Genomic DNA, 46,014 nt, shown 5'->3' with positions numbered 1-46,014 from the left:
TCAACGAGCCTGAATCACATCCTGACACTCATATCAATGGGTCCTGAGCCTAAAAAAACGTCAAGAAAACGATCGTTAACGTGGCTTGATCGTCCATTCATCAATCATATCAGCCCAGTCTTGCAGCATAGCGGTGCGCTGCTCACGATATTCAGCCTTGTTGTAAACGGCTCTTACCCCTTTCTGTTCATGAGCAAGGCACTTTTCGATCCAATCGGTATTATAGCCGGCCTCATGCAGCAGAGTGCTTGCCGTCCTGCGCAAATCATGAGGACCAAATTTTGCGAGCGGCTTTCCTTCTTTCTGAGCGAGCCTGTAGGTCAGCGTGAGTACCTGATTGAGCGTGGCACTACTCATCGGCTGATCGGTGTCGTAGCGGGACGGCAATATATAATCTGAGCCCCCGGAAAATGTCTTCAGGGCAATGAAAATATCGAGAGCCTGTCGCGACAGAAATACCAAATGGGGGTTACGCCGCTTCATCCGCTCTTTGGGGATCGTCCAAAGCGCCTGACTAAAATTGACCTCGCTCCACGTTGCGTTGGTCAGTTCGCTCTTTCGGACCATCGTCAGCAAAAGCAGCTTGGCTGCGGCCCGGATCGAGGGGGTGGTGCCGATGCGTTCGATGTACTGATACATCAGGCCGATCTCTTCAGGCGTCAGAGCACGATCCCTTGGCTCAAATTTTGCTATGCTGGTCGGGCGAACCAGTTCAGCCGGATTTTCGACCTTTTGCCCCCGTTCGATAGCCCACCGGTAGACTTGAAACATCACCTCTCGTGCATGCACCGCAGTCGCCGGAGCACCACGTTCGACGATGGCATCGGTTAGTGCCCGCAGGTCCTCGTGAGTGATTTCGACAAGCTTCTGACTGGCGAATTTGGGCTTGAGCTCCCGCTCGTAAACGGATTTGCGCATGTCACGGGTGGAGGCCGCCATCTGATATCCGCGCAGCCACTTCTCGGCCCACGCGCCGAACGTCTCCACGCCCTTGATCCGCGCCTTGTCGCGAGCCTTTTCCTTGGCGGGTGACTTACCTGCTGCGATCAGCTTTTTAGCCTCCCCTAATTGCTCACGGGCTTCGGCCAGAGTGATGCCCCCAACGCCATACCGGCCAAAGGTCAGAGTCTCCTGCCTGCCGTGGATCGCATAGTTATATCGGAACGAGATGCTGCCCGCAGGCGTCACCGCGACGTACAGCCCGTCGCGGTCATTCACCTTGTAAAGCTTATCCGTCGGCTTGAGATTGCGCAGTTTGGTATCAGTCAGCATCGGTTCATGGCACTCCAAACGACGATACCATGACCAAAACCATCAAAATAACCGGATAAAATCATTATTATTCATATGGTTATTAAATATAGATACCATGACACCCATAGAATGTCCGACATGGTATCAACAAAAATCATGGCGTCAGACTCAGTCAGTGCCACGCACTATGCCATAAAAAATAACTGCTTGGCGATACCGTTCGATGCCAGACAATGCCGGACCAAAAAACAAAAAAGCCCGCATTTCTGCGGGCTTTAAGGCAATTTCATGCCGGGTGGTGCCACCCTATGCCAGACGCGGGATCATTCCCACTCAATCGTGCCGGGGGGCTTGGACGTGATATCGTAGGTCACGCGGTTGATGCCGCGGATTTCGTTTACGATGCGTCCGGCCACGCGGTTCAGGAACCCCATGTCAAACGGGTAAACATCCGCCGTCATCCCGTCCGTGCTGGTCACGGCACGCAGTGCGCAGGCGTAATCATAGGTTCGGCCATCGCCCATGACACCGACGGTGCGCACCGGCAGCAGCACGGCAAATGCCTGCCAGATCGCATCATACAGGCCGGCTGCGCGTATTTCCTCCAGAAACACGGAATCCACCCGCCGCAGCAGGTCGAGTTTTTCGCGGGTGATGGCACCCGGAATACGGATGGCCAGCCCCGGTCCGGGAAATGGGTGACGGCCGACGATGGTTTCAGGGATATCCATTTCCCGCCCGAGGGCACGGACTTCATCCTTGAACAGTTCACGAAGCGGTTCGACCAGCTTCATCTTCATCCGTTCCGGCAGTCCCCCCACGTTATGATGGGACTTGATGGTTACGGACGGACCGCCGGTGAAGCTGACGCTCTCGATGACATCAGGATACAGCGTCCCCTGCGCCAGGAACTCCGCCCCGCCCAGCTTGGCTGCCTCTTCCTCGAAAACTTCGATGAACAGGCGCCCGATGGTCTTGCGCTTGATTTCGGGATCCGTCACGCCCTCCAGCGCGGACAGGAACAGGTCGGACGCATCGCGATGGATCAGGCGGATATTGAACCGGTCGCGGAATGTCTTGATGACCTCATCCGCCTCACCCGCGCGCAGGATGCCCGGATCAACGAAGATGCAGGTCAGCTGATCGCCGATCGCCTGATGGATCAGTACGGCCGCGACCGAGGAATCCACCCCGCCGGACAGGCCGCAGATCACGCGGCCCTTGCCGACCTGTTCGCGGATGCGCGCGATTTCCATGTCGCGGAAGCCGGCCATGGTCCACGTGCCGCGACAGCCCGCGACATCATGCGTGAAATTGCGCAGCAGCGCGGCCCCATGCGGGGTGTGCACCACTTCGGGATGAAACTGCACGCCATACAGGCGACGTCCCTCGTCCGCGATGATGGCGAAGGGCGCGCCCTCGCTGACCGCGACGGCCTGGAATCCCGGCGGCAGTTTCGTGACGCGGTCGCCATGGCTCATCCAGACCTGTTCGCGCGCGCCCCTGGCCCATGTGCCACGGAACAGGGCGCAGTCCTTGATGATGTCGATATGGGCGCGACCGAATTCGCGATGTTCGTGATGTTCGACCGTCCCGCCAAGCTGCTTGCACATGGCCTGCTGGCCATAGCAGATGCCCAGCACGGGCACATTCAGCGCAAAGACGACATCCGGGATCGTCGGCGCGTCCTTGTCCAGGACGCTGGCGGGGCTGCCGGACAGGATGATGCCCTTCGGGGCAAAGGCGCGGATTTTTGCCTCGTCACTGGAAAAGGGCCAGATTTCACAATAAACGCCACTTTCCCGGACACGGCGGGCGATGAGCTGGGTCACCTGGCTGCCGAAATCAAGGATCAGGATCCGGTCTTCATGCAGGGTCTCTTCCAGGACCTCGCCTGCGCTGTCGATCTGGGATGCTTTCACACTTTCGCTCATTCTCACTCTTCCGGTCGCGGCATGACGCATGCAACACATCCGCCCCATGACGGGCGGGCGTTGCAAATGTCGGATATGCGTTGCCAGATGACGTAGCACAACATCATTGTGCGTGTCGGCTGAATAAGCGGCCTGAATGACATATTGGGCCGTTTTCGCCCCTTGAAAGTTTATTTCGTGAAATCACATGGTTACGTCATGAAAGCGTCATTCCCCCGATTATTTTTCGCGATTGCCGCCCTGTGTGGCGCGACATTTTCGCCCGCCTGCGCCCGGCCAGCGCATGCGGATGCGCAGAAGGATCCCTATGGATTGTGGACCGGGACCCTTATCGCCGATCAGGGAACGTGCGAGGAAACGCACGCGCCCTCGACCTTTCAGGTGGACCAGACCCGCACGACCTTCACGCCGGCCGACGGGTCCATCAGCCTGCACGGCACACCGGATGCGCAGCATCAGCACTATCACCTGCAGGCCGTGGTCTCCTCCCCCGGCAGCAAGCCCTTCCCCATGGTGCTGGAGGCACATCCGCAGGACGATACGATCGTGGGCACCTATGGCACGCCCCGCTGCCGGGCGCATGTCGTGTTCAGGCGCCCGCAGTAAGATGCCCGCGGTGAACATGGCGGATATCCTCACGCAATAGGCATCTCGCCCACCCGGCCAGAGCATGGCTTTTTACGCTGCCGGGGCGTTATAGTGGGGAAATGTCAGGTATTTCGACAATTTCCGGGGCGGTGCTGGCGATCGTGACACGGGGGGAAAAGCTGCTGCTGGTGCAGCGGCGCAACCCGCCCGATCAGGGACTGTGGGGCTTTCCGGGCGGGCGGATTCAGGTCGGGGAGAGTTTCCTGACCGCCGCCGAACGCGAACTGCGCGAGGAAACGGGCTTCGCCACGCGGGCGGAAGGCGCGCTTACGGCCTTCGACCTGATTGATCGGGACGAAACCGGCGCTGTCCGCTTCCATTACCTGATCGTGGCCGTGAAATGCATCGACAATGGCACCACGGCGCTGAAGGCAGGCGATGATGCCTGCGACGTGGGATGGTTCGACCTCTCACATGTGCGTGACAATCCGCAGGACATGAGCAAGGGGCTGCTGGAACTCGGCCAACTTGCCCTGTCATCGCGGGGGGTCGTTCCGTGGCCCCACGCGACGCAGCTTCGTGGCTACGGTCGACTCCCGGTTACCGAGGGGACAGACGCATGACACAACACACCCGTCATATCCTTGTCGTTGAAGATGAGGACATGATCGCCAACCTTCTCCTGACGGTTCTTGAGACATCGGGATTTCAGGTCACGACGTGCCCCGACACGGCCAGCGCGATGACGCGGCTGGCGCATGAGACGTTCGATGCGACGCTGGTTGACCTGACGCTGCCCGATGGCGCGCCGGACAGGGTCATCGATGCCCTGCGGGCGCGAAACGTGCCCGTCATCGTCATCAGCGGCGACCCGGACCGGCTGGCCCGTTATCCCGACCTGCCGGCGCTGAGCAAGCCGTTCCGCATGAAGACCCTGCTGGCACGGCTGGAGGCCTGCCTTGCCGAAGGGATGCCTACTCCCTCGATCCCATGACAGGACGCGACAGGACCGCGATGTCGGGTTGCAGGTCGTCCGGTAACGTATCCGCCATGCGCACGCGATAGACATCCAGCATTTCCGCGTCGCGGATACGGCCATGCCGTCGCAGGGTCCCGACGCGGCTGACCTGCGCAAAGAACTGCGGATCGAACGTACGGCGCGGATTGCAGACCATGATCCCCTCGCCCCGTATCGCATGCGGCAGGTTGAACAGTGCCCATCGCGCCTCGATCCCGACCACCGTGCGCTGCGGCATGTATAATGCCAGTTCGGATGCCGTGCCATAATCGCAGGCCGTCACGAAATCATCCTGCATGGCGATCGCGTCTACCTGTGCCGCCAGTTGCGGCCAGCCCCCCATCTGACGCAGGGCCACGTCCGTGTGCGCCGAAAGCGGCAGGGGTTCAAACGCGGCCTGAACAAAGATCAGGCCACACAGGACTGCACCCAGCACCACCGCCCCTTTCCACCATTTCCACGCAAGTTGCGCCGCCGCGACCGCCAGCATGGGATAAAGGATGACAGGCCAGTTCGCCTGTACCCTGTCCCCAAGGGCATGCACCACGAAGACCACCGTCGGCACCAGCACCATCCACAGCAGCAGCCCGCAGGCGGGCACGCGTCGGGCATTGCGCAGCATCCATGCCATGCCGCCCGCGAAAAACAGGAATATGCCGGGCGTCGCCAGTCCCGCCTGTCCCCCCACCAGTTCCCCGACGAACTGCATGGCGCGTCCCGCCTGCCAGTCCCCCACGCGCCCGCCCTGGCGCAGCAGGCTGGCCCAGTGATGGGTCGCGTTCCACCACAGGACCGGCGAAATGACGAGCAGGAACAGGCCAGCCGCCAGCCACGGGGCGGGACGCCGCAGCCATGCGCGGCCCGCCCCGTGGAACAGAAGCCAGCCCGCCATGCCCGCACCGGGCAACACGGCGGTATATTTGCTGTCGAACGCCAGTCCCAGCGCCACGCCCGCCACCAGCCACCATCGCGCCCTGTGTGTTACCATCAGGCGACCCAGCGCCCACAGCAGGACGGTCATGAAAAACAGCAGGGGCGTATCGGGGGTCATGACGACGGCATTCACGCCAATCGCCAGCGTCGCCTGCAGCAGGGCCACACCCCGGACGGCTGCCGCCCCCCCGGGTGGCGCCTGCTGTGTCGCCGGGCGGAAATCCTGGATCGCGCGTGCCAGAAAAACCGTTGAAAGCGCGGTGGCACCCGTTCCGATCCAGCGGATGCCAGCGCCGCCGTCGCCAAACAGGGCGCTTCCCGCCCCGATCCACAGCGCGACCATCGGCGGATGATCGAGATATCCGGCCGCCGGGGCATGCGTCCATACCCAGTAATAGGCCTCGTCCGGGGAAAGGGGCAGGTACCACCCCAGCACAAGGCGCACCATGGTCGCCAGCAGCAGCAGGCCGCACCATGCCCGGATGGAGGTCACCGGACTTTCCATATCAGCGTCGATGACACGGCATAATTCCATACCGCGGCGATGGCCGCCCCGGCGACGCTGGCCCACGTCCAGTAACGTCCGTCATTGAGGATCATCTGCGCCACGCCGATATTGGCGACCGCCCCAACCGAACAGCTCAGCACGAACAGGCACAGCCCCCCGAACATCGCGCCCCCCTTCAGGCGCCGGTCGCGATAGGTCAGCGTGTTGTTGAGCCAGAAATTGCCGATCATCGACACGTATGTTCCGACCGCCTGCCCCACCCGGAATCCGACCCCGCACTGCACCAGCACCGACAGCACGGCCAGGTTCACGCCGATTCCAAGCAGGCCGACGATACAGAAACTGACGAACCTGACCGGAAGGTAGCCATGACACATCCTGTCGAGCAGCATCGTCGCGAACTGGATCAGGACCATGGAATCCAGCTTGCTTTCACCCGCGACGCGGGCACGGAACACGTAGGGCACCTCCGCCACGCGCAACGCCCCGGGGGCGGACATGATGATGTCGAGCAGGATCTTGAACCCGGTGCCGGACAGACGCGGCGCGATCCGCGTGAACAGGTCGCGCCGTATCGCGAAAAAGCCGCTCATGGGATCGCTGACCTCAACGGGCAGGAATTTCCGCGCTATGCGGATCCCCGCATCGGACAGCACGTGCCGCCAGCGGCTGGCCAGGCCACGGCTGTCGCCACCTTCGACATGCCGGCTGCCGATGGCGATATCGTTTCCGCCTGATGAAATGGCATCGATCAGCTGACCCAGGCAGCGTTCATCATGCTGCATGTCCCCATCCATCACCGCCACGATTTCGGCCGAGGACGACAGGATGCCCTCGATCACGGCAGAGGACAGCCCCCGTCGCCCCAGCCGCAGCAGGCCACGCACCCGCGCGTCGCGCGCACCAAGCTGCCGTACGACATGGATGGTCCCGTCGGGGGAATCGTCATCGACGAAGATGACCTCCCACTCCCGCCCCGCCAGCGCCCGGTGCAGCGCATCGATCATGGGGCGGATATTGTCGCGTTCATTGTAACAGGGCACCACCACGCTTATCCGTGGCGGCACGCAGCCATTTTCCCCACCTGACGCCTGATTGCCGGTCATCGGCACCAATGGTCCATCCTTACGGCAAACCGTGACCGGGAAATACGGCCACGCCCGGACGATAGCATCCGGACGGTTCAGACCGGAACGCCCGGCCGTTCCAGGCTGCTGCGAATGGTCTGCAGGGTCTGCACCCGGACCACGTGGGCAGCTTCGGTCAGGCGCTGGGTCAGCTGATTTTCATGCGTGGCGTCACGCGCGACCAGACGGACAAGGAAATCCCCGCCGCCACGAATCATGTGACACTCCCGCACCTCGGGCCATGCGGAAATCTCGTTCTCGAACGCGCACAGCACCGCTTCCTTCTGGCTGTCGAGGCCGATCAGGGCGAACAGCGTGATGGACCAGCCCAGGCTGGCCGCATCGGTCTGCGCATGGTAGCCGAGGATGACCTTTTCTTCTTCCAGCCGCCTGACGCGCCGCAGGCATGGAGGCGCGGAAATTCCCACCCGGCGTGCCAGCTCGACATTCGTCATGCGTCCATCGGCCTGCAGTTCGGCGACAATCCGCCGATCAATCGCGTCCAGTTCCGTCATCCGTTCCGCCATGCACGTTTCAATCATAATCCTACCGGGATCGTCTCCTGTCCCGATATCGCCGTGATGACGCCTCTCCTACCCTAACCCTTGCCTTCGCGCCAGTGGACGATCATACCAATCCCATCGTCCCCAATGACCATCCCAGTGACCATAACGGTTTTGATTCCATGCCCAATACATACACCACCGACCTGCTTGTCATCGGCGCAGGCCCTGCCGGATATACTGCCGCCATCTATGCGGCCCGCGCGAGCCTGTCCCCCATCCTTGTCGCCGGCCTGCAGCCGGGGGGGCAGCTGATGATCACGACGGACGTCGAAAACTATCCCGGCTTTGCCAAGGGGGTGCAGGGTCCCGAACTGATGGCGCAGATGGCGGCGCAGGCGGAACATGTGGGTACGCGCCTGATCGACGACATCATCGTTTCATGCAGCCTGAAGGCGGACCCGCAGACGGGAATGTTCAGGGCCGTAGGGGATTCGGAAGACATCTATCTGGCGCGCAGCATCGTCATCGCGACCGGGGCGCAGGCGCGGTGGCTTGGCATCCCGGGCGAAAAGGAGTTCCAGGGCAGTGGCGTTTCGGCCTGCGCGACGTGCGACGGCTTTTTCTATCGTGGCAAGCGGGTTGTCGTCATCGGGGGCGGCAACACCGCGGTGGAGGAAGCCCTCTACCTGACCCATCACGCGGCGCATGTGACGCTGATCCACCGGCGCGATACGCTGCGGGCGGAAAAAATCCTGCAGGACCGCCTGTTCGCCAATCCCCGGATTTCGGTCATGTGGAACACGGTCGTCGATCGCGTCGCCGGGTCGGGAACGCCCCCGGTCGTCACCCATATTGAAGTTCACGATATCGTGACAGGAAAACCGGCCACGGTGGATACGGATGGCGTGTTCGTCGCCATCGGCCACAGCCCGAACACCGACCTGTTCAGGGGACAGGTGGACATCGCCGCAGATGGCTATATCGTTACCACGCCGGGCAGTACCCGCACATCGGTCCCGGGCGTGTTCGCCGCCGGCGACGTGCAGGACAGAATCTTCCGCCAGGCCATCACCGCCGCAGGCACCGGATGCATGGCCACGCTGGAAGCAGAACGTTTTCTGGCAGAAAATCCGCCCAAAACTCCCCATAGTTCTTGACCTGCTCTGGTATTTCCTTCACGACAGCCAGAACGTCATAACAAATGGCAATTTTATAATTAGGAACGGAGTCAACGCGTGGACTGGGATAAACTCCGGATATTTCATGCAGTAGCCGAAGCCGGGTCGTTCACCCATGCAGGCGACGTGCTCAATCTGAGCCAGTCAGCGGTGTCCCGACAGATTTCCGCCCTGGAAGAAGCACTGCAGGTTCCCCTCTTCCATCGGCATGCACGTGGCCTGATCCTGACCGAACAGGGCGAAACCCTGAACCAGACGGTGCGTGAAGTCTTTTCCAAGCTGGCAATGACGCAGTCGCTGCTGACCGAAAGCAAGGAGAAGGCGGCAGGACGGCTGCGTGTCACGACAACCACCGGGTTCGGCACATGCTGGCTGACGCCACGCCTGCACCGTTTCATGGACACCAATCCGGATATTTCCATCACCCTCATCCTTGAGGATAATGATCTGGATCTGGGCATGCGGGAGGCCGACGTGGCGGTGCGCATGCATCCCCCCCGCCAGCCGGACCTGATCCAGCGGCACCTTGCCGACTTCCCCCTGCCGATCTATGCCGCGCAGTCCTATCTGAACGAACACGGCACCCCCACCACGCTTGAGGAGCTCAATGCCCACAAGCTGGTCCTGTTCGGGGGCTATCACCCGCCCGTGCCGCATATTAACTGGCTGGCGGAAACCGGAGTTCCATCCGATGAACGCCGTCAGGCGCGGCTGGAGGTCAACAGTCTGGCCGCCATGGCGGGCGCCATCGCCGCAGGCATCGGCATTGGGTCGATCCCGCTTTACGCCGCCAACCAGTATCCCAATCTGGTGAAGATCCTGCCGGAAGTTCCCCTTCCGACCGTGGATGCCTATTTCGTGTATCCCGAGGAACTGCGCACGTCCAAGCGCGTGGCGGTATTCCGTGACTTCCTGCTGGCGGAAATCAACGCCCGGCACTGACCTGCGCAAAAAACCCGGTCATGTGAAAAAAGGCTTTGTCAGTGACACAGAGCCTTTTTTCGTTTCCTGATGGGGGAAGAAGCGTTGGTAAATAAAATTCAGGCCTCCGCGCCGCCCTGATGGTTGACCCGTTCACGCAGTTCCTTGCCTGCCTTGAAAAATGGGACCACCTTTTCCTCGACAGCAACGATTTCACCAGTACGCGGATTGCGACCGGTACGGGAATCGCGTTTCTTTACCGTAAACGCACCAAAACCACGTAATTCGACGCGATCGCCACGCGCCAGCGCGGCGCTGATTTCATGAAATATCGTCTGGACAATCTGCTCTATATCACGAGCGGGAAGATGTGGATTGGCTGCGGCAAGTTCGGCAATCAACTCCGATTTGGTCATCCTGCTTCCCTCTATATTTAATGTAAATTAAGGTTTCCAGATCGCAACGGCTTCGTCAAGGTCCGTATCCTGTTGAAAAAGGCCATTCATACGATCCGCCTTCGTAACAAGGCCACTGACACTTCCCAACAGATGCAGCCTCCCGTCAAGATGAAATGAAGTATCCGGTTTCACATCCATGACCGGGCTATTCCCCGCTGGATGGGAGCATGCACCATCCACCGGATTTACCCGATCATCCAAGGGACATGGCCCGCGCACCAGCATAGAAACGAGCGCCTGTCACTTCCATCATCCTGTCACAAGGCGACAGGCATCCCTGCATCAGCCAGCGGACAGACAATCATAGAAGCCACAAATCATATCCTGCAACACCAACCATTCCCCCCGACGACGATCGATACGCGCCCGATAACAGCTGCTGTTCCTTCATTGTACCGAAAGACAGGCGCATCAATCCCCTGCCCCGCTCGGGCAGGCCCGGAGAATACCCGCGTTCCGCACGAAGTCCCCTTGTTCGCACCCGGTAATCCAGAATGATGCGGGATCAGAACGATGCCAAAACTGTGATCATGTAACTCGCTGACCCGGAGGGGATTTCCATCGAAACAGGGTCGATTTCCGTTGGTCGCATCCAGCCATGACGTCACGCCGGTGTCCCGCCATACATCATGGGATCACGACTGCCCGCGCGCCTCAGACCCCACATGCCAATGATATATCGGGCGATTACGTTATTGATGATATACTGACAGGGAACAGGCCGACCCCATTCACCCGATCCGTCCGCAGACTGCGGGCGGACATGCCGACCAAAACAATACGATGAAGTAACAGACATCCCCCTGGAACCAGGCGGGTTACCATCACATCAGCATCATCTTCCATGTTTTTTATAATTCATGGAAGGATCAGGGATTTTTTAAAAATTCCTGTGAAACATCAGGCAATCAAAAAAAGCTTCCATGGGCGCTGCCTTAAAAAAAAAGCAGCGCCCAGGAGCTTTTACCATTTCTATCGGCCGGCTGTCTTCAAACACTCTTTCCATGAAAGAAAACAGCGGCAGAAGTCCACGGTCGGACCGGCATCAATCAGGCGGACTTGCGCCCGCGACGCTGCTTGGCCGGGGCCTCAACGGGGGTCTCGGCGGATGCGGCCGTAATCTTGCGTCCCAGACCGATTTCACGCGCCAGCGTGGAGCGGCGCTCGGCATAGTTGGGGGCGACCATTGGATAATCGCTCGGCAGGCCCCAGCGCTCCCGATACTGTTCAGGGGTCATGCCATAGGCGCTCTGCAGATGCCGCTTGAGCATCTTGAGCTTCTTTCCATCCTCAAGGCAGACGATATAGTCGGGGAAAACGGAACGCTTGATCGGCACGGCAGGCTGCAGCTTTTCAGGTTCCACCGCCGGCTGGTCCAGCGAGGTCAGGGCCTGATAGACCTGCTTGATAAGATCCGGAACAGTATCTGCTCCCACGGCATTATTTGAGACATGAGCTGACACGATCTGCGTGGTCAGTTCAAGAAAAGAGAAATCCTGCTCAGCGTCAGACATAATTCTATTCCAATTCTTTAATCGTGACGAATGCCGTTTCAATACAGGCACCATCCCCGCCCCGAATACGCAGTAGCCAATAAAAGCACCGGATACAATACTCGTTTCATCCAAAATCAAATTAAAATAAGGAAATATGCCCAATAAACATCCCACCTCCCTCACGAAACGGTCACTCTGGCATCCCATGCGACAGTGCTTTTCATGGCGTATGCTCTGTTGGCGCAGGCAATCCGGGAGGTCTGAATTATAAATTACATTTTCATATTGAAACCGGATGTAACACCGGGAAGATGCCGAAATAACGATTATTCAGTTCCAGCCCCGCGACAGCAACCATCCGCGCACAGCCATGTCATAACATCGGGAATGACGGGAATGTTTCGCTATTCCGGTGAAGAAATACGCACGAAACGCGCCGCCGAGACCACACAGGGGCGCGAAACATCTGTATTCATCTCCTCAATGGCGTCTTCACCGACCTTCGCCATGATCTCATGGATATCAACCGATGGATCCATTATCGAAAACATGAAACGGATGCGCGTCGCTTCTTCATCGGTGATGATCCGGTAGATGACCTGCCGCGCTTCCTTGCGGGTGACGACTATTTCCGCGCGGCGCAGTTCCGCCAGCTGCTGGCTCAATGTCGGCTGCCCTATACTTGTCGCGCTTTCGATCTGCCCGACGCTCTTTTCCCCCTCCAGCAGGGTGGCCAGCACAAGAAGCCGCTGGGGCTGTGCGAAAAGACGCAGGCGCTGGGCCAGAAGTTCGGCAGCCCCCCGCGTGCGCGGAAGGTTTTCTACTATCGCATTCATGATCGGTTACCGTAATACTGCCGCACTCGGCATCAGAAAAAAGAAAGAGCCATTCCCTATCGGCGCGCCGTCCGCATGCAAAGCCGCCTGCACCCCTGAATATCTTTCCCAATATCTTTTCCACGTGCATGCTTTGATGAAGGACATCGTACCCACGATATGAATATGTCGTTTGCGACCATAAAGTTTACACGACATAAGGATTATTTTACATACACGAATATATTAATTTATTAACCATTTGCCCCTTCTCCACGAAAGGAGGCATATCAGGACAAACTCGCGGCCCCTATCCCATCAGGATCAATATGATGCAACTCTATCCTCTCAGCCCCGATTTCACCGCTGCCTCGCAGATCACGCCTGCCGACCTGCCGGAAATTGTCCGACAGGGTTTCCGCGGCATCATCTGCATGCGCCCCGACGGGGAGGAATACGGTCAGCCAACCGCGGAAAGCCTGAAGGACGCCACGCTGGCCGCCGGCCTGCAGTTCGCATTCCTGCCTGTCGTGCCGGGACAGGTCACGCAGCATGAGGTGACGGAAATGCGCAGGGCGCTTGAGGAAATGGACGGTCCCATCCTGGGCTACTGCCGCTCGGGCAACCGGGTGGGACAGTTGTGGACCCTCGCCCGGCAGGGCTGATCCTTACCTGTCTGCACCGCCTTATCCGACACCGCGCAGGGTTCCTGTCATGCCCACCGTTCTTCTGGCCCACTGTCTGGATTTCGCGACCTGGCGCAATGCCACGCGCACCCTGATCCTGCACGGCATCAGGCCCGAAGACATCGTGTGGGACATCCAGGACCCGGCGGCACCCGTCGGGACACCCGGCCTTGCGACGCCGCTGGCGGACAGCCCCGCGCCCCACGCGACCTTTGGCGTTTCACGCGCTGTCATGCAACTGGCGGGCGATGTGCTCCAGACGCAGGCGCCCGACCGGTTCGGACTGGCCTACAGCCTGATCGCGCACCACGTTGCCGGCAGGAACGGACAGCACGACAGCGCCCCCGCCCCGGACATCGCCCGGGCCGAGGCTCTGGCCGAAGGCGTGCGCGACGATACGCGGGCGCTACGTGCCCTTGCCGCGCAACTGCGCCATGACGGGGGCACGGGCACGTGGGAAGGTACCTGCGACGCACCGGCCAGCTGCGTCCCCGAATGCAACGCACGTTTCATCACGCTGCAGCTTTCGTTCCAGCCATGGCGCCTCGAAATGGGCGACCGCACGATGCGATGGGATGGCGATGCGCTCCATCTGGAAGGCGCGTTACGCGATGCCAGCCCGGACTCCTTTCCCCCTCCTGCCCTGACGCTGGTGGAGGGGATGGACATCGAACGCATCACTTCCCTGCCCGCCGTGGCGGAAACCGCCCGATCCTGCCTGATCTGCCCCATGGCGCATCACGCGACCCAGACCGTCTTTGGCGAAGGCAGCGCGACCGCCTCCCTCATGTTCGTGGGCGAACAGCCGGGAGATCAGGAGGATCTGATCGGCCGCCCCTTTGTCGGGCCTGCGGGACAGCTGTTCGATCGCGCCCTGCAGGAGGTCGGCATCGCGCGCGACGACGTTTACGTGACGAACACGGTCAAGCATTTCAAATTTTTCAGGCGCAATGGCCGACGCATCCATCAGAAAGCCGGGGTGGAGGAAATCAGGGCCTGTGCGCCATGGCTGCAGGCGGAGCGCCGGCTGGTCCGACCGCGCCTTCTGGTCATGCTTGGCGCGACTGCGGCCAGTGCAATCCTGCAACGCCCTGTCGTTATAGGACGGGAGAGATCACATCCGATCCCGCTTGATGACGTGACACAGGGACTGGTGACGGTGCATCCATCATTCCTGCTGCGTCAGCCCACGGCCGAGGCACGGGAACGCGAATATGCACGGTTTGTGGAGGATCTGCGCCTTGCCCGCAGCCTGATTTCGTCGTGACCCGTATCCCATTCATCCACGGATGGAACAAATAAAGGGCTGTTTTCTTTCATGTGGCATGCAGCCCGGCCCTGCCACGAGGAAAGCCAATGACTGATATGCGCTCCCGGCACCGTTACCTGCCGCGATCTTGGTTTATCAAGGAACCGCCCCCAGTACCGCTACCGCCGGAAGCCGCATATTGTGCCAGCTGACCTGAAGATAGTTCCCTCCCTTATCGCGCGCGTCTTTCGCGGACGAGATTTTTCGATTCTCTCCCCTCCCGGCTACAACCGCATGAGCCGCCTGAAATGGCTCTACGCCCCCACGCCAGAGGCACTGGCCTTTGCCCTGCGCACGACCTTCGCGGCGCTGATGGCACTGACCATCGCGATGTGGATGGAACTCGACAGCCCGCCCTGGGCCGCCATGACGGTCTGGATCGTGGCGCAGGGATCGCGCGGGGAAAGCCTGTCAAAGGCGCGATGGCGCCTTGTGGGCACGGCGCTCGGGGCGATCAGCGCCGTGGTGATCGTCTGCTCCTTTCCACAGGCGCCGTGGCTGTTCTTTCCGGCGCTGAGCATCTGGATCGGGATATGCTGCGGATGCGCGACGCTGGTGCGCAATTTCCGGTCCTATGCGCTGGTGCTGTCGGGCTATACCTGTGCCATCATCGCACTGGCGGCCAGTCAGGATCCCGACAACATCTTCATGATAACGATGTCGCGCACGACCTATATCGTGCTGGGCATCTCGTGCGAGACGCTTGTCGCGGTCCTGTTCGCGCATAACCTTGCCTCTGCCGCGAAAAAGAACATGCGGCAGAAAATCCAGACGGCGCTGAGTACCTCGACACAGGCGGTCGCCAACCTTCTGGCAGGCGACGAGGAAGCCTTCGTGCGTTCGCGCGCCCTGTTCGGCACCATCCTGTCCATCAACGACCAGATCGAGTTCAGTGAGGTCGAGATGGGCCCCCACGGGCATGAGGGCGATCATGCGCGCGCGGCACTGGCGGCAGTGTCGGTCCTGCTGTCGCGCGGGTTGGGGATGATGGCGCGCATCAAGGCGCTGGGCACGATCAACCCCGTCTTTACCGAAACCAGCCTGCTGACCCGCACCTACCTGCTGGGCCTGCCCGCCCGCCTGGAATCCGATGCGCAGATACCGCAGCTGCTGAGCGACCTTCAGGATCTGCGCAGCGTATGCCGCCAGCGCATCATCGACGCCCTGACGGAGGAACTCAGCGCGACGGAGCCACACGATACCGAAACCATCGAGCGCCTGCTCAACTGCCGCATCCTGCATAACGCGCTGGACGAGCTTCTGGGGGAACTGGAACAGGCGATCGAGGAATTCGACGCTAGCCAGCACGAAATCCGGGGCGATCATTTCCATTTCCGCCTGCAGGCCCACCGCGATTTCAAGGAGGCGCTGTATAATGGCGTCCGCGCCGCCGTTGCGATCGGGACATCCGCGCTGATATGGGAAGTCACGGCATGGTCGAACGGCATCGGGTTCATCACAATGGTGGCCGTGACATGCGGCCTGTTCGCCACGCGCGAAAACCCGGTCCTGGGCACCATGAACTTCCTGCGCGGCGCGTGCTGGGCCGTGTTCGTATCGGCCTTCCTGGTGCTGCTGTTCCTGCCGCGACCGGCGGAATTCGAAATGCTGGCGGCTATCCTGGCCCTGCCGATGATTGCCGGCGGCCTTGCCGCGCGCAATCCCGCCACGGCCGGGGCGGCGGCGTCATATTCCCTGTTCCTGCCCAACCTTGTCGGTCCGGGCAACCAGACCCGCCTGAACGAAATCGCCTATTTCAATGCCTCGTTCGCCCTGCTGTGCAGCATCGGCTTCGCGGTCCTGATCTTCCGCGCCGTGCTGCCGTTCAACAGCGACGAGGAACGCTGGCGCATGCGCAACCGCACGCTGCATGACCTGCGGCACCTGGCTTCGGCCAATCCGCTGCCGCAGGCACGGGCGTGGATCGGACGCAACACCGACCGTTTCTCCCGCCTGATCCGCCATGCGGGCCCCACTCCCTCCCCCACGATCGAGGCCTATCTGCAGGGCACGCTGTCCGCCATGACGATCGGGCTGAACATCATCCGCCTGCGCGTCGTCCTCGAACGCAGCCAGCTGCCGGAGTCCGCCAACCGCGCGATTTCGCTGTTCCTGCATCGCATGGCGCAGTTCAGTGGCCGTTACGGCCGCACGGCGCGGGTCGCCCGCAACGCCACGCGCGCGCTGCGGATGCTGGAGGCCAAGGAAACCAACATCACCGCCCGTGTGGAGATGACACGCGCCATTGCCTATCTTCTGGTCATCTCTTACGAACTTGATGCCAATGCCGCCTTCCTTGACGCATCGCAGCCCTATCGCTCCAGCGAGATGATCGGTTAGGAACACGAACGACGGCCCGTGATGCGCACGAAAGGCTGAGGGCCGCCGTTCCATACCCGCACCAGCGACCAGGGCCAGATGACACAGACGCACCCGACCAAACCCCTGCACCCTGAAACCCTGGTCCTGCGGGGGCGGGTCGTCACGTTTCGCGACAACCCTTTCACCTGCGATCCGCTCCTCGCGCTGTATCATGAGGAAGACGGCGCGGTCGTCATCCGCGACGGACGGATCGTCACGCTCGGCGCGTATGTGGACGTCCATCCCGACCTGCCACCCGACGCCCGCATCGTGCATTATCCCGACAGCCTGATTTCAGCCGGCTTCATCGACACGCATGTCCATTATCCGCAGCTGCCGATGATCGCCGCCTATGGCGAACAGCTGCTGGAATGGCTGGAACGCTATACCTTCCCGACCGAAAGCCGTTTTGGCGATCCGGTCTATGCGCAGGATATCGCGCGACGGTTCCTGACCGAACTGCTGCGGTGCGGCACGACGACGGCGGCCGTGTTCTGCACGGTCCATCCCCAGTCGGTCGAGGCGTTCTTTCGCGAATCAGAACGTCTCGATACCCTCATGATCGCCGGAAAGGTCCTGATGGACCGCAATGCGCCCCCTGCCCTGCGCGATACGGCACAGGGCGGATATGACGACTCCCTCGCGCTGATACGCCGCTGGCACGGGCGCGGGCGGCAGATGTATGCCGTGACCCCACGCTTCGCCCCCACCAGCAGCGAAGGGCAGCTTGAACTTGCCGGCGCCCTGCTTGCCCATGACGACACGCTTTTCATGCAGACGCACCTTGCGGAAAACCTGGCCGAGGTCGAATGGGTACGCACCCTGTTCCCGGCGCGCCGCTCCTATCTCGACGTGTACGCGCATGCCGGCCTTGTGCGTCCGCGCGCCATCCTGGGCCATGCGATCCATGTCGATGAACAGGACCTGACGACCTGCCATCATGCCGGATGCGCGCTGGCCCATTGCCCGACCTCCAACCTGTTCCTCGGCAGTGGCAGCTTCCGGCTGTTCGATGCCCTCGACCCGAAACGCCCGGTCCGGGTCGGGCTGGGAACCGACATCGGCGCGGGCACCAGCCTGTCACAGCTGCAGAGCCTTAACGAAGCCTACAAGGTCGCGCAGGGAACGGGCCATCGCCTGCATCCAATACAGGCCTTCTGGCTGGCGACGGCGGGCGGGGCGCGTGCGCTGCACCTCGATCACAGGATCGGGACGATCGCGCCGGGGATGGAGGCGGACCTGTGCATCCTCGACCCCGCGGCGACGCCGTTGCAGGCATTGCGGGTCCAGTCATGCGATTCGATCAGCGACCTGCTGTTCTCGCTCATGATGCTGGGGGACGACCGCAGCGTTCGCGCCACCTATGTCGCGGGTCGGCTGGTGCATGAGCGCGACTGAACGCCGCACGGCACGAAACGTGGCCTGACGCAGGTTCCACGGGTAGGGCTGACACATATTGTCTGGGAAAGATTTACCTGCATTGCCTGTCGCGCCATAGCGCGGGCATGACAGCGCAGGACATGACATCTGGCGGAGAGGGTGGGATTCGAACCCACGGTACGCTTGCACGCACAACGGTTTTCGAGACCGCCCCGTTCGACCGCTCCGGCACCTCTCCTGATGTCAGCGGCGTTGGTGCGGGCTTATACGGTGGACATGCAACGCGCGCAAGGGGTTGCGGATGTTTTTTGCGCCCGCGCGCGAAACATGCGCGGAATCGGGAATAACGATTGACGGACCGCCCCCCGCCGATTAGAAGCCTGCCCTCAACCCCCGCGCAGACGGGGGGTGCCGCGCATGGTTCGCGGCCAATGTGAAAAAGCGACCGGGCCACGCCGCCTGCACCAACATCCTGACGGTGCCGCGCTGACCCAGAGATCGGAAAGACAGAGAATTATGTTCGCAGTTATCCGCACCGGCGGAAAGCAGTACCGCGTTTCCAAGGACACCGTCCTGAAGATCGAGAAGCTGGAAGCCGAAGCCGGCGTCACCATCACGTTCGATCAGGTCCTGGCCGTCGGCGGCGAAGGTTCCACCACGATCGGCAGCCCCACCGTTGCCGGCGCGACCGTCACCGCGACCGTCATCGCGCAGGACCGCCTGGCGAAGGTGATCATCTTCAAGAAGCGCCGTCGGCAGAACAGCCGCCGCAAGAACGGCCACCGTCAGCCCGTGACCGTGGTGCGTATCGCCGCAATCAACGCTGCCTGATCCCCGCACCGGGGGCAGCGATTGATGCCCGCCGGTCCAGGTCAAGATCAGTCAACAAGTTTCAGGAGTTCAGGCAATGGCACAAAAAAAGGCAGGCGGTTCTTCCCGCAACGGACGCGATAGCGCCGGTCGCCGTCTCGGCGTCAAGAAGTTCGGTGGCGAAAGCGTCGTCGCAGGCAACATCATCGTGCGCCAGCGCGGCACGAAGATGAAGCCCGGCACCAATGTCGGCCTCGGCCGCGACCACACGATCTTCTCGCTCGTCGACGGGCATGTGAAGTTCGAACGCCGCGCCGAAGGCCGCGTGCATGTTTCGGTCGAAGCCCTGCCCGCAGCCGCGGAATAAAAACTGTTCCCATCCGGGAGACAGTTCAGACCAGAGGGGGACGGTCACGTGGGGCCGTCCCCTTTTTCGTATCGATACCACGGCGTGTTTCTGGTATCAGACACGTCCATGGGGCTGCCACCGGCCCAGATCGGACCCGTGAGCGATGAAGTTTCTTGATCAGGCCAAAATTTTCGTGAAATCCGGCGATGGCGGCGATGGCGTCATTGCGTTCAGGCGCGAAAAATACATTGAATTCGGCGGCCCCGACGGCGGCAATGGCGGACGCGGCGGCGATATCATCTTCGTGGCCGTGGACAACCTCAACACCCTGATCGATTTTCGCTATACGCAGCATTTCCGCGCGCGTAAGGGCGGAAACGGCGCGGGATCCGACCGCACCGGTGCCGCCGCGGCCCCGGTCATCATACAGGTTCCCGTCGGCACGCAGATTTTCGACGAGGACCGCGAAACCCTTCTTGGCGATCTGGACGAGGCGGGCAAGCGGCTGCTGCTGTGTCGCGGCGGCGATGGCGGTCGCGGCAACGCCCATTACAAGACCAGCACCAACCGCGCGCCACGCCGCGCCGATCCCGGCTGGCCCGGGGAGGAACGCTGGGTCTGGCTGCGGCTGAAGCTGATTGCCGATGTCGGGCTGGTCGGCCTGCCGAATGCCGGGAAATCGACCTTCCTGTCCGTTGTCTCCGCAGCACGGCCCAAGATCGCCGATTATCCCTTCACCACCCTGCATCCCCAGCTTGGCGTCGTGCGCCTGTCGGTGACCGAGGAATTCGTCATCGCGGACATTCCCGGCCTGATCGAGGGCGCGCATGAGGGCACCGGGCTGGGCGATCGGTTCCTTGGCCATGTCGAACGCTGCGCCGTGCTGGTCCACCTGATCGACGGCACGCAGGAGGACGTGGTGCAGGCATGGCGCACCATTCGCCATGAACTGGCGGAATATGGCGGCGGACTGGCGGAAAAGCCGGAAATCATCGTCCTGAACAAGATCGACGCCATGTCGCCCGAAGACATCACGCAACGTTGCCAGTTGCTGGAACAGGCCAGCGGAAGGCCGGTGATGACCATGTCCGGCGTATCACGTCAGGGCGTGGACAAGGTCCTGCGCCTGGTTCAGGACCAGATCACCCGCATTCGCGCCGATGACGACGCCACCCCCGACACCCCGGCCTGACAACGCAGAAGACACCGACCGTGACAGCTTTTCCCACCCTGCCCAGCCTGAAAAATGGACAGCGCATTGTCGTCAAGATCGGAAGCGCGCTGGTCGTCGATCCGCAGAGCGCCTCCCCCCGGCAGGCGTGGCTGGAAAGCGTGGCCGCAGACATCGCGCGACTGCGCGGGGATGGGGTGCAGGTCATCGTCGTCTCCTCCGGCGCGATCGCCCTTGCCCGGCACCAGCTGGGCCTGACGCGACGGGTGCTGCGGCTGGATGAAAAGCAGGCCGCGGCCTCCGTGGGGCAGATCCGGCTGGCGCAGGCCTGGGCCAATGCCCTGTCGCGCCACGACCTCAATGCGGCGCAACTGCTGCTGACGCCCGACGATACCGAACATCGCCGCCGTTACCTCAATGCCCGTGCGTCGCTCAATACGTTGCTGACGCTGGGATGCGTCCCGATCATCAATGAAAATGACGCCATCGCCACGACGGAAATCCGCTTTGGCGACAATGACCGTCTGGCCGCCCGCGTGGCGGAAATGACCAATTCGGACCAGCTTGTCCTGCTGTCGGACATTGACGGGCTTTATACAGCCGACCCCCGCGTCAATCCCGCCGCGCGGCACCTGCCGCTGGTCGAAAGCCTGACTGACGAGATCGAAGCCATGGGGGGCGCCCCGCCGCCGGGTTATTCCTCTGGCGGGATGCGCACCAAACTGATGGCCGCCCGCATCGCCACGCAGGCGGGATGCGCCATGGTCATCGCGCAGGGCAAGCCACTGCACCCGCTGCGCGCGCTGATGGATGGCGGGCGCTGCACATGGTTCCTTCCGTCGCCCGACGCGCGCTCGGCGCGAAAGAAATGGATCGGCGGCAGCCTTACGCCTGCGGGCAACCTGGTGATCGACGATGGCGCGGTGCGCGCGCTGCTGAGCGGATCATCCCTCCTGCCTGCCGGGGTTCATGCCGTATCGGGGGAATTCGACCGTGGCGATCTGGTCAGCGTGACGGACATGTCCGGACAGCGCATTGCCCATGGCCTCGCCTCCTACAGCCTAGCAGACGCCCTACGCATTGCCGGCCGCCAGTCGGATGAAATCGAGGCGATCCTTGGCTGGCATGGCGGCGATGAACTCATTCACCGCGATGACCTCGTCCTCAACGACAGGGCCTGCACGCAGCCGGCCTGACCTGCCGCCGCTGAGGGTAATCAGCGACGGGGCGGCCAGCGGAGGGTTGGCTCCGACCTCTGCCGACGCTCTGCCCAGCGGGCGGTGCGGGGAATGCCCGTCTCCACCTTCCGCGCCATGGCGGCCCTGACCCCGGTTTCCGCATCCGTCGGGCCGTTCTTCAGCATGGGCGCGCGCTGGACACGCAGGGGCACGCCATCGCGTGCCACCGTCCTGCCTGCATCGGCCGCGGCCTGTCCGCCATTCCCTTCCCCTTCGCGTCCATCGGGGGGCACAGGCGCCGCGCTGGTGGCGGGCGCTTCATCCGGCGATGGTGGTGACGGAGGAACATCGTCAGGCGCCTCCCCTGCCCATGGCGGAGCGGGACGGGTCATGGGACGGCGTTCATAGGCGGGAATATCACATTCGGGATCATCGGGGTCGAGGCGCCGCGCCGGGGATGGCGTGGCCGCCTGCCTTTCGGCCCCGTGATCCCCGTCCTGCTGTCGCAAGACCTCCGCCAGGGGTTCGCTGGCGGCGGTTTCCGCCTCATCGCGCGTGGCGGAGGATGCGCCCGACACGGCCATGACCCGCAGTTCCGCCTGCAGGTCATCGATCTGCATCGCCAGCGCGTCAAGCCGCCCCTTGACGCCGATCACGGCGAACGGGACCAGCATCCACAGGATCGCGAACAGCAGGCCAGCCATCAGGACCAGCACCTGCGCCCATCCCGGCAGCCATTCCGGCCATGGTATCGTCATGGGTGTCTCTCGACCTTCATCATGACAGGCAACACGTCCTCAACCCCATCCTTCCGCCATCCGGGCGGGGATATCACATGCCCAGCGCGCGACGGTAGATGTCGAGGAGGGTTTCCTGTTCCTCCACCTCGGCCGGTTCCTGCTTGCGCAGGCGGATGATCTGGCGGATGACCTTCGTGTCAAATCCCGCCGACTTCGCCTCGGTGTAGATATCCTTGATATCGCCAGCAAGCGCCTTGCGCTCTTCTTCCAGCCGCTCGATACGTTCAATGATGCTGCGTAGCCGGTCGGCAGCAATTCCGCCAACGGCCGCGCTGCCCTCGTCAGTTTCGAAATTATCGGCACTCATGCCTGCTGCCTCCGGATATAGTGAACTGGGGCGCGATACCCCGCCATGCCGCGCACGGGCATGTAACGTGGATGACGCATTCGAACGGCGGGCTTATCGCGATGGCGGACGCGGGTCAATGCCAGCTTGACATGCTCCGAAAGGCGGCCCTAATCGGTCGTGACCGTTGGTATCGGCCCGTCCGTGTTGCCGGTGTGCCACGCATGCCGGATACGGGGCTAGAAACAGAACCAGGCAGGAGGCCGATTTTCATGGCACATCTTCCCCCCGTCGACACGTTCGACTACATCGTATTCGGTGGAACGGGCGACCTGACCATGCGCAAGCTGCTGCCTGCGCTGTATTACCGTTTCCGTGACGGGCAGATCCCCGATGACGCGCGCATCATCGCCACGGCGCGCTCCCCCCTGTCGCGGGAGGAATATCAGGGCCGCGCGAAGCAGGCCCTGCATGACCATGTCGCCGCTGACGCGCTGGAGGCCAGCACGGTCGCGCGCTTCATAGACCTGCTGTATTACGTCAGCCTCAACGGTGCGGAAGCCCAGAGCCACTGGTCCGACCTGAAGACGCTGCTGGACATGAAGCCCGACAGCCGCATACGGGTCTATTACCTTGCGACCTCCCCCGCGCTTTATGGACAGATCTGCGAAAACCTGAGCAAACAGGGCCTGATCACCGACCAGTCGCGCGTGGTTCTGGAAAAGCCGATCGGCACCGACCTGCAGAGCGCCAACGCCATCAATGACAGCGTGGGGCAGCATTTCCCCGAAAACCATATCTTCCGCATTGACCATTACCTGGGCAAGGAAACGGTCCAGAACCTGATCGCGCTGCGCTTTGCCAATCCCGTGTTCGAACGGCTGTGGACCAGCGACGCCATCGACTATGTCCAGATCACGGCTGCGGAAACCGTGGGCGTGGAGGGACGCGGCGCATATTATGACAAGTCCGGCGCCCTGCGCGACATGATCCAGAACCATCTGCTGCAGGTCCTGTGTCTGGTCGCGATGGACCCGCCCGTCTCGCTCGACGCCGACAGCGTGCGCAACGAGAAGCTCAAGGTGCTGCACGCCCTCAAGCCGATCGAACCGTCGGAGGTCGCGATCTATACCTCGCGCGGGCAGTACATGCGCGGCAAGATCAACGGCCAGACGGTCGGAAGCTATGTCGAGGACCTTGGCGAAGGCGTGACCAGCGAGACGGAGACCTTTGTCGCGCTGAAGACCGAAATCCTGTCATGGCGGTGGGGAAACGTGCCCTTCTACCTGCGCTCGGGCAAGCGGATGGCGGAAAAGTGCAGCGAGGTGGTGATACAGTTCAAGGCCGCGCCATGGACCATCTTCACCAACAGGCCCGCGCCCAACCGGCTCATCATCCGCATCCAGCCTGACGAGGGGGTGATGCTGTCGGTTTCCACCAAGGACCCGACCCCGACCGACAGCCTGACCCTGCGCGAGGCGGACATCAACATCGAATTCGAGAAGGCGTTCAACATCCGCTATCCCGATTCCTATGAGCGGCTGCTGCTTGACGTGGTGCGTGGCGACCCGATCCTGTTCATCCGCCGCGACGAGGTCGAGGCCGCATGGAAATGGATCGACCCCATCCTGCAGGGCTGGAGCAAGAACGAGGCGCCGCTGGAACCCTATCCCGCCGGGACATGGGGCCCCGAAGGCGCACGCAACCTGCTGGCGCAGTCGGGTCACCTGTGGCACGAGGACATGAAATAACGCATGGCCGTCCCCCCCCGCCTTTCCGGTCGTTCCCGCACGCCCATGACGATCCGACAGCGGATTATCCGACGGGTGCTGATGGTGATCCCGATGGCCCTTCTGGCCTTTGTTGTCGCGCGCATGGGATGGCTGGACCAGGCGGCAGACCGGCTGACATTTTCCAAGGTCAGCTGGTTTGACAACACCGCCCTTGTCGAACATTTCCGCACGGTCGTGACGCATAATGGCATGACGCACGACCGCAAGGACTGCCTGCTGTTCGTGCTGAACGGCAACGACCCGCCCGACGCGACCAAGCTGGATGTCATGGAACGTCATTCGGGGTCGTGCCCCGGCGATCGCAACACCCTGCCACGCCTCTTCACCCTCAAGGTGGACCGGCTGTCGCAGAGCGTTCAGACCGACTGGCAGACCCCCGGCGTCTTCCACGCCATGCCGCGCTGAGGAACGCGCGCCGCGACGTCAGGGCTGTCGGGCAAAGGCCGCCCGCAGCCTGTGCGCGCCGTACCGGATGGCTGATTTCCCACCGGGCAGGAATGCGTAGAAATTAAGGAACCCGTGCACCGTCCCGCGCCATGTGCGGGTAACGGCCTCCGACCCCGCCTTTTCCATCGCCGCCGCGTATCCGGTCCCCTCATCATGCAGGGGATCGCACTGCGCAAGGCCGATGACGGCGGGCGGCAGGTTGGCAAGCGACGCCGCGAAGATGGGGGCCAGACGGGGATCACAAAGGTCCTTCGGATCGCGGATATACTCCTCCGCGTACCATTCCATCACCCGCGTGCTCAGGATATAGCCGCTTGCATAGACATCGCGCGACGGAACGGGCTTTTCCCCATATAGCGACGGGTAATAGAGCAGTTGCATGGCAAGGGGAGGATGGCCGTGGTCGCGGTTCATCTGGCTGATGACGGCGGCCAGCGTGCCCCCCGCGCTGTCGCCCGCCACCGCCATCGCACCGCCCCAGCGCCAGGCCTCCCCCCTGAGCCAGTTCAGCGCGGCCCAGCAGTCATCCACCGCCGCAGGGAATTTATTTTCCGGCGCCAGGCGGTAATCGAACGACAGGACGGCCGCCCCCGACTGCCGCGCAAGGCGGCAGCAGATCCCGTGATGCGAATTCAGCCCGCAATGCACATACCCGCCCCCGTGCATGAACAGGACCACGCCGCGCACCTTGCCATAAGGGATGTACAGCCGCGCGGGACGCAGTTCGGTCGCGCCGGGCACCCGCATGTCGATCACGCGACGGACCTGCAGGCTGGACAGCTTTTTGGGAAAGCTGGGACGGTCAAAGCGCCTGCGGATATCCTCCAGCGTATGGGGAACATGTTTTGTGCTGGAGGACCGGAGCCTGATCCCCAGCAGGAAGAGACGTGTAAAAAGCCCCGGCGGACGTCCGCCCGCGTGGCATGCGGACGCCGGGACATCGGATGCTGACACCTGTGCGCCTTTCCTGACTGATCATAAGTTTTCGCGTCCCAAGGCTTTAGCCCTTGACGCGCACCGCATGCACCGCCAGTTTCCGCATGCCAGACGGTCGGACGACCGCTGTTGGTGCGCATCCGCGCAGTGATGGAGGAAAGTCCGGGCTCCACGGAAGAACGGTGCCGGCTAACGGCCGGCGGGGGCGACCCCAGGGACAGTGCCACAGAAAACAGACCGCCCCCACGGCCCATGTCGCGTCCATCGGGCGTGACGCCGGGTTGGGGGCAAGGGTGAAACGGTGCGGCAAGAGCGCACCGCGCGCATGGTAACATGGGCGGCAGGGCAAACCCCACCGGGAGCAAGACCGAATAGGAACGACAGGCGGGCGAAATCCGTTTCGCGCCGTCAGGGGCTTTCCGCCCCGTCGTTCGGGTTGGTCGCGTGAGGCGTGTCGCAAGCCACGTCCCAGAGGAATGGTCGTCCCGTTCCCCCTGCGGGAACGGACAGAACCCGGCTTACAGACCGTCTGGCATCCCTTCGCGCCTGCAATACCTGTCCCGCGCCGGATCGCGGAAGCGACGCCGCGTAAGTATCCATCATTAAGAACAAAACATAAACATTCACTGATTGGATACGATTATGGTCCTGATGCGCGGGATATATTCCTCTTTACCTGCCATTACGCCCCCTGTCGTTGAACAATAGCGGTTTTCCGCCAACTTTTGGATATCTTTAATTGACCGCCCATGAAATCCCATGATATCCCACATTGACCCAGTGAAGATGAGTGAAGGAGTCACCTTCACCCGCACGGGGCCAGTGTTCCGGACCTTCTGTAATCCATGCCAGGGAGGGCATCGCACAGCGTGAGTGTATTCCTTGGCACGCATCAGAACCGACTGGATGCCAAGGGGCGGGTTTCCATCCCGTCGGCCTTCCGCACCACCCTGCGCACCCTGGCCCGCGCGGGCGAACCGCTTGTAATCATGCGTCCTTCCCACCTTCATCCCTGCCTTGAGGCATGGCCCAGCGCCGCCTTTTCCGCGCTGGCCCGCCCGCTGGACGAGGTGGACATCTTTTCGGAAGACCACGACGACCTCGCCACCGCGCTTTACGCCGACGCCTATCCCATCGACGCGGACAAGGAAGGACGCATCCTCCTGCCCGAGACGCTGCGCGCGCATGCCGGCCTGACGGAACATGTGACGTTCATGGGGCTGGGCCGCATCTTTCAGGTCTGGGATCCCGACGCCGCGACCCGCCGCCGCGAAGAGGCCCGCCAGCGCGCGCGGCGCCTTACCTCCGGCAAGACGGCCGCATCCCCTGCGGAGGGATCGGCATGAGTACGATGACCACGCCCTTCCCGGCCGATGAAGGCCATGTGCCGGTCATGCTGGCGGAGGTGCTGCACGACCTTTGCCCGCGTGACGGCGCGACCTATCTGGATGGCACGTTCGGCGGCGGCGGTTATGCCCGGGCCATCCTGTCGGCCGCGGACTGCACCCTGTGGGCCATCGACCGCGACCCCGCCGCCATCGCGCGGGGCGCCGCGCTGGCCCCTGCCTTCCCTGACGGGGCCGGGCATTCCCGCCTGCACATGATCAAGGGCGGGTTTGGCGACATGGCCGCCCTGCTGGCGGCGCGCGACATGCATGTGCTTGACGGCGTCGTGCTGGATCTTGGCGTGTCCTCGTACCAGATCGACCAGGCCGAGCGTGGCTTTTCATTCCGCATGGATGGCCCGCTGGACATGCGCATGGGCGACGAAGGACCGACTGCGGCTGATATTGTCAACCGCTATCAGGAAAGCGAACTGGCCGACATCATCTATGCCTATGGCGAGGAACGGATGTCACGCCGGGTCGCGCGCGCCATCGTGGCCGCCCGCGCCGAGGCCCCGATCACCACGACGCTCCGTCTGGCGGAAATCGTGCGTTCGGTCGTCAGAGCCGACCGTTCGGGCATCGACCCGGCCACGCGTACGTTTCAGGGCCTGCGCATCTACGTGAATGACGAACTGGGACAGATCGAACGCGGGCTGGACCAGGCGCTGGCGCTGCTGGCCCCCGGCGGCCGGCTGGTAACGGTGTCGTTCCATTCGCTGGAAGACCGCCTGGTCAAGCTGGCGATGAACCGCGCATCGGGCCGCGTCCCCGCCCCGTCCCGCCACGATCCCGGCGCGATGATGCAGCGCGCGGACCGTCCGTCCTTCCACCTTGTCAGGAACAAGGCCATCCGGCCGTCGGATGCGGAATGCCACCGCAACCCGCGCGCGCGCAGCGCGCGGCTGCGGACGGTGGAACGTGTCGCGTCCTCCCCAACCACAGAAGAAATGGAACAACAGCAATGACCCGGCTCATCACGCTCTTCTGTGCTGTCATGGCGGCGGTGTCCGGGCTGTTCCTGTACACCAAGAAGCAGCAGACCTCCGCCCTTGACCAGAAAATCGCGCAGATCGTGGTCCAGACCGAACGCACGCGCGACCAGACCGCCATGCTGCGGGCCGAATGGACCATGCTGAACCAGCCGGACCGGCTGCATGTCCTGGCGGAACGCTATGCCCCGGCGCTGCATCCCGTGGCCCCGACCCAGTTCGTGCAGCTTGCGAACCTGAGCGGGCATCTGCCGCCCGTCGGCGCGGCCCCTGTCGCCCCGGTCAATCCGCGCGCGGAAATGGGCGTCTCGCTTGCCGCCGATCACGTGACCGCAGCGGCGGCGGAGGGTGCGCAGCATGCCCGCGCGCCCGTGACACTGGCACAGGCCGTGGTGCCCCATGCGCCGCCGGTAGCTGCCCCCGTCCGGCATGTCACGACACCGCGCGTGGAAACTGTCGCGCAGCGCCCCGACCGGCCGGAGCGTGAAGTCGTGCATGCCGTGCCCGACCGCGCCCCGTCGCATGCCGTGGAACATGCCCCATCCGTGATGGCCGAAAATGACGCGCCGGCATCGCATGCACCCGCCACTGTCCGCGCGGCGCATGTCGCGACGCCAAGTCATGATGTCATGCTGGCGAGCAACCGGGTCACGCCCTATCACTATCATCCCGTCCATGAGGTGTCCGACGCCGCATGGCATCCCGATACCGTGCCATCCGTGCGCAGCGGTGGCAGTTCGCTTGCCAATTCCCGCACTTCCTCCCTTCCGCCGCCCGTACCCGTCAGCAACTGACGACGGTCGCTTCCGCTGCCGGATACCGTCGGTGACATGAACGATACGCCCCGCCCACACCCTGATGATGCGCATGCAGACGGCCCCCGCCCCGCCGGCGGGAGCCTGCGCGTGCGCATGGCGCGGGACAAGATGCATGCCCGCCTGCTGGTGGTGGCGGGCGTGTTCTGCGTCCTGTTCGGCGCCGTCAGCGTCAAGCTGAGCGTCGCGACGATCATCATGCCACTGGCCCCGCAGCAGCATCAGATCGCGCCACAGGTCCCCCCCATCCCCAAGAGCGACCCCAAGGGGATGGTCGCCAATGACATCGTCCTGCCACAGGTCCATCGCGCCTCCATCGTCGATCGCAATGGTCAGGCGCTTGCGATTTCCCTGCCGGTGGCACAGGTTTACGCCAATCCGCAGGAAATGATCGACCCGCAGGACGCGACGCACAAACTCAAGCACGTGCTGCCCGGCCTTGACGAAGCCGAAACGCTGCGCCGCCTTTCATCGGCGCGGCAGTTCGTCTATGTCGCGCGTGACATTTCCCCGGCGCAGGAACTGGCGATCAACAACCTTGGCATTCCCGGCATCTATTTCGAACCCGGCGAACGCCGCCGGTACCCCATGGGGCGCGTGGCGGCGCAGATCATGGGGGGCGTGGACATCGACGACCATGGCGTCGCCGGGGTCGAACGGTATTTCGACAAGCGCCTCGACAGCAATCGCGCGCCCCTGACCCTTTCGCTCGACGTGCGGGTGCAGAACGTGGTGCATGACGAACTGCAATCCGCCATGGACACGTTCCAGGCCATCGGCGCGTGCGCGATCGTGATGGATGTGCGCAATGGCGAAATCATCGCAATGGTCAGCCTGCCGGACTATGACGCCAATGATTTCGGCCATGCCCCGGCGGACGCCCGCTTCAACCGCGCGGTGACGGGCATGTACGAACCCGGCTCCACCTTCAAGCTGCAGACGACGGCCATGGCGCTGCAGGACGGGGTCGCCCATATCTGGGACCGTTTTTCGAGCGTGCCGATCAAGATCGGCCGCTTCACCATTTCCGATATGAAGAGCGACCATTTCGACACGTGGCTTTCCCTGCCGGAGGTGATGGCCTATTCCTCCAACCCGGCGGCGGCACATATCGCGCTGGATGCCGGGGCGGCGCGCCAGCAGGAATGGCTGCGCAACATGGGATTCTTCTCCCGCGTGCCCATCGAACTTCCCGAAGCGGGACGCCCGATCGTGCCATCGGTCCATAACTGGGGCATTTCGACCGTCATGACCGTCGCGTTCGGCCATGGCGTCGCGGAACCGCCGCTTGCCATCGTCCGTGGCACGGCGGCGACCGCGAATGGCGGCTTTCTTCTGAAACCCACCCTGCTGCTGCATGATCAGGACCGGACGCCGGGCGGCAGCCCCGCGCCCGACGCCAGCGACGCGGCGGCACCCGTCCCCGGGGCGGAACGCCTGATTTCGGCCGCCAATTCCACCATCCTGCGCAAGATCCTGCGCCTCGACGTGGCTGGCGGCACGGGCAAGAGCGCGGAATCCCCCGGCTACTTCGTCGGGGGCAAGACGGGAACGGCGGAAAAGATCGGCGCGCATGGCGGATACCTCAAGCACGTCAACGTTTCCGCCTTTACCGGCATATTCCCGATGAACGCGCCGCGATATGCCGTCTATGTCATGCTCGACAGCCCCAAGGCGACGCCGCAGACGCATGGGTGGACGACGGCGGCGTGGAACGCGGCACCAACGGCATCGCACATCATCACCCGCATCGCACCGATGATGGGGCTGTTCCCTGACACCACCCATCAGCAGGCGATTGAAAGTTCGCTGTTCATCCCGATGCGGCCCGCCGTCCCGCACGGGTATCGCGCGCTGGGCCCGGGCAATGATCCCGGCACCGCGCACATGCAGCAGGCCGAAGGCAGGCATCACGGCAGCCGCCACGGAACGGGGGAAATGACATCGGACGAGGGACAGGCCGGACGCATGCACGCCGCGCGCGATGAACGGGAAGACGCACTTCCCCTGACAAACCGCCCGAAACGGGGATAGAGATGAAACTTACGACAGTGCTGCGCCGCGCGGGCCTGGTGGCGGACACGGGCGGCCATGATCCGGACGTCACCGGCATTTCCGCCGACAGCAGGCAGATCGGGCCGGGGATGATTTTCGCCGCCCTTCCCGGCAGCCGCGCCGATGGCCGCGCCTATATCGCGCAGGCCCTGCATCAGGGGGCATGCGGCCTCGTATCCACCTCGGACGCCTGTGCCCAATATGAAGGCCACGGGGTCGCCTGCATCGCGACCCATGACCCGCGCCACACGCTTGCCGTGATGGCCGCCGCACTCATGCCGGCCATGCCCGGACATGTCGTCGCGGTGACGGGCACGAACGGCAAGACCAGCACCGTCGAATTCCTGCGCCAGATCTGGCGCCACGAAGCGCGCATGGCCGCAAGCATCGGGACACTGGGGATCGTCTCCCCCGACGCCCCCGTCGCCGCCGGCCCCTCCCTGACCACGCCGGACAGCGTCACCCTGGCGAAAACGCTGTGCACGCTTGGGGAACATGGCGTGACGGATGTCGCCATGGAGGCCTCGTCCCACGGGCTGGAACAGCGCCGTCTGGACGGCGTACCCATCACCGCCGCCGGGTTCAGCAACCTGACGCGCGACCATCTGGATTATCACGGCAGCACCGGGGCCTATCGCACGGCAAAGCTGCGCCTGTTCGACACGCTGCTGCCGGATGGCGGACTTGCGGCCGCGAACGCCGACATGGACCCGGCCACGCTGGATGCCCTGCGCGCGATCGCGGCGCGACGGGGCCTGCGGCTGCGGCTGGTGGGCGAACGCGGGGATGCCATCCGTCTGCTGCGCGCCATCCCCCGGCCCGAGGGGCAGGTCCTGACGCTGGAACATGGTGGCGCCACGCGGGAAGTTTCCATTCCGCTTCCGGGACGATTTCAGGTCGACAATCTGCTTCTTGCCGCGGCACTGTCCGGTCCGCACGATGCGGACGTGAACGCGGCCCTTGATTGCCTGCCCTTCCTGACGGGCGTGCGCGGACGCATGGAACACGCGGCCACCCTGCCGAACGGGGCCGCGATCTATGTCGATTATGCCCATACGCCCGATGCGCTGGAACGGCTCCTGCTTTCCCTTCGCCCGCATGCGACGGGACGGCTGGTTGCGGTGTTCGGCGCGGGCGGTGATCGCGACCGGGGCAAGCGTCCCCTGATGGGGGACGTCGCGGCAAGGCTTGCGGACGACGTCATCGTGACCGACGACAATCCCCGCAGCGAGGAGGCAGCCTCCATCCGCCAGCAGATCATGGCCGCGGCCCCGACGGCCAGCAATATCGGCGGCCGGCGACAGGCCATTGCCGAGGGGCTGTCGCGGCTGAAGGCCGGTGACGTGATGGTTGTCGCGGGCAAGGGACATGAGCAGGGACAGATCATCGGCACGACCGTCCTGCCCTTTGACGACGTATCCATCATTCGCGAACTGACGGGCAATTCATGACAGTCCTGTGGACCCGATCCGAACTTCTTGCGGCCACCGGCGGTCATTTCCGCGCGGCATCCGATGGAAATCCCGCCCCTGACGCCACGGGCGTTTCCATTGACACGCGCACGCTCGAAGCCGGGGATATCTTCGTCGCACTGGTGGGGGAACGTTCGGACGGCCACGCGCATGTCGCGCGCGCGCTGGACAGGGGGGCGGCCGTCGTCATCGCGCATCGCGAAACCGGATCCGACGACCCGCGCATCCTGATGGTGGACGATACGCTGCGCGCACTCAACGCCATGGCGGCGTTCGCGCGCGCGCGCTTTGACGGCCGGATGCTCGCCGTCACCGGCAGCGTGGGCAAGACCACGACCAAGGAAATGCTGCGTCATGCGCTGGGGGCATGCGGTCCCACGCATTGCGCCGTCGCGTCGTACAACAATCACTGGGGCGTGCCGCTGACGCTGGCGCGCCTGCCTGCTGCCGACATGTTCTGCGTGTGTGAAATCGGGATGAACAATCCCGGCGAAATCGCCCCCCTTGCCGCCATGGTCCGTCCGGATGTCGCCGTCATCACGACCATTGCCGGATCGCATCTGGGGCACATGGGCAGTCTGGAGGCCATCGCGCAGGAAAAATCCGCCCTGATCGCCGCCCTGCCCCGCGATGGCGTGGTGATCGTGCCGGATGATGCCATCGGGCTGGATCTTTTTGTCGCGCAGGCCGGTCGCGTCGGCGCCCGGCTGTGGACGGCGGGCACGCAGCCCGACAGTACGGCGCGGCTGGATGGTTTTCAGGCCCGTCCCGATGGCTGCGACTTTCATGCGCATATCGGCGCATGGTCGGGGGATGTGCACCTGAACGCGCCGGGGCGTCACATGGCGCGCAACGCGCTGGCGGCACTGGCGGCGACGCGTGCCGCGGGCGGCGACATGGACCGCGCGGTACAGGGGCTGGCGGGTTTCCTGCCGGGTTCCGGACGCGGCGCGATCACCCCCATACTCGATGCGACGGCCAGCCTGCTGGACGAAAGCTATAACGCATCGGTGGTATCGATCCGCGCGACGCTGGAGGTTCTGGGCCAGATCCCGGCGCAACGGCGCATCGCCGTGCTTGGTGACATGCTCGAACTTGGCGTCTTTGCGCGCGACCAGCACGAATCCCTTCTTTCAGCCGTCCGCGAGCATGCGGACCTTGTTTTCTGTTGCGGCCCGAACATGAAATATCTTTTTGACCTCCTGCCCCCCTCCCTCCGTGGCGCGTGGACGCCCGATGCCGCGGCCCTTGTACCGCAGGTGCGCGCGTCGGCGCGGGCGGGCGATGCCATCCTGGTCAAGGGAAGCCTCGGGATGGGGATGCGTCAGGTTGTCGAGACCCTGCGCCACGACGTGCAGGGGGCGGCATAATGCTTTTTGACCTGTTCCAGCGTCACGCCGCGGGCCATATTTCGATCCTCAACCTGTTCCACTACATCACGTTCCGCGCGGGGGCCGCGTGCCTGACCGCGCTGATGCTCAGTCTGGCGCTTGGCAATCCGCTGATCGCGCGTCTGCGCCGCATCCAGCGCGGCGGACAGCCCATCCGCGCCCTGGGGCCGGAACGTCATCTGGTGGAAAAGGCCGGGACGCCGACGATGGGCGGCGTGCTGATCCTCGTGTCCCTGCTGGGATCGACCCTGCTGTGGGCGGATCTGACGAACGGCTTTGTCTGGGCCGTGATGATGATCACGCTGGCCTTTGGCGCGGTGGGGTTTGCCGATGACTATCTCAAGCTGTCGCGCCGCAATACCGATGGCGTGTCGATGCGCATGCGGCTGGGCTGTGAATTCGTGGTCTCGCTGCTGGGGGGGATATGGCTTGAAAGCCTGATGCCGCCGGATCTGGCGAACCATCTTGCCTTCCCCTTCGTCAAGGACCTGCTGCTGCCGCTGGGATATGCCTTTCCCGTGTTCGCGATGATCACGATCACGGGGTTCGGCAATGCGGTCAATTTCACCGACGGACTGGATGGGCTGGCGATCGTGCCGGTCACGATCGCGGCCCTTGTCTTCGCGCTGATTTCCTATCTGGTGGGCAATCACATCTTCGCGGATTACCTGCAGCTGCATGCCGTGCCGGGAACGGGCGAACTGGGCATCTTCTGTTCCGCGCTGGTGGGCGCGGGGCTTGGCTTCCTGTGGTTCAACGCACCGCCGGCCGCCGTCTTCATGGGGGATACGGGATCGCTGGCCCTTGGCGGCGCGCTGGGCGCGGTGGCGGTCGCGGTCAAGCACGAACTGGTCCTGTGCATCGTGGGCGGCCTGTTCGTGATCGAGACCCTGTCGGTCATCATCCAGGTGTTCTGGTACAAGCGCACCGGCCGCCGGGTTTTCCTGATGGCGCCCCTTCATCATCACTTTGAGAAAAAAGGATGGCCTGAATCAAAAATCGTCATACGGTTCTGGATCGTTTCCATTGTGCTGGGACTGTGTGGCCTTGCCACCCTGAAACTGCGATGACTCCATTTCCTGCGGACCTGTTTGATGGACAGACCATTGGCGTCCTTGGCCTCGGGCGCAACGGCATGGCGGCGGCGCGCGCGCTGGCGCACATAGGCGCGCGGGTGCAGGCATGGGACGATACCACGCGCCCCGACGCGGCCGCCGGGGCCGCCATACCGGGTCTGACCTTCGCCCCCTTTACGGACATGACCGGGTTTGACGCGCTGGTGATGTCGCCCGGCATTCCCCATGTCCTGCCCGCGCCCCACCCCGTCGCCGCCATGGCGCGCGCGGCGGGCGTGCCCATCCTGTCCGATGCGGATTTCCTGTTCCAGGCAGTGCGGCGCGCGGGATCGCGCGCGCGTTTCGTCGGGGTCACCGGCACCAACGGCAAATCCACCACCACCGTCCTGCTGGCCCACCTGCTGCGCCATGCGGGCATCTCCGTGGCCGAAGGCGGCAACCTTGGCCCCGCGGCCCTATCGCTGCCATTATTGCCTGATAATGGCGTCTATGTGCTCGAAATGTCCTCCTACATGCTGGAACGCCTGGGCAGCCTGCATTTCGACGCGGCCTGCCTGCTGAACCTGACGCCGGACCATCTGGACCGGCATGGCGACATGGAAGGGTACAGCCGCGCGAAGCTCCATATCTTTGACCGGCAGGGAACGGGCGATCTTGCCGTGATCGGCAACACCGTACCGCGCCATGACGGACTGGCCGCCAACCTGCGACAGCGCGGCATCACCGTCATGGAAATCAGCGGGGATGCACATGCGCCCGACCTGTGGGTCGAAAATCACGTCCTGCATGACCGCGCGGGGGCAATCGCGGACCTGTCGCATGCCCCTTCCCTTCCGGGCACGCACAATGCCGAAAATGCGGCCGCGGCCGTGGCGATCGCGCAGTGGCTGGGATGCCCGCGCGCCGGGACTGGCGCGGCGCTGGCATCGTTTGACGGGCTGCCCCACCGGCAGAAGACCATCGGCACCATCGACGGCATCCGCTTCATCGATGACAGCAAGGCCACGAATGCCGACGCCGCCGCGCGGGCCATGTCCTGCCATGACCGCATGATCTGGATCGCGGGCGGCGTTGCCAAGGCCGGCGGGATCGAGGACCTGTCGCCCCTGTTCGCCCATGTGGTCCACGCGTTCCTGATCGGGCGCGACGCCCCGCTGCTGGCCCGCACGCTGGAACGGCATGGCGTGGCCTTCACCATGGCGGAAACGATGGAACGCGCCGTGCCCGCCGCCCTTGCCGCCGCGCGGGCGGAACATGTACCCACAGTCCTGCTGTCGCCCGCCTGCGCCAGCTTTGACCAGTTCACGGGGTTCGAGGCGCGTGGCCACCGCTTTGCCGAACTTGTTCGCGCACTGGCGGGGGAACCTGACGCCACGGCCAGGCAGGCCAGGCGGTAATGGCGGGCATATCACGCATCAACACCTCGCCCATGGCGCGATGGTGGCGCAACGTGGACCGCGTCACGCTGATCTGTGTCGGCATCCTGATCGGGTTTGGCTATATCCTCATGCTGGCCGCAAGCCCGGCGGTGGCCGTGCGCATCGGCGCCTCACGCGACATGTTCATCTTCAAGCAGGTCTGCTTCCTCCTGCTGGCGGCGGGCATCGTGATCGGCACGTCGCTGCTGTCGATCCGCGCGGTCAGGATCATGGCCGCCATCGGGTTCGTGCTGGGGATCGCGGCAACGGCGCTGACCCTGGTCCACGGGATCGAGATCAAGGGCGCGCGACGCTGGATCGCGCTGCCGATGATGTCGGTGCAGCCTTCGGAATTCCTCAAGCCCTGTTTCGCCGTCGTGACCGCGTGGCTGCTGACGGAGCGCCAGACGCGACGCTATTTCCCCGGCATGCTGATCGCGCTGGGCCTGTTCGGGGTCGTGCTGCTGCTGCTGAAATCACAGCCCGACATCGGCATGCTCAGCGTGATCACGACCGTCTTCATCACGCAGCTTTTCGTCGACGGGCTCAGCCTGTTCCTTGTGGCGGGCGGCGTGGGCTGCATGGTCGCGGCCTTCATCGGCGCGTATGCGGTCTTTCCCCATGTCCGTTCACGCGTGGAGCGTTTCCTCCACCCCGAGGTGGGCGACCATTACCAGATCGACACCGCCCTGCGGGCCTTTGGCAATGGCGGGCTGCTGGGCCGTGGTCCGGGCGAAGGGCGGGTCAAGGACCTGCTGCCCGACGCGCACGCCGATTTCGTCTTTGCCGTCGCGGGCGAGGAATTCGGCATGATCGTCTGCCTGTTCATCATCGGCGTCTTTGGCGTCATCGTCATTCGCGCCCTGCTGAAGCTGCTGCATGAAAACGATCCCTTCATCGTCGTGGCGACCACCGGGCTGGTGACGGGTTTCGGGCTGCAGGCCTTCGTCAACATGGGATCGACGCTGCACCTCATCCCCACCAAGGGCATGACCCTGCCCTTCATTTCCTATGGCGGTTCCTCCGCCATGTCGGTGGCGCTGACCATCGGCATGGTGCTCGCCCTGACGCGCAGCCGCGTGGGCGACAGCCAGTTCAGCCAGTCCTTCCCCGCGTTCCTGAGCCGGAGATCCCGCACATGACCCCCCAGCGCCCCATCATCATCGCCGCTGGCGGCACGGGGGGACATTTCTTTCCCGCCGAGGCACTGGCCTGCGAACTGGTCCGGCGCGGGCGCGACGTCGCGCTGATGACCGACCGTCGCGCCGGGATGCGCCAGAGCGGCATTTTCGCCGGCCGGCCGCAGTTCGTGCTGCCCGGCGCGGGAATCGCGGGCCGCGGGATTACGCGCGCGGCCCGCGCGGCCCTTGCCCTTGCCCACGGGGCATGGCGCGCGCGCGCGATCCTGCGTGACCTGCGACCGGTCGCGGTCGTGGGGTTCGGGGGATACCCCTCCGTCCCGCCGCTGCTGGGCGCACGCCTGATGGGACGGGACCGTCCGCTGATTTTTGTCCATGAAGGCAACGCGGTGATGGGACGGGCCAACGCGTTCCTCGCGCGCTGGGCCAGCGGGATCGCGACATCCTTTCCCGTCGTCGCGAAACTGCCGCACGGCGTGCCCGTCACCCTGACGGGAATGCCGGTGCGCCCCGACATCGCCGCCGTGCATGACGTGATCTATTCCCCCTCCACCGGGACAATCAGGCTGCTGGTGTGGGGTGGGTCGCTGGGCGCACGGATTTTCAGCGATGTCGTCCCCGCGGCGCTGGCCGGACTGCCGCCCGCGTTGCGCGCGCGCATCGAGGTGACCCAGCAGGCCCGCGCCGAGGACGTGGAACGCGTGCGCGCCGCCTATGCCGACAGCGGGATTCCCGCCCGTGTCGCGCCCTTCCTCGACAACGTGCCCGAACTGCTGCGTGACGCCCATCTGGTCATCGGGCGGGCTGGCGGGTCGTCGGTGGCAGAGGTCACGGTCGCCGGGCGCCCCGCGATTCTCGTGCCGCTGCCCATCGCCGCAAGCGATGAACAGAGCGCCAATGCCCGCGCCCTGGTCGAGGCGGGGGCGGCGTGGATGATCCCGCAGGCCGAACTGACGCCCCGGCGGCTGGGCACTCAACTGACGGAACTTCTTGGCGACCGCGACGCCCTGTCGCGCGCGGCGGCGGCCGCGCGTGGCATCGGGCGGCCCGACGCCGCCGCGCATCTGGCGGACATGATAGAAGGACGCTTGCATCACATGGCCTGTGCCGCCTAATCCGGCAGTGCGAAGACGGAGACTGATACATAATGAGAGCCCTGCCCCTTTCCATTGGCACCATCCACTTTGTCGGCATCGGCGGCATCGGCATGTCCGGCATTGCCGAAGTGCTGCACATGCTGGGCTATGCGGTACAGGGATCGGACATCGCTGAAAGCGCCAATGTCGCGCGCCTGCGCGCGTCGGGCATTCCCGTGACGATCGGCCATGATGCCGCCAACCTTGGCGCGGCGCAGGTCGTCGTGACCTCCACCGCCGTGCGGCGCGACAATCCCGAAGTGCTGGCCGCGCGCGCGCGCCTGATCCCGGTGGTCCGCCGGGCGGAAATGCTGGCGGAACTGATGCGCCTGCGCTGGTCCGTGGCGGTGGGCGGCACGCATGGCAAGACGACGACGACCAGCCTGGTCGCCGCCGTGCTGGAGGCGGCGAAACTGGACCCCACCGTCATCAATGGCGGCATCATCGAGGCCTATGGCACGAACACGCGCATGGGATCGGGCGACTGGATGGTGGTCGAGGCGGACGAAAGCGACGGCTCCTTCCTGCGCCTGCCGTCGGTCATCACGGTCGTGACCAACATGGACCCCGAACATCTGGACCACTGGGGCACGGCAGAGGCGATGCAGGCGGCGTATGACCAGTTCGTCTCCAACATTCCGTTCTATGGCTTCGCGGTGCTGTGCATCGACCATCCTGCCGTCCAGCAGATGATCCCCCGCCTGTCGGACCATCGCATCATCACCTATGGCTTTTCCCCGCAGGCCGACATCCGCGCGGAAAAGGTCATCACAGACAAGCTGGGTGCTACGTTCGAGGTCGTGGTGACCGACCGCAACCGCAACCGTTCGCGCCGCGCCGGCCCGTTCCGCCTGCCGATGCTGGGCCATCACAACGTCCAGAACGCGCTGGCGGCGATCGCGGTCGGCATTGAAATGGAAATCAACGACGCGACGATCCGTTCCGCCTTCGCCTCGTTCAAGGGGGTCAAGCGCCGCTTCACCCGCACGGGGGAGACGGGGGGCATCACCGTCATCGACGATTACGGCCACCATCCCGTCGAAATCGCCGCAGTGCTGAAGGCCGCGCGCCAGGCCGGGGCGAACAACGTCATCGCGGTCATGCAGCCGCACCGCTATTCACGGCTGCAGAGCCTGTTCAACGAATTCTGCACCTGCATGAACGATGCCGGCACCGTCATCATCGCCGATGTCTATGCCGCGGGCGAACAGCCGATCGAGGGCATGGACCGCGACGCGCTGGTCGAGGGACTGCGCGAACGCGGGCACCGTTCCGTCGTCCCCCTGCCGGGGCCGGAACATCTGGCGGAAATGATCAACGCCATCGCCCGGCCGGGCGACTTTGTCGTGTGCCTTGGCGCGGGCAGCATCACCAACTGGGCGCAGGCGCTGCCGGGACAGCTTGCGGAACTGCAGTCCTCCTCCGCCCCGGCGCACAAGGGGGAAGACGCGGCGTGATGACACAGGCTGCGGCACATTCCCCCACCGTCGTGCAATGGCGCGAGGACGTGATCCACGCGCTGGCCGATTTCCGTGGCCGCCTGACGCCCGACGCCCCCCTGGGCCCACGCACGTGGTTCCGCGTGGGCGGAAAGGCGGAACTGCTGGTGCAGCCTGCCGATGCGCGTGACCTTGCGCTGGCGCTGCGCCACATCCCGCTCGAGGTGCCGGTCCGCGTCCTTGGGGCGTGTTCGAACACCATCATCCGCGATGGCGGGATTGACGGCGTGGTCATCCGCCTTGGGCGCGGTTTTTCCGAAATCGCCCATGACGGCAACGGCCTGATCGCCGGGGCGGCGTGCCTTGACATGACAGTGGCGGAACATGCCGCGACATGCGGCCTGTCGGGAATGGAATTCCTGGCGGGCATCCCCGGCGCGGTGGGGGGCGCGGTCTCCATGAACGCCGGGGCCTATGGCTCCGACATTTCCGCCATCCTCGACTGGGTGGAGATCGTCACCCGCGATGGCGAACTGCTGCGCCTGCCCGGAGGGGCGCTGAAATTCAGCTATCGCCATGCCCTCGTGCCGCAGGGCGCCGTGGTCGTGCGCGCCCGCCTGTGCGGCCAGCCCTCCGCCATACCGGTCATCCGCGAACGCATCGCGCAGATCCGCGCGGCGCGGGAGGCGGCGCAGCCCGTGCGGGCGCGCACGGGGGGATCGACCTTCCGCAATCCCGATCCTGCCACGTCCGACCGCAAGGCATGGGAACTGATCGATGCCGCCGGGTGCCGGGGGCTGAAGCTTGGCGGGGCGCAGGTCAGTGAAAAGCACTGCAATTTCCTGCTCAACACGGGAAGCGCCACGGCGGCGGAACTGGAAGAACTGGGTGAAACCGTGCGCAGGCGCGTGCGCGAACATACCGGCGTGACGCTGGAATGGGAAATCAGGCGTATCGGACGCCCCCTGCGCAAGGATGAACCGTCATGACACGTCCAAACATAACTGTCCTGATGGGCGGCATGTCCGCCGAACGCGAAGTCAGCCTGCGCAGTGGCGAGGGCGTGACGCAGGCGCTGCGTTCCCTTGGCTACCCGGTTCGCCAGATCGTCGCGGGTCCCGACCTGGGCGCGATCGTCGGCGACCTGACCACGCATCGTCCCGATGTGGTCTTCAACGCGCTGCATGGCCGCTTTGGCGAGGACGGCTCCATTCAGGGGGTGCTGGACTGGATGGGCATCGCCTATACCCATTCGGGCGTCCGTGCCTCCGCCACGGCGATGGACAAGGCGGCGGCGCGCGTGGTGTTCGAGGCCGCGGGCCTGCCGGTGGCGCGCGGGGGCGTCGTGACGATGGAAGCACTTGCCGCCGCGGACCCGATGCCCGAACCCTATGTCATCAAGCCCGTCAACGAGGGGTCTTCGGTGGGGGTGGAAATCATCCGCGCCGGGTCCAACCGTCGCGCCAGCATCGCACGGACGTGGCAGTTCGGAACTTCCGCACTGGTGGAGGAGTTCATACCCGGACGCGAACTGACGGTGGGTGTAATGGGTGAGCGGGCGCTGACCGTGACCGACATCACGCCGCATGACGCGGGGGGCGATGGCTTTTACGACTATACCGCCAAATACCAGCAGGGCGGTTCCAGCCATGTGCTGCCCGCGCGCATCCACCCGGCGGCCTTTGAACGCGCGCGCGAACTGGCGCTGGCGGCACACCGGATGCTGGGATGCCGTGGGGCGTCGCGCACCGATTTCCGTTATGACGACACGCGCGACGCCGACGGGATCGGCCGACTGGTCATTCTGGAAACGAACACCCAGCCCGGCATGACCGAAACCTCGCTGCTGCCGGAACAGGCGGCGGCATGCGGCATTGCCTATGCCCGTCTGTGCGAATGGCTGGTTGAACAGGCGACCTGTCGTACATGAAGCGTCCCGCCGACAATCTGAATGACCGTCCGTCGCGCCTGTCGATCTTCCTGCGGCGGCAGAAGCGGCTGATCCGTCCGGCCATCGCGACCCTGCTGGTATGCGCCATCGGGGCTGGGTGCGTCGGGCTGGTCCACAGGATGGGGTCGGAGGAACGTTTCGCGCCGCTGCGCGCGCGCGTGGTCAACATGCTGCCGCTGCGCATTACCGACATTACCGTCACCGGCAACGAACTGACGGGGGACGCGGCGCTGCAGGAGGCGCTTGGCGTCCACAAGGGGGATTTCATCCTCGGCTTTTCACTCGGCGCGGCGCGCATGCGTATCGACGCGCTGCCCTTCGTCGATCATTCGGTGGTCGAACGGCGCCTGCCGGGCACGATCATCGTCCACCTCATCGAACGCCGTCCCTTTGCGGTATGGCAGAATCACGGGCATTTCATGCTGATCGACCGGGCGGGCAACCAGGTGCGCGACCAGGGCATGACCGGCAAGGACGCGCAGGCCTTCATGCAGCTTCCGCTGGTGGTGGGACCGGACGCCAACCTGGCGGCGGCGTCGCTGATGGATGAGCTTTCGGCCCAGCCAGAGGTGCGCGGCCATGTCGTCGCCGCCGTGCGCGTGGGACAGCGCCGGTGGAACCTGACGCTGCGTGACGGGACCGTGGTCCTCCTGCCCGAAGGCGAGGAAGTCCCCGCGCTGAAACGCCTTGCGGAAATGCAGCAGACCATGCGCATCCTCGACCGTCCCGTCATATCCATTGACATGCGCCTGCCCGATCGCCTGATTATCCGCGAAGCCCCCGGTGCTGCCGGCAGCGACAGGCCCGCCAGCAATGACAATACGCCCCCGATTGCGGACCCGGCCGGCCTGTCCATACCGGACATGCCCCGGACCCGCCCCGACCCCGGCAATGTGCAGAGACGTGCATGAGTAACCTGATCCCCCGTCCCGACAGGATCCTGGCCCCCCGCCAGGCCCCCGCGATACCGGGCCTGCCAAGCGTGCGTCCGGCATCGGTCCCCGCCCTGCCCAATGCGGCGCGACGCGACCGGCGGGTCATGACGAACATCATCCCGATGGAGGAAGACCGCCCGCAGCGCAAGCTGAGGACGGGTCCGTTCAGCGTCCTGGACATCGGATCGACCAAGATCGTGTGCCTGATCGGCAAAGGGGAGCCGGACGGATCGCTGCGGGTGCTGGGCCACGGGTGGCGGCGTTCCCATGGCGTGCGCTCCGGCGGGATCGTGGACCTCAGGGAGGCGGAGACAGCCATCCGTGCCGCCGTCGGGCAGGCGGAGGACATGGCGACCCTGCGCAAGGACGAGATTTTCATCAACCTGTCGTGCGGCCATCCCGAAAGCCGTCACCTCAACATCCGCTGGCCCATCGGCGGGCGCGAGATCGGCGACACCGACATGCGCCGGATCACGACCGAAGGCCGCCTGCGCGCGCTGAGCGAGGGACGTTCGGCCATCCATACGCTGCCGCTGGATTACGCGGTGGACGAGACGCAGGGCGTCCTCGACCCGCGCGGCCACCTGTGCGACCACCTGTCGGCGCGCATGCATGTCATCGACGCGAACACCACCGCCCTGCGCAATGTGGAGGCGGTCCTGTCACGCGTGGACCTGACGATCGCGGGGATGGTGTCCGCGCCGCTGGCCTCCGGCCTCGCCGTGCTGAACGAGGAGGAGCGCGACCTTGGCGTCACGGTCGTGGACCTTGGCGGGGGCACGACCTCCATCGCCGTGTTTGGCGAGGGACGGCTGCTGCATACCTCCAGCATCCCGATCGGCGGGCAGCACATCACGCGCGATATCGCGCACGGGCTTTCCACCTCCATCGACAATGCGGAACGGCTGAAGACCATGCACGGCTCGGCAGAGCTTTCGTCCGGGGACGATCAGGAAATGATCCTGGTGCAGCTTATTGGCGACAACGACCATCATTATGTCAGAATTCCGCGTTCTAGGATTGTCTCCATCATTCATCCGCGCGTGGAGGAAACACTTGAAATGGTAAGCGATCGCCTGGAAATGGCGGCCCTCGGCCCCGCCGCCGACGGGCGTGTGGTGCTGACGGGTGGCGGATCGCTGCTGGAGGGAATCGGCCAGATGGCGGCGCGAATCCTGAACCGGCAGGTCCGCCTTGGCCGTCCGCGCCATATTCACGGCCTGCCGGAAAATCCGGCGACATGGCCGATGTTCGCAACCTCCGCCGGACTTCTGGCGTGGGCAGCGGGCGCGGGCGATCCCCTCAATGATACCGGTATCAGCGAGGCGCGCCCCACCGGCCTTATCCGGCGTTTCGTCGATTTCATCCGCGACAGGGTATGATATTCGCGATAAAGTCCTTATTTAATATCCTGCAAGCAAGCGCACAACGCGCGCCCCCATCCATCCCATCCCTCGCCTACGGGAGCCGACCATGACCCTGAATCTGACCATCCCGCAGCAGAACCATTCGGATTTCACCCCACGCATCACGGTCATCGGGGTTGGCGGCGGTGGTACGAATGCCGTTGACAACATGATCAACATGCAGCTGCAGGGTGTGGAGTTCGTGGTTGCGAACACCGACGCGCAGCAGCTTTCCCACAGTCAGGCCGACCGGCGCATCCAGCTTGGTCCCCACCTGACGCAGGGACTGGGCGCGGGGGCGAAGCCTGAAATCGGACGCGCGGCGGCGGAAGAGGCATGCGACGAACTGTCGCGTCATCTGGACGGCGCGCACATGATCTTCATCACGGCGGGCATGGGCGGCGGCACGGGCACGGGGGCGGCCCCGGTCATCGCCCGCATGGCACGCGAACGCGGCATCCTGACGGTCGGCGTCGTGACCAAGCCCTTTACCTTCGAAGGCGGACGCCGCGCCCAGTCGGCCGAGGCCGGGATTGTCGAGCTGCAGCAGTTTGTCGATACGCTCATCGTCATTCCGAACCAGAACCTTTTCCGGCTTGCCAATGAACGGACCAGCTGGAAAGACGCGTTCAAGATGGCTGACAACGTCCTTTACATGGGCGTGCGCGGCGTGACCGACCTGATGATGGCCCCCGGCCTGGTCAACCTCGATTTCGCCGACATCCGCACGGTCATGGCGGAAATGGGCAAGGCCATGATGGGCACGGGCGAGGCCGAGGGCGAAAACCGCGCCATCGCCGCCGCCGAAGGGGCGATTTCCAATCCGCTTCTGGAAGACACCTCCATGGCGGGCGCGCGCGGCCTGCTGATCAATATCACGGGCGGCGAAGACCTGACCCTGTTCGAGGTGGATCAGGCCGCCAACCGCATCCGCGAGGAAGTGGCTGACGACGCCAACATCATCTTCGGTTCCGCGATCGATACCAACCTGAACGGACGCATCCGTGTTTCCGTCGTGGCGACAGGCATCGAAAGCGCGGTCGAACGCGCCAGCGCCGCGACAGCCGGGGCCGCCGCCACGCCGGCGCAGCAGTCCCCTGCCCCGACGGCGGAAGCCGCGCCTGCGGCACCGCAGGCTGCTGCCGCTACCGCCGCGCCCGCG

The 46,014-nt window shown here is 64.0% G+C and carries 42 protein-coding genes, 1 tRNA gene and 1 other RNA gene; 32 read left to right on the top strand and 12 right to left on the bottom strand.

Features of this window, described 5'->3' with window-relative positions; all coding sequences use genetic code 11:
• Nucleotides 1–75 precede the first annotated feature (75 nt).
• Both NJLHNGOC_RS13875 and guaA read right to left on the bottom strand, forming a co-directional pair.
• Nucleotides 76–1,272 carry a tyrosine-type recombinase/integrase gene (locus NJLHNGOC_RS13875; protein WP_113596898.1) on the bottom strand — a complete coding sequence of 399 codons (1,197 nt, stop codon included), beginning with the start codon at nt 1,270–1,272 and terminating at the stop codon, nt 76–78.
• 305 nt (nt 1,273–1,577) lie between these two features.
• Nucleotides 1,578–3,188, bottom strand: a complete 1,611-nt coding sequence (gene guaA / locus NJLHNGOC_RS13870; RefSeq protein WP_113596897.1) for a glutamine-hydrolyzing GMP synthase — start codon at nt 3,186–3,188, stop codon at nt 1,578–1,580.
• A 198-nt stretch (nt 3,189–3,386) separates the two neighbouring features.
• Here guaA and NJLHNGOC_RS13865 point away from each other — a divergent pair, with 198 nt between their 5' ends.
• From NJLHNGOC_RS13865 to NJLHNGOC_RS13855, 3 genes are all read left to right on the top strand, one after another.
• Complete coding sequence (locus NJLHNGOC_RS13865; RefSeq protein ID WP_206059803.1) at nt 3,387–3,794, top strand: hypothetical protein; 408 nt, start codon at nt 3,387–3,389, stop codon at nt 3,792–3,794.
• 101 nt (nt 3,795–3,895) lie between these two features.
• Nucleotides 3,896–4,399 carry an NUDIX hydrolase gene (locus tag NJLHNGOC_RS13860; protein ID WP_113596896.1) on the top strand — a complete coding sequence of 168 codons (504 nt, stop codon included), beginning with the start codon at nt 3,896–3,898 and terminating at the stop codon, nt 4,397–4,399.
• The gene (locus tag NJLHNGOC_RS13855; protein ID WP_113596895.1) at nt 4,396–4,770 is read left to right on the top strand and encodes a response regulator transcription factor; all 375 of its coding nucleotides are present in this window, start codon (nt 4,396–4,398) and stop codon (nt 4,768–4,770) included. The genes NJLHNGOC_RS13860 and NJLHNGOC_RS13855 overlap by 4 nt, the downstream gene beginning before the upstream one ends.
• Here the strand turns inward: NJLHNGOC_RS13855 and NJLHNGOC_RS13850 are convergent.
• The 3 genes from NJLHNGOC_RS13850 to NJLHNGOC_RS13840 form a co-directional block, all read right to left on the bottom strand.
• Nucleotides 4,751–6,220 carry a glycosyltransferase family 39 protein gene (locus tag NJLHNGOC_RS13850; protein ID WP_338045555.1) on the bottom strand — a complete coding sequence of 490 codons (1,470 nt, stop codon included), beginning with the start codon at nt 6,218–6,220 and terminating at the stop codon, nt 4,751–4,753. The genes NJLHNGOC_RS13855 and NJLHNGOC_RS13850 overlap by 20 nt on opposite strands.
• Nucleotides 6,217–7,341, bottom strand: a complete 1,125-nt coding sequence (locus NJLHNGOC_RS13845) for a glycosyltransferase (protein ID WP_113596893.1) — start codon at nt 7,339–7,341, stop codon at nt 6,217–6,219. The genes NJLHNGOC_RS13850 and NJLHNGOC_RS13845 overlap by 4 nt, the downstream gene beginning before the upstream one ends.
• A 77-nt stretch (nt 7,342–7,418) precedes the next feature.
• Complete coding sequence (locus NJLHNGOC_RS13840) at nt 7,419–7,889, bottom strand: Lrp/AsnC family transcriptional regulator (protein WP_113596902.1); 471 nt, start codon at nt 7,887–7,889, stop codon at nt 7,419–7,421.
• Nucleotides 7,890–8,047: 158 nt separating this feature from the next.
• Between NJLHNGOC_RS13840 and trxB the strand changes: the two genes are divergently transcribed.
• Together trxB and NJLHNGOC_RS13830 are read left to right on the top strand one after the other, a co-directional pair.
• Nucleotides 8,048–9,025 (top strand): thioredoxin-disulfide reductase, encoded by a 978-nt coding sequence (trxB, locus tag NJLHNGOC_RS13835; protein WP_113596901.1) that lies wholly within the window; start codon nt 8,048–8,050, stop codon nt 9,023–9,025.
• A 78-nt stretch (nt 9,026–9,103) separates the two neighbouring features.
• Nucleotides 9,104–9,988, top strand: a complete 885-nt coding sequence (locus NJLHNGOC_RS13830) for a LysR family transcriptional regulator (protein ID WP_040510888.1) — start codon at nt 9,104–9,106, stop codon at nt 9,986–9,988.
• Between the two features lie 98 nt (nt 9,989–10,086).
• Here NJLHNGOC_RS13830 and ihfB read toward each other — a convergent pair whose 3' ends face one another.
• The 3 genes from ihfB to NJLHNGOC_RS13815 all read right to left on the bottom strand — a co-directional run bounded on the left by ihfB (nt 10,087) and on the right by NJLHNGOC_RS13815 (nt 12,757).
• The gene (ihfB, locus tag NJLHNGOC_RS13825) at nt 10,087–10,383 is read right to left on the bottom strand and encodes an integration host factor subunit beta (RefSeq protein ID WP_113596892.1); all 297 of its coding nucleotides are present in this window, start codon (nt 10,381–10,383) and stop codon (nt 10,087–10,089) included.
• Between the two features lie 1,091 nt (nt 10,384–11,474).
• Nucleotides 11,475–11,939 (bottom strand): MucR family transcriptional regulator, encoded by a 465-nt coding sequence (locus NJLHNGOC_RS13820; protein WP_113596891.1) that lies wholly within the window; start codon nt 11,937–11,939, stop codon nt 11,475–11,477.
• 386 nt (nt 11,940–12,325) lie between these two features.
• Nucleotides 12,326–12,757 (bottom strand): ArsR/SmtB family transcription factor, encoded by a 432-nt coding sequence (locus NJLHNGOC_RS13815; protein WP_113596890.1) that lies wholly within the window; start codon nt 12,755–12,757, stop codon nt 12,326–12,328.
• Nucleotides 12,758–13,068: 311 nt separating this feature from the next.
• Between NJLHNGOC_RS13815 and NJLHNGOC_RS13810 the strand changes: the two genes are divergently transcribed.
• The 4 genes from NJLHNGOC_RS13810 (at nt 13,069) to guaD (ending at nt 18,490) form a co-directional block, all read left to right on the top strand.
• Complete coding sequence (locus tag NJLHNGOC_RS13810; protein ID WP_113596900.1) at nt 13,069–13,401, top strand: TIGR01244 family sulfur transferase; 333 nt, start codon at nt 13,069–13,071, stop codon at nt 13,399–13,401.
• 49 nt (nt 13,402–13,450) lie between these two features.
• Entirely contained in the window at nt 13,451–14,689 is a 1,239-nt protein-coding gene (locus tag NJLHNGOC_RS13805) for a UdgX family uracil-DNA binding protein (RefSeq protein WP_113596889.1), read from the top strand.
• 183 nt (nt 14,690–14,872) lie between these two features.
• Complete coding sequence (locus NJLHNGOC_RS13800) at nt 14,873–17,071, top strand: FUSC family protein (RefSeq protein ID WP_113596888.1); 2,199 nt, start codon at nt 14,873–14,875, stop codon at nt 17,069–17,071.
• 78 nt (nt 17,072–17,149) lie between these two features.
• Nucleotides 17,150–18,490, top strand: a complete 1,341-nt coding sequence (gene guaD, locus NJLHNGOC_RS13795) for a guanine deaminase (protein WP_113596887.1) — start codon at nt 17,150–17,152, stop codon at nt 18,488–18,490.
• 130 nt (nt 18,491–18,620) lie between these two features.
• Here the strand turns inward: guaD and NJLHNGOC_RS13790 are convergent.
• Nucleotides 18,621–18,710, bottom strand: a tRNA-Ser gene (locus NJLHNGOC_RS13790).
• 278 nt (nt 18,711–18,988) lie between these two features.
• Between NJLHNGOC_RS13790 and rplU the strand changes: the two genes are divergently transcribed.
• The 4 genes from rplU (at nt 18,989) to proB (ending at nt 21,998) form a co-directional block, all read left to right on the top strand.
• Nucleotides 18,989–19,303 (top strand): 50S ribosomal protein L21, encoded by a 315-nt coding sequence (gene rplU, locus NJLHNGOC_RS13785; protein ID WP_113596886.1) that lies wholly within the window; start codon nt 18,989–18,991, stop codon nt 19,301–19,303.
• Between the two features lie 76 nt (nt 19,304–19,379).
• Nucleotides 19,380–19,649 (top strand): 50S ribosomal protein L27, encoded by a 270-nt coding sequence (rpmA, locus tag NJLHNGOC_RS13780; RefSeq protein ID WP_110526302.1) that lies wholly within the window; start codon nt 19,380–19,382, stop codon nt 19,647–19,649.
• Nucleotides 19,650–19,794: 145 nt separating this feature from the next.
• Nucleotides 19,795–20,823, top strand: a complete 1,029-nt coding sequence (gene obgE / locus NJLHNGOC_RS13775) for a GTPase ObgE (RefSeq protein ID WP_113596885.1) — start codon at nt 19,795–19,797, stop codon at nt 20,821–20,823.
• 20 nt (nt 20,824–20,843) lie between these two features.
• Nucleotides 20,844–21,998: a glutamate 5-kinase gene (proB, locus tag NJLHNGOC_RS13770; RefSeq protein WP_113596884.1), complete on the top strand. Its 1,155-nt coding sequence runs from the start codon at nt 20,844–20,846 to the stop codon at nt 21,996–21,998.
• Nucleotides 21,999–22,018: 20 nt separating this feature from the next.
• On the opposite strand, the gene NJLHNGOC_RS13765 is transcribed toward proB, so the two are convergent.
• Entirely contained in the window at nt 22,019–22,738 is a 720-nt protein-coding gene (locus tag NJLHNGOC_RS13765) for a hypothetical protein (protein WP_239021543.1), read from the bottom strand.
• A 73-nt stretch (nt 22,739–22,811) separates the two neighbouring features.
• Complete coding sequence (locus NJLHNGOC_RS13760; protein WP_110526291.1) at nt 22,812–23,087, bottom strand: DUF2312 domain-containing protein; 276 nt, start codon at nt 23,085–23,087, stop codon at nt 22,812–22,814.
• Between the two features lie 251 nt (nt 23,088–23,338).
• On the opposite strand from NJLHNGOC_RS13760, the gene zwf reads away from it, so the two are divergent.
• Both zwf and NJLHNGOC_RS13750 read left to right on the top strand, forming a co-directional pair.
• On the top strand, nt 23,339–24,817 hold the full coding sequence (gene zwf, locus NJLHNGOC_RS13755) for a glucose-6-phosphate dehydrogenase (RefSeq protein ID WP_113596883.1): 1,479 nt from the start codon (nt 23,339–23,341) through the stop codon (nt 24,815–24,817).
• 3 nt (nt 24,818–24,820) lie between these two features.
• Entirely contained in the window at nt 24,821–25,264 is a 444-nt protein-coding gene (locus tag NJLHNGOC_RS13750; protein WP_113596882.1) for a hypothetical protein, read from the top strand.
• An 18-nt stretch (nt 25,265–25,282) separates the two neighbouring features.
• On the opposite strand, the gene NJLHNGOC_RS13745 is transcribed toward NJLHNGOC_RS13750, so the two are convergent.
• Complete coding sequence (locus tag NJLHNGOC_RS13745) at nt 25,283–26,260, bottom strand: alpha/beta hydrolase (RefSeq protein ID WP_113596881.1); 978 nt, start codon at nt 26,258–26,260, stop codon at nt 25,283–25,285.
• 89 nt (nt 26,261–26,349) lie between these two features.
• Between NJLHNGOC_RS13745 and rnpB the strand changes: the two genes are divergently transcribed.
• The 17 genes from rnpB to ftsZ form a co-directional block, all read left to right on the top strand.
• Nucleotides 26,350–26,779: RNase P RNA component class A (rnpB, locus tag NJLHNGOC_RS13740), an RNA gene on the top strand.
• 332 nt (nt 26,780–27,111) lie between these two features.
• Nucleotides 27,112–27,588: a division/cell wall cluster transcriptional repressor MraZ gene (mraZ, locus tag NJLHNGOC_RS13735; RefSeq protein ID WP_113596880.1), complete on the top strand. Its 477-nt coding sequence runs from the start codon at nt 27,112–27,114 to the stop codon at nt 27,586–27,588.
• Complete coding sequence (gene rsmH, locus NJLHNGOC_RS13730) at nt 27,585–28,595, top strand: 16S rRNA (cytosine(1402)-N(4))-methyltransferase RsmH (protein WP_113596879.1); 1,011 nt, start codon at nt 27,585–27,587, stop codon at nt 28,593–28,595. The genes mraZ and rsmH overlap by 4 nt, the downstream gene beginning before the upstream one ends.
• Entirely contained in the window at nt 28,592–29,413 is an 822-nt protein-coding gene (gene ftsL / locus NJLHNGOC_RS13725) for a cell division protein FtsL (RefSeq protein ID WP_113596878.1), read from the top strand. The genes rsmH and ftsL overlap by 4 nt, the downstream gene beginning before the upstream one ends.
• Before the next feature lie 36 nt (nt 29,414–29,449).
• Complete coding sequence (locus NJLHNGOC_RS13720; protein WP_113596877.1) at nt 29,450–31,468, top strand: peptidoglycan D,D-transpeptidase FtsI family protein; 2,019 nt, start codon at nt 29,450–29,452, stop codon at nt 31,466–31,468.
• 2 nt (nt 31,469–31,470) lie between these two features.
• A complete protein-coding gene (locus NJLHNGOC_RS13715; protein WP_113596876.1) occupies nt 31,471–32,940 on the top strand; it encodes a UDP-N-acetylmuramoyl-L-alanyl-D-glutamate--2,6-diaminopimelate ligase in 1,470 nt (489 codons plus the stop codon).
• Entirely contained in the window at nt 32,937–34,331 is a 1,395-nt protein-coding gene (locus NJLHNGOC_RS13710; protein ID WP_113596875.1) for a UDP-N-acetylmuramoyl-tripeptide--D-alanyl-D-alanine ligase, read from the top strand. Before NJLHNGOC_RS13715 ends, NJLHNGOC_RS13710 begins: the two co-directional genes overlap by 4 nt.
• Nucleotides 34,331–35,422, top strand: a complete 1,092-nt coding sequence (mraY, locus tag NJLHNGOC_RS13705) for a phospho-N-acetylmuramoyl-pentapeptide-transferase (RefSeq protein WP_110526261.1) — start codon at nt 34,331–34,333, stop codon at nt 35,420–35,422. The genes NJLHNGOC_RS13710 and mraY overlap by 1 nt, the downstream gene beginning before the upstream one ends.
• Entirely contained in the window at nt 35,419–36,825 is a 1,407-nt protein-coding gene (gene murD / locus NJLHNGOC_RS13700) for a UDP-N-acetylmuramoyl-L-alanine--D-glutamate ligase (RefSeq protein ID WP_113596874.1), read from the top strand. Before mraY ends, murD begins: the two co-directional genes overlap by 4 nt.
• The gene (locus NJLHNGOC_RS13695; protein WP_110526255.1) at nt 36,825–37,988 is read left to right on the top strand and encodes an FtsW/RodA/SpoVE family cell cycle protein; all 1,164 of its coding nucleotides are present in this window, start codon (nt 36,825–36,827) and stop codon (nt 37,986–37,988) included. Before murD ends, NJLHNGOC_RS13695 begins: the two co-directional genes overlap by 1 nt.
• Nucleotides 37,985–39,100 (top strand): undecaprenyldiphospho-muramoylpentapeptide beta-N-acetylglucosaminyltransferase, encoded by a 1,116-nt coding sequence (gene murG / locus NJLHNGOC_RS13690; RefSeq protein ID WP_113596873.1) that lies wholly within the window; start codon nt 37,985–37,987, stop codon nt 39,098–39,100. The genes NJLHNGOC_RS13695 and murG overlap by 4 nt, the downstream gene beginning before the upstream one ends.
• A gap of 32 nt (nt 39,101–39,132) precedes the next feature.
• Nucleotides 39,133–40,578 (top strand): UDP-N-acetylmuramate--L-alanine ligase, encoded by a 1,446-nt coding sequence (murC, locus tag NJLHNGOC_RS13685; protein ID WP_113596872.1) that lies wholly within the window; start codon nt 39,133–39,135, stop codon nt 40,576–40,578.
• Nucleotides 40,578–41,549 carry a UDP-N-acetylmuramate dehydrogenase gene (gene murB / locus NJLHNGOC_RS13680; protein WP_113596871.1) on the top strand — a complete coding sequence of 324 codons (972 nt, stop codon included), beginning with the start codon at nt 40,578–40,580 and terminating at the stop codon, nt 41,547–41,549. The genes murC and murB overlap by 1 nt, the downstream gene beginning before the upstream one ends.
• Entirely contained in the window at nt 41,546–42,490 is a 945-nt protein-coding gene (locus NJLHNGOC_RS13675) for a D-alanine--D-alanine ligase (protein ID WP_113596870.1), read from the top strand. The genes murB and NJLHNGOC_RS13675 overlap by 4 nt, the downstream gene beginning before the upstream one ends.
• Complete coding sequence (locus NJLHNGOC_RS13670) at nt 42,487–43,422, top strand: cell division protein FtsQ/DivIB (RefSeq protein ID WP_113596869.1); 936 nt, start codon at nt 42,487–42,489, stop codon at nt 43,420–43,422. Before NJLHNGOC_RS13675 ends, NJLHNGOC_RS13670 begins: the two co-directional genes overlap by 4 nt.
• Nucleotides 43,419–44,828: a cell division protein FtsA gene (ftsA, locus tag NJLHNGOC_RS13665; RefSeq protein WP_113596868.1), complete on the top strand. Its 1,410-nt coding sequence runs from the start codon at nt 43,419–43,421 to the stop codon at nt 44,826–44,828. The genes NJLHNGOC_RS13670 and ftsA overlap by 4 nt, the downstream gene beginning before the upstream one ends.
• Before the next feature lie 91 nt (nt 44,829–44,919).
• Nucleotides 44,920–46,014 (top strand): cell division protein FtsZ (ftsZ, locus tag NJLHNGOC_RS13660; RefSeq protein ID WP_113596867.1); only part of this gene is annotated, 1,095 nt, incomplete at its 3' end.

The organism is Novacetimonas cocois (genome assembly GCF_003311635.1).
In the GTDB taxonomy this organism is placed as follows: domain Bacteria; phylum Pseudomonadota; class Alphaproteobacteria; order Acetobacterales; family Acetobacteraceae; genus Novacetimonas; species Novacetimonas cocois.
Note: the sequence above shows the minus strand (reverse complement) of the source record. Positions and strands in the feature narration are given on the sequence as shown.

Coding starts and splice junctions, on each gene's coding strand:
- NJLHNGOC_RS13720 (WP_113596877.1), top strand. CDS start 29,450: ATGAACGATACGCCCCGCCCACACCCTGATGATGCGCATGCAGACGGC.
- NJLHNGOC_RS13845 (WP_113596893.1), bottom strand. CDS start 7,341: ATGACCGGCAATCAGGCGTCAGGTGGGGAAAATGGCTGCGTGCCGCCA.
- mraY (WP_110526261.1), top strand. CDS start 34,331: ATGCTTTTTGACCTGTTCCAGCGTCACGCCGCGGGCCATATTTCGATC.
- NJLHNGOC_RS13695 (WP_110526255.1), top strand. CDS start 36,825: ATGGCGGGCATATCACGCATCAACACCTCGCCCATGGCGCGATGGTGG.
- ihfB (WP_113596892.1), bottom strand. CDS start 10,383: ATGACCAAATCGGAGTTGATTGCCGAACTTGCCGCAGCCAATCCACAT.
- murD (WP_113596874.1), top strand. CDS start 35,419: ATGACTCCATTTCCTGCGGACCTGTTTGATGGACAGACCATTGGCGTC.
- murG (WP_113596873.1), top strand. CDS start 37,985: ATGACCCCCCAGCGCCCCATCATCATCGCCGCTGGCGGCACGGGGGGA.
- NJLHNGOC_RS13820 (WP_113596891.1), bottom strand. CDS start 11,939: ATGTCTGACGCTGAGCAGGATTTCTCTTTTCTTGAACTGACCACGCAG.
- rplU (WP_113596886.1), top strand. CDS start 18,989: ATGTTCGCAGTTATCCGCACCGGCGGAAAGCAGTACCGCGTTTCCAAG.
- NJLHNGOC_RS13855 (WP_113596895.1), top strand. CDS start 4,396: ATGACACAACACACCCGTCATATCCTTGTCGTTGAAGATGAGGACATG.
- NJLHNGOC_RS13840 (WP_113596902.1), bottom strand. CDS start 7,889: ATGGCGGAACGGATGACGGAACTGGACGCGATTGATCGGCGGATTGTC.
- rsmH (WP_113596879.1), top strand. CDS start 27,585: ATGAGTACGATGACCACGCCCTTCCCGGCCGATGAAGGCCATGTGCCG.
- ftsA (WP_113596868.1), top strand. CDS start 43,419: ATGAGTAACCTGATCCCCCGTCCCGACAGGATCCTGGCCCCCCGCCAG.
- NJLHNGOC_RS13750 (WP_113596882.1), top strand. CDS start 24,821: ATGGCCGTCCCCCCCCGCCTTTCCGGTCGTTCCCGCACGCCCATGACG.
- NJLHNGOC_RS13765 (WP_239021543.1), bottom strand. CDS start 22,738: ATGACGATACCATGGCCGGAATGGCTGCCGGGATGGGCGCAGGTGCTG.
- trxB (WP_113596901.1), top strand. CDS start 8,048: ATGCCCAATACATACACCACCGACCTGCTTGTCATCGGCGCAGGCCCT.
- murC (WP_113596872.1), top strand. CDS start 39,133: ATGAGAGCCCTGCCCCTTTCCATTGGCACCATCCACTTTGTCGGCATC.
- rpmA (WP_110526302.1), top strand. CDS start 19,380: ATGGCACAAAAAAAGGCAGGCGGTTCTTCCCGCAACGGACGCGATAGC.
- guaA (WP_113596897.1), bottom strand. CDS start 3,188: ATGAGCGAAAGTGTGAAAGCATCCCAGATCGACAGCGCAGGCGAGGTC.
- NJLHNGOC_RS13760 (WP_110526291.1), bottom strand. CDS start 23,087: ATGAGTGCCGATAATTTCGAAACTGACGAGGGCAGCGCGGCCGTTGGC.
- zwf (WP_113596883.1), top strand. CDS start 23,339: ATGGCACATCTTCCCCCCGTCGACACGTTCGACTACATCGTATTCGGT.
- NJLHNGOC_RS13815 (WP_113596890.1), bottom strand. CDS start 12,757: ATGAATGCGATAGTAGAAAACCTTCCGCGCACGCGGGGGGCTGCCGAA.
- NJLHNGOC_RS13875 (WP_113596898.1), bottom strand. CDS start 1,272: ATGCTGACTGATACCAAACTGCGCAATCTCAAGCCGACGGATAAGCTT.
- NJLHNGOC_RS13810 (WP_113596900.1), top strand. CDS start 13,069: ATGCAACTCTATCCTCTCAGCCCCGATTTCACCGCTGCCTCGCAGATC.
- murB (WP_113596871.1), top strand. CDS start 40,578: ATGACACAGGCTGCGGCACATTCCCCCACCGTCGTGCAATGGCGCGAG.
- NJLHNGOC_RS13710 (WP_113596875.1), top strand. CDS start 32,937: ATGACAGTCCTGTGGACCCGATCCGAACTTCTTGCGGCCACCGGCGGT.
- NJLHNGOC_RS13715 (WP_113596876.1), top strand. CDS start 31,471: ATGAAACTTACGACAGTGCTGCGCCGCGCGGGCCTGGTGGCGGACACG.
- NJLHNGOC_RS13865 (WP_206059803.1), top strand. CDS start 3,387: ATGAAAGCGTCATTCCCCCGATTATTTTTCGCGATTGCCGCCCTGTGT.
- NJLHNGOC_RS13670 (WP_113596869.1), top strand. CDS start 42,487: ATGAAGCGTCCCGCCGACAATCTGAATGACCGTCCGTCGCGCCTGTCG.
- NJLHNGOC_RS13805 (WP_113596889.1), top strand. CDS start 13,451: ATGCCCACCGTTCTTCTGGCCCACTGTCTGGATTTCGCGACCTGGCGC.
- NJLHNGOC_RS13860 (WP_113596896.1), top strand. CDS start 3,896: ATGTCAGGTATTTCGACAATTTCCGGGGCGGTGCTGGCGATCGTGACA.
- guaD (WP_113596887.1), top strand. CDS start 17,150: ATGACACAGACGCACCCGACCAAACCCCTGCACCCTGAAACCCTGGTC.
- NJLHNGOC_RS13675 (WP_113596870.1), top strand. CDS start 41,546: ATGACACGTCCAAACATAACTGTCCTGATGGGCGGCATGTCCGCCGAA.
- obgE (WP_113596885.1), top strand. CDS start 19,795: ATGAAGTTTCTTGATCAGGCCAAAATTTTCGTGAAATCCGGCGATGGC.
- ftsL (WP_113596878.1), top strand. CDS start 28,592: ATGACCCGGCTCATCACGCTCTTCTGTGCTGTCATGGCGGCGGTGTCC.